Origin of the sequence: Streptomyces sp. NPDC088124, from assembly GCF_040685895.1 — a bacterium.
GTDB lineage: Bacteria > Actinomycetota > Actinomycetes > Streptomycetales > Streptomycetaceae > Streptomyces.
In genome coordinates this window covers 57,374-111,669 of record NZ_JBFBJB010000031.1, presented here as the reverse complement: position 1 = coordinate 111,669, position 54,296 = coordinate 57,374, and the positions used below count along the sequence as shown (strand labels likewise).

The window sequence follows — 54,296 nt, the reverse complement described above, 5'->3', positions numbered from 1 at the left end:
CGAGGTATTCCCGTACGAGATCGGCCGCGTGACCGCTCATCAGCTCGTCGCGGCGCGTCACGACATGACGGATGCCCAGCGAGGGCCGTCCGCCCCCGGCCGGACCGCCGCCTCGGGCACCGGGACCGCGTACCTGCTCTATGTGGCGGGGAAGCTGGGCGGGGCGCTCGTGTCGCTCTTCGCCGTTCTCGTCACCAGCTTCTTCCTCTTCCGGATCATCCCCGGTGATCCGGTCAAGGCGATGACCCACGGAGTGCCGACGTCCGCCGAGCAGTTGGCGACACTGCGCCGGCAGTTCGGTCTGGATCTGCCGCTGTGGCAGCAGTTCACCGACTACTGCGCCAAGGCACTCAGCGGCGATCTGGGCACCTCGTACCAGTTCCATGCACCGGTGGGCGAGCTGATCGTCCAGAAGCTGCCCGCGACGCTGCTGCTCACGGGCGTCGCGGTGGTGATCTACTCGGCGCTCGGGCTCTGGCTCGGTACGCGCTCCGCGTGGCGCAACGGAAGCCTCGGCGACCGGCTCAACACCGGTGTGGCGCTGACGCTGTGGTCCGTGCCCGCCTTCTGGCTCGGGCTGCTGCTGATCATCTTCTTCTCGGTGGGCATCGGGCCGGTGCCCGGGATGTTCCCGACCGGCGGGATGGAGTCGGGCGACACGACCGGCTTCGCGTACGTCGTGGACGTGGCGCACCACATGGTGCTGCCGGTGACCACCCTGGTCGCGGTCGGCTACGCGCAGACGCTGCTCGTCATGCGGTCCTCGCTGCTGGACGAGATGGGCAGCGACTACCTGACGACGGCGCGCGCGAAGGGGCTGCGGGACGATCTGGTACGCCGCCGCCACGCAGTGCCCAACGCGATGCTGCCCACGGTCACGATGGTGTTCATCAATCTGGGCCATGTGGCTGCCGGTTCGATCCTCGTCGAAACAGTGTTCTCGTGGCCGGGGCTCGGCGGGCTGTTCTACTCGGCGCTCAGCGTGCCGGACCTGCCGCTCGTCCAGGGGCTGTTCGTCGTCTTCGCCGGCGCGATGATTGTGATGAACCTCCTCGCCGACCTGTTGTATCCGCTGCTCGATCCCCGGGTGGGCCGATGACTCTGGAGAAGACCCCGCCGTCGCGCGATCCGTCCGCCTCGGGGGACGCGGCCGCTGAGGCCGCCGCTGAGGCGACCGGGCCTGCCGAGGCGACGTCCACCGCGGCGGAGCCGACGGTCACGGGGCCGTCGGCCGCCTCCCTCACCTGGGCCCGGCGGCGCGGCTCGGTGATCCGGTTCTGGGCGCGGTACCGCGCGCACCGTGCGGGGCTGTTCGGCCTCGCGGGGCTCGCACTCATCGCGCTGCTCGCACTCCTCGCGCCACTGCTCGTCGGCGGCGACGTGGCGAGTGTGACGGACGCCCCGGGCACGGCCCTGGAGAAGCCCAGCGGCGAGTTCCCTCTCGGTACCGACCAGTTCGGCCGGTCACTGCTGGGACTGTTGATCTGGGGCTCACGGGTCTCGCTCACCGTCGGTCTGCTGGCCGCCGCGCTCTCCGTGGCCATCGGCACGCTGGTCGGCGTCGTCGCGGGGCACTACGGGGGCTGGTTCGCCACTGTGGTCATGCGGATCACGGACTGGTTCCTGGTGATGCCGACCCTGGTGCTGGCCATCGTGCTGGCGACGGTCATGTCCCGGTCCCTCTGGACGGTGATCCTGGCGATCGGAGTCACGAGCTGGCCGACGACGGCGCGGCTGGTCCGGGCGCAGACGATCGCCGTCGAGTCCCGCCCGTACATCGAGCGTGCCCGTGCGCTCGGCGGCGGGCACCGGCACATCATGACGCGTCACGTGCTGCCCAATGTGATGCCGCTGGTGCTCGCCCAGACGACGCTGGGCATCTCCAGCGCCATCCTGACCGAGGCCACGCTCGCCTTCCTCGGTCTCGGCGATCCTGTCATCATCTCGTGGGGCGGGATGCTCCAGGACGCGCGCGAGGCGGGCGCCGTCTCGTCCGGGCACTGGTGGTACCTGGCGCCGCCCGGTATCGCGATCGCGTTCGTCGCACTCGCCTTCACGCTCTGCGGCCGCGCCATCGAGGCTGTGCTCAACCCGAAGCTGGGGGTTCCCCGTTGACCACCACGACCGGCGTGACATCCGAGGCGGGCACGGGCGGCGCCGTCAGCCTGCTGGAGGTCAGGAACCTGCGGGTGACGTACGGCACGGGGCCCACCGCCGTGCCCGCCGTACGGGGCGTCGACCTGACCGTCGGCTCCGGCAGCAAGCTGGGCATCGCGGGCGAGTCGGGGTGCGGCAAGTCCACGCTCGCCCTGGCACTGCTCCGGCTGCTGCCGCCCGCGGCGAAGCTCTCCGGGGAGATCCTGCTCGACGGAGAGGACGTCCTCACCATGAAGTGGGGCCGGCTGCGCGCCGTACGGTGGGCGGGCGCGTCGATCGTCTTCCAGGGCGCCATGCACTCGCTCAACGCGGTGCACCGGATCGGGGACCAGATCGCCGAACCGGTGCTGCTGCACCGGCGGGCCACCCCCGGCGCCGCGCGGGCGCGCGCCGCGGAGCTGCTGGAGCAGGTCGGGCTCTCGGCCGCCCGCGCCGACGCGTATCCGCACGAGCTGTCCGGTGGCCAGCGCCAGCGCGTCATGATCGCGATGGCACTCGCCTGCGACCCGCGCCTGATCGTCGCGGACGAGCCGACCACGGCGCTCGACGTGATGATCCAGGCGCAGATCCTGCGACTGATCGAACGGCTCGTCGCCGACCAGAACATCAGTCTGCTGATGATCAGTCACGACCTGGCCGTGCTGGCGGACACCTGCGACCGGCTCGCCGTGATGTACGCGGGCCGGATCGTCGAGGAGGGCCCCGCACGGGGCGTGTACGACGCGGCTGAGCACCCGTACGGTCGCGCCCTCTCCGCCGCGTTCCCGCGGATCGGGGACCTCGCGTCGCGCCGCGCGCCGCGTGGGCTGCCCGGCGACCCGCCCGACCCGGCGGCGCTGCCGCCCGGCTGTACCTTCCATCCGCGCTGTCCCGTCGCGCTGGACTCCTGCGCCCACGACGACCAGACGCTGCGCGACGTGAGCCCGGGGCATCGCGCGGCGTGCGTACGGGCTGGCGGCGTGCCGATCACCACGGGCGCCGCGAAGCCCCCGCCGTGACGTCGGGCACCGTACGCCGCGGCGCTACGGCCATCGTCCACGTGGCCCCAGCCGCAGCCGCAGCTGTGCCCACGCCCGTGACAGCGCGGCCGACCATCCGCGCCCGTCGCGCCGTACGCCGCCCTGTCGGGCGCCCCGTACGGCGCGCTGTCCGCTGCCCCGCTGTGCGCTGCCCCTCTTCCCGCGCCCCGTACGGCGCGGATAGGGGGCGGCGTACGGCGCGCGACACCACGTATCCGTGTACCGATCCGCCCGCACGACCCGCCCGACGCCCTCCCCTCCGTACGCTCCGTACGGAGCGTACGAGCAAGCGACGCACCACAGTGGCCCGTAACGCCGCCGGACGGCCATCCCCGAGGAGCCAGCCATGACGACCACCCCCGCGCCGCCGGCACCCCTGCCGCGGACGCCGCTGCTCTCGGCCACCGGGCTGAGCGTCACCTTCCCGGGGCGGCGCGGCGCGGCGCCCGCCCGCGCCGTCGACGGGGTCGACCTCGACATCGCTCCCGGGGAGATCGTCGCCCTGGTCGGCGAGTCCGGCTGCGGCAAGACCACACTGGCCCGCTCGCTCCTCGGACTGGTGTCCCCCACGGCGGGCGCGGTCGCCTTCGCCGGGGAGCCCCTGGGTTACGGCTCGCGCGCCCTCAAGGCATACCGTCGGCGTGTCCAGCTCGTGCTCCAGGACCCGAGCGGCTCGCTCAACCCGCGCCACACCGTCTACGACGCGGTGGCCGAGGGCCTGCGGATCCACGGCCACCAGGGCGACGAGCGCGCGGCCGTGGCGGAGGCACTGTCCCGCGCGGGGCTGCGGCCGCCCGAACGCTTCTTCCTGCGCTACCCGCACGAGCTGTCCGGCGGGCAGCGCCAGCGCGTCGTCATCGCGGGCGCCCTGGTCCTGAAGCCCGAACTGATCGTCGCGGACGAGCCGGTGGCGTCCCTGGATGCCTCCGTACGGGGCGAGATCCTGGCCCTGCTGCTCTCACTGCGCGACGAACTGGGGCTCTCCGCGCTGGTGGTGACGCACGATCTGGGACTCGCGTGGAACATCGCCGACCGGGTGGCCGTGATGTACCTCGGCCGGATCGTGGAGACCGGACCCGTCGAGGACGTCCTGACGGCGCCTCAGCACCCGTACACGCAGGCGCTGCTCTCCGTGCTGCCCGAGTCGGAGGGCGTCCCGGTCGTCCTCACGGGCGAGCCGCCGGATCCGTCCCGCATCCCGCAGGGCTGCCGCTTCCACGCGCGGTGCCAGGTGCTCGCGTCGGGCGCCGCGGAACAGGCGGGCGTCGCGGACCGGTGCCGTACGGCACCGCTGCCGGTACTGACGGGCGGTTCCGGGGCGCAGGTCGCCTGCCACGCCGCGCAGGCGGCGCGGGCTATGGGGTGACCTACGGGGCCTCCGTGCGGGGCCTCGCCTCGCGCGGCGTACGGCGCACGTAACAAGGCCCCGTACGGCGCTACGACGCGTCGTACGACTCCGTCAGGGCTCGGGCCCGCTTCACGTCGTCCGCCATGGCTTCGAGCAGCGCGTCGATGGACTCGAACTTCCGCATGCCCCGTACGTACGACAAGAAGTCGACCGTGACGTGGAGCCCGTACAGGTCCAGCCCCACTCGGTCGATCGCGTACGCCTCGACCGTCCGGTCGACGCCTTCGAACTGCGGGTTCGTGCCCACGGAGATCGCGGCAGGCATCCGCTCGCCGTCGGCCGTGAGCCACCCCGCGTAGACGCCGTCGGCCGGGACCGCGGTGTGCGGCAGGGTCTCCACGTTGGCGGTCGGGAAGCCGAGTTCACGTCCGCGCTGCGCACCGCGCACCACCACGCCCTCGACACGGTGCGGCCGGCCCAGGATCTCCGCGGCCCCCTCTACGTCGCCCTCGGCGACGAGGCGGCGCGTCAGCGTGGAGGAGAAGGGCTCGCCGCCGCCCGCCGAACCGCTCACGTACAGGTCGACGACCTCGACTTCGTAGTCGTACGTCGCGCCCAGGTCGGCGAGGACGGCGACGTTGCCCGCCGCTTTGTGGCCGAAGCGGAAGTTCGGGCCCTCTATGACGGCACGGGCGTGCAACTTGTCGACCAGCACCTTCACGATGAAGTCCGCGGGCGACAGCTTGGAGAACTCCAGCGTGAAGGGCAGGATCAGCAGCGCGTCCACGCCCAGTCCCGCCATCAACTCGGCGCGCCGGTGGTGCGGGGCGAGCAGCGGCGGATGGCTGCCGGGACGTACGACCTCGCTGGGGTGCGGGTCGAAGGTCACCACGACCGACGGTACGCCCAGCTCGCGCGCCTTCTCGACGGCGCGCCCGATGATGAGCTGGTGCCCGCGGTGCACCCCGTCGTAGGAGCCGATGGTGACGACGCTGCGCCCCCAGTCCTGGGGGATGTCCGCCAAGCCACGCCAGCGCTGCACTGAGACCGCTCCTCGCCCGAACCTGTGTACGTCTTTTCCAGTCACGCAATGCTAAGACTGCCATGCCCCGCGCTCGCGCCCCCCAATGCCCCCGTGAGCCTGTCCGTCCCACGGTGAAAACCCGGGCCGGGAATCCGGGCCGGAAACCGGCCGCCGTATCAGCCGAAGACCGCAAGGCTCTTCGCCTTCCCGTGCTGCTCCTCCACGAGCGCCACGAAGCGGCCCTGCGGGTCGAAGACGGCGACCGGCCCGGTGTCGAACGCGGGCATGTCGAGCCGTACGCCGTTGAGCAGGAGCCTGGCGCGCTTCTCGTCCACGTCCCAGCGCGCGAACGCCGCGGCCGCGGCGTCGGCGACCGGCATGACCGTCAGCTCTTCCTGGAGCTGATCGAGGGTCCGCGCGCCGTCCAGCGCGTACGGGCCCACCCTGGTCCTGCGCAGCGCGGTGAGATGGCCGCCCACCCCGAGTCCCGCGCCGAGGTCGCGGGCGAGGGCGCGGATGTACGTACCGGAGGAGCAGACGACGGAGACGACCAGGTCGAGGACCGGGGTGCCGTCCTCCGCCACGGCGTCGCGGACATCGTAGAGGCGGAAGGACGAGACGGTCACCGGCCGGGCCGGGATCTCGAACTCCTCGCCGCCGCGCACCCGCGCGTACGACCGCTTGCCGTCGATCTTGATGGCGCTGACCTTGGAGGGCACCTGCATGATCGCGCCGGTGAGGGCGGCGATCCCGGCGTCGATGGCCTCGCGCCGCACCGCGGAGGCGTCGGTGGCGGAGGTGATCTCCCCCTCCGCGTCGTCCGTGACGGTGTCCTGGCCGAGCCGGATCGTGCCGAGGTACTCCTTCTCCGTCAGCGCGAGGTGGCCGAGGAGCTTCGTGGCGCGCTCCACGCCCAGGACGAGGACGCCGGTCGCCATGGGGTCGAGGGTGCCCGCGTGTCCGACGCGCCGGGTTCTGGCGATGCCTCGCATCTTGGCGACGACGTCGTGCGAGGTGAAGCCCGACGGCTTGTCCACGATGATCAGGCCGTCGGGCGTCTTGGTCTGCTGAGTCATTCCGCGGCGGCGCCGTCCGTGCTGCCGTCGGCCTCGTCGTCGGCGGCGTCGGCCTTGCGGTACGGGTCGGCCCCGGCCGCGTAGGTCTTGCCTGTCGACACGTTCCGCACCTCGGCGTCCTTGGCGCGCGCCTTGTCGAGGAGGTCCTCGATGGTGCGCGCGTTGTCCGGGAGGGCGTCGGGTACGAACGCCAGCGTCGGGGTGAAGCGGACGCCGGTCTGGCGCCCCACCTCGGAGCGGAGGATGCCCTTGGCGCTCTCCAGTGCCGCCGCGGAGGCCGCACGCTCCTCGTCGTCGCCGTAGACCGTGTAGAAGACCGTGGCCTCCCGCAGGTCGCCGGTGACGCGGGCGTCCGTGATGGTCACGAAGCCGAGTCGCGGGTCCTTGATACGCCGGTCCAGGGTCTCCGCGACCACGACCTGGATGCGATCGGCCAGCTTGCGGGCCCGCGCGTTGTCGGTCACCGGTCCGTCACTCTTCCTTCTGGGGTTCTTGCTGGTCTCCAGCTGCTTCTCCAGCTGGCTTGCTTACTCGTTCTCCACCTGAGTCTCATACCGAGTCTCTGTGTCGTACAGCCCGGGCCGTACAGCCCGGGGCCCGGGCGTAGAGCCCTGACACGCCCCGTGCCACGCCCCGTACGGCGCCGCACCGGGCGGTACGGGGCGCGCCGGGTGGCGAGGCATCACCGGGCGGGTCACTCCTCGTCGTCGCCGTGGAGCCGGCGCCGTACCGACAGCAGCTCCACCTCCGGCCGGCCGGCGACCATACGCTCGCACCGGTCCAGCACGTCGGTGAGGTGCCCCCAGTCCCCGGACACCACCGCGAGGCCGATCTCGGCCCTGCGGTACAGGTCCTGGTCGCCGGTCTCCGCCGCACTCACCGCGAATTTCCGCTGCAGCTCGGCGACGATCGGCCGGACGACGGAGCGTTTCTCCTTCAACGACCGTACGTCGCCGAGAAGCAGATCGAAGGACAGTGTCCCCACATACATGTATGTCCGGATGTCCCGCCGGTACGGGTTCGAAGGCCCTGCCGATGCTTGGCAGGGGCACAAGAACCGTACACGGAACGGCCGGGGCCGATCGACGGAAATACGTCCCGTCGACCGGCCCCGGACCGGCTGCCGCGCGTCAGCCGCGCGGCTTCTCCCGCATCTCGTACGTCGCGATGACGTCGTCGATCTTGATGTCGTTGAAGTTTCCGAGGTTGATACCGCCCTCGAAGCCTTCGCGGATCTCGGTGACGTCGTCCTTGAAGCGGCGCAGACCCTGGATGTTGAGGTCCTCCGCGATGACCTTGCCGTCGCGGATGAGCCGGGCCTTGGTGTTGCGCTTGACCTCGCCGGAGCGGATGAGAACACCCGCGATGTTGCCCAGCTTGGACGAGCGGAAGATCTCGCGGATCTCCGCCGTGCCCAGCTCGACCTCTTCGTACTCCGGCTTGAGCATGCCCTTGAGGGCCGCTTCGATCTCCTCGATCGCCTGGTAGATGACCGAGTAGTAGCGGACATCCACGCCTTCGCGGTCGGCCATCTGCGCGGCACGCCCTGCGGCGCGCACGTTGAAGCCGATCACGATGGCGTCGGAGCCCATGGCCAGGTCGATGTCCGACTCCGTGACCGCACCCACGCCGCGGTGCAGGACGCGGATGTCGACCTCTTCGCCGACGTCGAGCTGGAGCAGCGAGGACTCCAGGGCCTCCACCGAACCGGACGCGTCGCCCTTGATGATGAGGTTGAGTTCCTGCACCAGACCGGCCTTGAGGGCCTCGTCCAGGTTCTCCAGGGAGAACCTGACGCCCCTGCGGGCGAAGGCCGCGTTCCGCTCGCGAGCGGCGCGCTTCTCCGCGATCTGCCGGGCGGTACGGTCCTCGTCGACGACGAGGAAGTTGTCGCCGGCGCCGGGGACGTTGGTGAGACCGAGGACCAGGACGGGCGTCGAAGGCGTCGCCACGTCGACGTTGTTGCCGTTGTCGTCGAGCATCGCCCGGACACGGCCGTACGCGTCACCGGCGACCATCGTGTCGCCGACGCGCAGCGTTCCGCGCTGGACGAGCACGGTGGCGACGGCGCCGCGACCGCGGTCGAGATGGGCCTCGATGGCGATACCCTGCGCGTCCTGCTCCGGGTTGGCCCGCAGGTCGAGCGAGGCGTCCGCGGTGAGGACCACGGCCTCCAGCAGGCTGTCGATGTGCAGGCCCTGCTTGGCGGAGATGTCGACGAACATGGTGTCGCCGCCGTACTCCTCGGCCACCAGACCGAACTCGGTGAGCTGACCGCGCACCTTGGTCGGGTCGGCGCCCTCGACGTCGATCTTGTTGACCGCGACCACGATCGGCACGTCGGCCGCCTTGGCGTGGTTCAGCGCCTCGATCGTCTGGGGCATCACACCGTCGTTGGCCGCGACCACGAGGATCGCGATGTCGGTGGACTTCGCACCACGGGCACGCATGGCGGTGAACGCCTCGTGACCCGGGGTGTCGATGAAGGTGATCTTGCGCTCTTCACCGTTGACGTCCGTGGCGACCTGGTACGCACCGATGTGCTGCGTGATCCCGCCGGCCTCGCCCGCGACGACGTTCGTCTTGCGGATCGCGTCCAGCAGCCGGGTCTTACCGTGGTCGACGTGACCCATGACGGTGACGACCGGCGGACGGGACACGAGCGCTTCCTCGCCGCCCTCGTCCTCGCCGAACTCGATGTCGAAGGACTCGAGCAGCTCGCGGTCCTCCTCCTCGGGGCTGACGATCTCGACGACGTAGTTCATCTCGCTGGCGAGGAGCTGCAGCGTCTCGTCGGAGACGGACTGCGTGGCCGTGACCATCTCGCCGAGGTTCATCATCACGGCGACGAGCGACGCCGGGTTGGCGTTGATCTTCTCCGCGAAGTCGGTGAGCGACGCACCGCGCGACAGCCGGACCGTCTGGCCCTGGCCGCGCGGCAGCATGACGCCGCCGACCGACGGGGCCTGCATGGCCTCGTACTCCTGGCGCCTCTGCCGCTTCGACTTGCGCCCACGGCGGGCGGGCCCGCCCGGACGGCCGAACGCGCCCTGTGTGCCACCACGGCCGCCGGGACCACCCGGACGTCCGCCGAAGCCGGGACGGCCACCGCCGCCACCGAAGCCGCCGCCACCGGGACGACCCGGGGCACCGCCGCCGCCACCGGGACGACCGGCGAAGCCGCCACCGCCGCCGCCACCCGGACGACCGGCGAAGCCGCCGCCACCGGGACGACCGCCGCCACCGCCGCCACCCGGGCGACCGGGGCCGCCGGGACCACGGCCACCGCCGGGGCCACCGCCGGGACGCGGGCCGGCAGCGGGACGCTGCGGCATCATGCCCGGGTTCGGACGGTTACCACCGGGGCCACCGCCGGGACCCGCGGCGCGCGGGGCCTGCGGACGCGGCATACCACCCGGGGTCGGACGGCCGCCGCCCTGTCCGCCGGGGCCGGCCTGCGGACGGGGACCGCCCTGACCGGCACCCTGCGGGCGCGGGCCGGGGGCACCGGGGCCGCCGGGACGCGGGGCGCCGCCGGGACGGGGCGCCTGCGGGCGCGCCATGCCGGTGGAACCGCCGGACGTGAAGGGGTTGTTGCCCGGACGCGGGCCCGCGGGGCGGGCACCGGGACGCGGAGCCTGGCCGGGACGCGCGCCGCCGGGACGGCCACCCTGGCGCTGGTCGCCGCGCTGGTCACCCTGACGGTCGCCCTGGCGCTGGTCTCCCTGACCGCCCGCGGGGCGGTTGGAGGGACGCGGGCCGGGGGTGGCACCGGGCCGGGGACCGGCGGCCGGGGCCGACGGAGGCGCGGTGAACTCCGGGGTCGCCGGGGCCGCGGGACCCGGCCTCGCGGCGGGCCGCGGGGCGGCCGGTGCCGGACGCGGGCCGGGGCTCGGCGCCGGAGAGGGGGTGCTGCTCCTGGGGACCTCGGCGGCGGCCGGCTTGGGGGCCGGGACACCGGGCTTCGGCGCAGCGGGACGTGCCGCCTGGGCCGCGGAGGCCGGAGACGGGGGGGCGGGCCTTGCGGGGGTCGCCTTACGGGGCGCCCCGGGCTTGGCAGCGGGTCGGCCGGCGTTGCCGCCGGGCCCCTGCAAAGCGTCAGTCAATTTGCGCACGACCGGCGCCTCGATCGTCGAGGACGCCGAACGGACGAATTCACCGAGTTCCTGGAGCTTGGCCATGACGACCTTGCTCTCCACACCGAACTCCTTGGCGAGTTCGTATACCCGGACCTTAGCCACTTCGCTCCTTTTAGGTCCGGGTTACCGCCGGACCGTCGCTACTTCATGGGCGTACTCATCGCGTACTCATCGAGTGCTCATCGCAATCTCGACCTACTTCCAACTCGCGAGGTACCTGAACCGCACGGGGTCCCGTGCCGTACTTCTTCTTACAGTGCCGACTGCTCGACAAACCGGCGCAGTTCCGTGCTGTCGAGCGATCCCTGGACCTTGAAGGCCCTGGAGAACGCCCGGCGGCGGATCGCCAGGTCGAGACAGATCAAGGCGGGATGCGTGTACGCACCCCGGCCGGGCAGCGTACCGCGTTGATCGGGAACACAGTGTTCACCCATCGCCACGATGCGCAGCAGATCGTTCTTGGCCGCTCGCTTCCGGCAGCCCACGCACGTTCGCTCAGGGCAGCCTCGGTCGCTCGTCCGGCCAGACACCTTCAAGTCTACCTCCCCGCGCCGACCTCACCCCTTTGGGGCAACGTTCGAACGCTCACGTACACAAAAGGGCGCGACGGTGTTCGGCGGGATCCCTCCGCCGGGCACATGGAAGGCCCACGGAAGATGCACGGAAGATGACTCCCGGATCGTTACCCGCCGGTATCAGCCGCGCTCGCCGTTCCCGCTCCGTTCGCCGCCCCGAGGCCCCGTACGGGGCCGGTCGTCGCTCCGGAACCGGTCGTCGCTCCTGGACCGGTCGGCTCCCCCACGATCACGGTCCCCGCCTCGGTCACGGTCCCCGCCGCGGTCACGATCGCCGCCGTCGTCCGGCTGCTCCGTGTCGGGGCGGATGTCGATGCGCCAGCCGGTGAGCCGCGCGGCGAGCCGGGCGTTCTGCCCTTCCTTGCCGATGGCCAGGGAGAGCTGGTAGTCCGGCACGGTCACCCGCGCGGACCTGGCGCCCAGATCGACGACCTCGACCTTGCTGACCCGGGCCGGCGACAGCGCGTTCGCCACCATCTCGGCCGGGTCGTCCGACCAGTCCACGATGTCGATCTTCTCGCCGAGCAGCTCGGCCATGACATTGCGCACACGCGCGCCCATCGGGCCGATACAGGCGCCCTTGGCATTGAGGCCGGAACGTGTCGAGCGCACGGCGATCTTGGTGCGGTGACCGGCCTCGCGGGCGATCGCCGTGATCTCCACGGAGCCGTCCGCGATCTCCGGGACCTCCAGCGCGAAGAGCTTCTTGACCAGATTGGGGTGCGTACGGGACAGCGTCACGGAGGGGCCCCGTACGCCGCGGGCCACGCGGACGACGTACGTACGCAGCCGCAGCCCGTGCGTGTACTCCTCACCCGGCACCTGCTCCTGCACGGGGAGGATGGCTTCGAGCTTGTCGTCCAGCTTGACGAGGACGTTCTTGGGGTCCTTGCCCTGCTGCACCATGCCGGCGACGACATCGCCCTCTCGGCGCGCGTACTCGCCGAAAGTGACGTCGTTCTCGGCGTCGCGCAGCCGCTGCTGGATAACCTGGCGGGCGGTGGTCGCGGCGATCCGGCCGAAGTCCGACGGCGTGTCGTCGAACTCCTTGGGCTCCTGGCCCTCTTCCAGATCGGCCGGGTCCTCCTTGGCCCAGACCGTGACGTGGCCATTCTCGCGGCTGAGGACGACACGGGCGCGCCGGTGGCTGCCGTCGGTGCGGTGGTAGGCGATGAGGAGGGCGGATTCGATCGCCTCGACCAGCAGATCGAAGGGGATCTCCTTCTCTTGTGCCAAGCCCTTCAGGAGCTTCACATCGATGTCCACGGCTACGCCTCCTCTTCCTTCTTGTCCTTGCGGTTGAACTCGATCTCGACGCGCGCCTTGGCGATCTGCGCGAACTCGACCCGGCGGGCGGTGGGTTTGCGCCCCTTCACGCCCGGCACTTCGAGGTCGAGTCCGCCGTCGTCCACGGAGAGGATGCGGGCCACCACTTCGCCGCCCTCGTGGAGCTGGATCCGGGCCAGCCGGCCGGTGGCGCGCAGATAGTGGCGGTGTTCGGTGAGCGGGCGTTCCGCACCGGGGGAGGTGACTTCGAGCTGGTACTCGTCCTCGCCCATCGCGTCCGTCTCGTCGAGCTTCTCCGAGATGGAGCGGCTCAGCTCGGCGCACTCGTCGAGGTCCACACCCTCGTCGGAGTCGACCACGATCCTCAGCACACGACGCCGGCCGGCCCGGGACACCTCGATCTCTTCCAGATCCAGGTCCTTGGCGCTGACGAGCGGTTCCAGCAGTCCGCGCAGCCTTTCGCTCTGGGTGGTGCTCATCCGGGTGACTCCTCGGCCGCGTGTGCTGTTGTGGGATCGTCGCGTGTCAGATCAGTCGTGTGTCGGATCAAAGGGTATCCGGTCTCCAGGGGTGTTGCCGTCCACGAACGGGTGACCCGCGGGTACGCTCGCACGCGATGATCATGGAGATCTTCACGAGCCCGAGGAGAGACGCGTGGGGCGCACGGGGACGACACGCAGACATGCCCTCTTGGCCGCGGGCGCCGCGACAGCCGGTCTGCTGACGGCGGCGTGCTCCTCGTCGGACTCGGCGGGCGGAGGGACCTCCACCGCGGCGGAGGAAGCGGCGGCCCGGGTCGCGCGCGTGGAGCAGGCGTTGCGACGGCGGTGCGCGGACACGAGCAGGGCGCTGCTCGCGCGGTACGACGCGGTACGGCAGCGCCATCCGGGAGAGGACGCACGGCTCGCGCCGTTGCGCGACGTGGTGGCGCGGCACATCGCGGTGTTGACGTCCGAGGGCCACAAGAAGGACGACGCCCGTGGGGACGAGGCGCATGGGGACAAGGCCCGCAAGGAGGAAGGGACAAGGGCGTCCGACGCGGCGTACGGGGCGGAGCGCGGGGCTGCGTACGGGGCGTCCGACGGAGCGTCGCGGGAGGCGGAAAAACCTTCCGCCTCCCCTGGCCCGCCGGGGCGGGCAGACGATCCGCGGACGTCTGGAACTCGGGGTTCACAGGCAGCCCAAGGGGCTCCGGGGTCAGCCGCCACGTCTGCCACGTCCACTCCCGCCGCCGCCCCTTCCGCCACTGACGCGACCGCCGCCACCGTGGCCGCGGATCCCGCCGCGGCGCTCAAGGAACTGGCCGCGGCCGAGCGCCGTACCTGCGACACGCACACCGCCACGCTCATGGAAGCGCCACCGGAACTCGCCCGGCTACTCGCTTCCCTCGCCGCGGCGAGCGCCGCCCACGCCTACCTTCTGACGGAAGGAACCCGCTCGTGACCACCCGTGTTGCGCTGGAGGCCGCGCAGGCCGCACTCGCCGCGGAGCACGCCGCCGTCTACGGGTACGGAGTCGTCGGCGGGCGCGTCGGCCTCGCACGCCGTTCCGAGGCCACCGCCGCGTACACCGCGCACCGTGCGCGGCGCGACGCGCTGGCGCGCACCGTGCGCGACATGGGCGGCAGACCCACCGTCGCGGCCGCGGCCTACGCACTGCCCTTCGAGGTGCCGGACGGAGCCGCGGCCGTACGGCTCGCCGCCGAGTTGGAGGACCGGGTCGCCGGGGTTTACTCGGATCTCGTACGCGCCTCGGAAGGGCCCCTGCGGCGCGAGGCGGCGGGGGCGCTGCGCGAGGCGGCGGTACGGGCCGTGCGCTGGCGCGGGAGCGGCGTAGCCTTTCCTGGGCTCGCCGAGAGAGCGTGAGCCCCGACACGTCCCCATGGCTCCGAAAGGGATCTACGCGCGTATGGGTTTCGAACCGCCCCAGCGCCTGACGCGCACGCTCGGCGAACTGACCGGGGACGCCGCTGCCGCCGAATGGCTCGGCCGGCTGCCCGCGCTCGCCACGGAGGCCGTTGCACGGCGCGGCCTTGAGGTCGAACGCGTGATCGCGCCAGGCGGTCGGAGCGGTCTGGTGCTGCTCGTACGGCGCCCCGGCGGCTCGCCCGCCACGCTCAAGATCGCGCCGCCTTTCGTGGCACCGGAGTTGGAACGCGCGGCGCTGGCGCACTGGCAGGGCTGGGGTGCGGTCAGGGTCCTCGACGCCACGGACGCGGAGGACGGCACGCTGCTCCTGGAACGTCTGCACCCGGAGATGTCGCTGCGTTCCCTGCCGGAGGCCAAGGCCCTGCTCGAAGCGGCGGGTACGGTGCGCCGTCTGTGGGTCGAGCCGCCCGCCGACCACGGCTTCGGCACGGTGACCGAACGGACCGCTTCCGAGGCGGTGAGACTGGACGCATCGTCGGACGAGAGCCTCGCGCCGCTCGTGTCCGCCGCGCTGACGGCACGCGACGCACTGTGCGCCACGTCCCCGGAGGAGGTGCTGCTGCACGGGGCGTTCCGCCAGGGCAAGGTACTGGCGGGCGACCGTGTGCCCTGGCTGGCTGTGGGTCCCGAGCCCGTCGTCGGTGAGCGCGCCTACGATCTGGCGCGGCTGGTACGCGACCGGGTGGAGGATCTCGTGGCGGCCTCGTCCGGTGCCTCCTCGGCGCGCCGCCGCGTCAACCGGCTGGCCGACTCCCTGGACCTCGACCGGGAGCGGCTGCGCGGCTGGACGCTCTTCCGCGCGGTGGAGTCGGGCACGCGTGCTCTGGAGGCGGGCCACCGCCAGAGCGCCGAATCGCTGCTGGAGTTCGCGGGCTGGCTCTGAGGCCCCCGCGGCGCGCCGTACGCCGCGCGGGGCGCCCTGTACGGCGGGGCCGCCCAACCCCGCGCTGCTGCTCCGTGAGTGCTGCGCTTGCGGCCCCGTACCGCGCCGACGCCGTACGGGGAGGAAACGCGCCCCGTACGGTGCGCAGCGCTGCGGCGGGCAGGTCAGCAGTCAGCCACCGGCCGGTAGGGTCCTCAGGCCGTCAGGCGGGCGATCGCCTCGGCGACCGTCAGTTCCTCGCGCTCCCCCGTACGGCGGTCCTTCAGCTCGACGACGCCCTCCGCGGAGCGGCGGCCCGCCACCAGGATGTGCGGAACACCGATCAGCTCGGCATCGGTGAACTTCACCCCCGGGGATACCCCGGGGCGCTCGTCGACCAGCACGCGCAGCCCGGCCGACGAAAGCTGCTCGGAGACGTCCAGCGCCAGCTCCGTCTGGAGCGCCTTGCCCGCCGCGACGACGTGGACGTCGGCCGGGGCGATCTCCCTCGGCCAGCACAGGCCCTGCTCGTCGGCGCTCTGCTCGGCCAGGGCAGCCACGGCGCGCGAGACGCCGACGCCGTACGACCCCATGGTCACGCGCACCGGCTTCCCCTGCTGCCCCAGCACGTCGAGCTGGAAGGTGTCGGCGTACTTGCGGCCGAGCTGGAAGATGTGGCCGATTTCGATCGCGCGGTCCAGCTTGAGGCCCGAACCGCAGGCGGGGCAGGGGTCGCCCTCCTCGACGACGACCACGTCGAGGTACTGGTCGACCTCGAAGTCGCGGCCCGCGACGACATTGCGCGCGTGGGTGTCGGGCTTGTTGGCACCAGTGACCCACGCCGTGCCGGCCGCCACGCGCGGGTCCGCGATGTAACGGATCTTGAGACCCTGGGGGCCGACGTAGCCGCGTACCAGCTCCGGCCGGTCCACGAAGTCCTCGGCCGTCACCAGCTCGACGACGGCGGGCGCGAGGTGCTCGCCGAGCTTGCCGAGATCCACCTCACGGTCGCCGGGTACGCCGACCAGGGTGATCTCGCCGTCGACCTTGACCAGCAGGTTCTTCAGGGTCGCGGAGGCCGGTACGCCGAGGTGCGCGGCGAGCGTCTCGATGGTCGGGGTGTCGGGGGTGTCCAGTTCCTCGACGGAGCCGTGCTCAACGGGCTCCGCCGCCGGGGCGCTGAAGGTGACGGCTTCCGTGTTGGCGGCGTAGTCGCAGGCGGGGCAGTCGACGAAGGTGTCCTCGCCCGCCGCGGCGGGGGCCAGGAACTCCTCGGACGCCGAGCCGCCCATCGCGCCGGAGACCGCCGAGACGATGCGGTAGTCGAGGCCGATCCTGGCGAAGATCTTCTGGTACGCGGCGCGGTGCAGCGCGTAGGACTCGGCCAGGCCCTCATCCGTGGTGTCGAAGGAGTACGAGTCCTTCATCTGGAACTCACGCCCGCGCAGTACGCCGGAGCGCGGACGCGCCTCGTCCCGGTACTTCGTCTGGATCTGGTAGAGCATCACCGGCAGGTCCTTGTAGGACGTGCACTGGTCCTTGACGACCTGGGTGAAGATCTCCTCGTGCGTGGGGCCCAGCAGATAGTCCGCGCCCTTGCGGTCCTTGAGGCGGAACAGGAGGTCGCCGTACTCCTCCCAGCGCCCGCTCGCCTCGTACGGCTCCTTGGGCAGCAGCGCGGGCAGCAGCACTTCCTGCGCGCCGATGGCGTCCATCTCCTCACGGACGACGCGCGAGATGTTGTCGAGGACCTTCTTGCCGAGCGGCAGCCAGCTCCAGATACCGGCGGACGTACGGCGGACGTAACCGGCGCGGACGAGCAGCTTGTGGCTGAGGGTCTCGGCGTCCGCCGGGTCGTCGCGCAATGTCTTGACCATCAACCGGGACATGCGCTGGACCTGGGACATGGGGAGCACTCCTGCGTTCTGCTTCTCTCGGGTGTTGCCAGGAGGTTAGCCGGGGTCCGCCAGCAGGCGGAAATCAGTATCTGCGCCGCGCCGTACGGCGCAGTGGGAGCGGGGCGCCCATCACAGCGTACGGCCGGGGCGCGCTCGGGAAGTGCACCTGGCGGGCGAGGTCCTCGTACCCGAGGGCGCGGTACAGCTTGCGGGCGGGGCTCTCGATGTCGATGGCGGACAGGATCGACCGCGGCTGAGCGGCATCGTCCGTGATCGCGGTGATCAGGGTGCGACCGATGCCGCGGGCCTGGAACTCGGGGTGCACATGGAGCTCGGTGATCACGAAGGAGTCGTCGAGCCAGCCGTCGGAGCCGTTGGCGCGCAGATACGGTTCGACGATCGTGGACCACCAGTGGGCGCGGTCGTTGGGCATGCCGTACACGAACCCTACGAGCCGCCCCGTGGCGGTGGTGGCGCCGAGTGCGCGGCAGCCGCGGTGCAGCACGTGGCGGAGCACGATGTGGCGCCGTACGCCGACCTCGTCGTCGCTGAGACCGAAGGCGAGGGCCTGCACGGCGAGCGCCTCGTCGACGCGCGCGGCGAGATCGACCGGCCCTACCTGTACGTCGGGGGTACGGGGGGCGCCCCCGGGGATGCTCGGCATGGCCGAACCCTACTTTCAGAAGAGCACGCTCATGAAGGCACCCACTTCGTGGAATCCGACGCGCCGGTAGGCGGCTCTCGCGGGGGTGTTGTAGTCGTTCACGTAGAGGCTCACTATGGGCGCGACATCGGCGAGCGCATACCGTACGACCGCCGCCATGCCGGACTCGGAGAGGCCGCGGCCGCGGAACTCGGGGTCGACCCAGACACCCTGGATCTGGCAGGCCTGCGGGGTGGCCGCGCCGATCTCGGCCTTGAAGAGGACTCTGCCGTCCTCTATGCGGGCGAACGAGCGCCCCGAGCCGACGAGTTCGGCGACGCGTGCCTGGTAGAGGAGTCCGCCGTCGCCCGCGAGCGGGGAGACGCCGACCTCCTCGGTGAACATGGCCACGCAGGCGGGCATGATCACGTCGAGTTCGTCCTTGCGGATGCGGCGTACGAAGGGGTCGGGCGCGACGGCGGGGAGCTCTTCGGTGGCCATCAGCGGCTGGTGGGCGCGGACCTCCCGGGCGGGGCCCCAGTTCGGCTCCAGAAGGCGCCACAGCGCCGCGGTGGGCCCGGCGGGGCCCACGATGGAGGAGCAGCGGCGGCCGGTCCTGCGGGCGCGGTCGGCGAAGGCGCGGACGGCCTCGGGGGTGGCGCAGATCGGGACGAGATTGGCTCCTGCGTAACACAGCGAACGGAGCCGGCCGTCCGCGTACCAGCCCCACATCTCGCCGCCGAGGCGCCAGGGGTCGAGTCCGGCGACCTGGACGCGGGCCGTGACGAAAGCGTTGGCGACGGGCTCGCTCTCCAGAATGGCGAGCGCGGCGCCGAGTTCACTGGGTTCGAGGACCCGGGTGGTGGTCTGCGTCAACACGAGGGGGCCTCACCATACGTATGCCGATCTCCGCACTGTACCCGGCGGCCCTGTGATACGCCGCCCGCGAGAGGACGCGGAGCTCCAGCGGCCCGCTACGGCGCCGCAGAGATGGCGCCGTAGCGCCGTGGCTCAACGTGCGGGGCTGGTTGCCGGCCCGCGGGCGCGGGCCGACCGTACGAGGCCGCGTGAGCCGGGCGGCGTACGGGACCGGGCGGCGGCGTACGGGGCCGGGGCGGCGGGGTGCGGACGTGGCCACGGCGTACGGGGCGGACGCGGACGGGTCGTACGGGGCGTGTTTTCCGCTGATGGCCGGCGCGTACCACTGTCGCCCGCAAGAGCCGCGGCCCCGCGACCGGCGCCCGGACGGGCGGTGGTCGCGGGGCCGCGTACGAAGACCTCGCGCGGGGCGCGTGAGGCGAGAGAAGCGAGGTCCTGGAAGCGCAGGAGCCATGGAGCCTCGGGGGTCAGCTCACGGAGACCTGGGGCTCGCCCGAGGGGATACCGTCCTTCTCCATCTGCTCGGCGATCTTCATGGCTTCGTCGATGAGGGTCTCCACGATCTTCGACTCGGGGACGGTCTTGATGACCTCGCCCTTCACGAAGATCTGCCCCTTGCCGTTGCCCGACGCCACCCCGAGATCGGCCTCACGCGCCTCACCCGGACCGTTCACCACACACCCCATCACCGCCACCCGCAGCGGAACCTCCATACCCTCAAGCCCCGCCGTCACCTCATCGGCCAGCTTGTACACATCCACCTGCGCCCGCCCGCACGAAGGGCACGACACGATCTCCAGACGCCGCTGCCGCAGGTTCAGCGACTCCAGAATCTGGATACCGACCTTCACCTCCTCCGCCGGAGGCGCCGACAACGACACCCGGATCGTGTCCCCGATCCCCTCCGCCAACAGCGCACCGAACGCGACGGCCGACTTGATCGTCCCCTGGAACGCCGGGCCCGCCTCCGTCACCCCCAGATGCAGCGGATAGTCACACCGCTCCGCGAGCAGCCGGTAGGCGTTCACCATGACCACCGGGTCGTTGTGCTTCACCGAGATCTTGATGTCCCGGAACCCGTGCTCCTCGAACAGCGACGCCTCCCACAACGCCGACTCCACCAGAGCCTCCGGCGTCGCCTTTCCGTACTTCGCCAGCAACCGCGCGTCCAGCGAACCCGCGTTCACCCCGATACGGATCGGTGTCCCCGCCTCACTCGCCGCCCGCGCGATCTCCCGCACCTTGTCGTCGAACTGCTTGATGTTCCCCGGATTCACCCGCACCGCGGCGCACCCGGCGTCAATCGCCGCGAACACATACTTCGGCTGAAAATGAATATCCGCGATCACCGGAATCTGCGACTTCCGCGCAATCACCGCCAACGCGTCCGCATCGTCCTGCGTCGGACACGCCACCCGCACGATCTGACACCCCGACGCCGTCAACTCGGCAATCTGCTGCAGCGTCGCACCCACATCCGACGTACGCGTCGTCGTCATCGACTGCACCGACACCGGCGCATCCCCACCAACCGCCACCGACCCGACCTGGATCTGACGGCTGACCCTTCGATCGGCGAGCTTCGTCGGAACGGACGGCATTCCGAGAGAAATTGCGGTCATCTGCTAAGCAACCCCAAGGTGTGGATCAAGGTCCCGAGATCGGCGGGCTCCAGCACCCGAGATTACGCCACCGTGCACTGCGCGAGCACATCCTGACGAAAAGTCCACCCAAAGATAAGCGGCCGGACACAAACAGTGTCCGGCCGCCGCGAAACGGGCGATATCAGCTGATTTTGACGGGATTGAAGACGTCGGCGACCAGGACGAGCAGGGTGAAGCAGATGAAGATCCCGGCCACGACGTAGGCGACCGGCATCAGCTTCGCCACGTCGAACGGGCCGGGGTCGGGACGCTTGAACAGCCGCGCCAGCCTGCGCCGCAGGGACTCCCAGAGCGCGCCCGCGATATGACCGCCGTCGAGGGGCAGCAGAGGCAGCATATTGAAGAGGAAGAGCGAGAGGTTGAACCCGGCGAGCAGGAAGAGCAGCATCGCGATCTGGTTCTGCGCCGGAATGTCGAGCGTCATGACCTCGCCGCCGATGCGCGCCGCACCGACCACGCCGACCGGCGAGTCGTCCTTGCGCGGGCCGTCCCCGAAGGCCGCGCTCCACAGATCAGGGATCTTGGAAGGCAGCGCGATGATCGAGTCGACCCCGTTCACGATCATGTCGCCCATCCGATCCACCGACTGAGGGAAGGAGAGCGGGATGATCTCAGTGGAAGCGGCGAATCCGAGATAGCCCGCGGGCACGTACTTGTCGGGGATGGCCTCGCCCTTCGAGTCCTTCGCCGCCACCATGTTCTTGGCGAGTGTGACGTGCAGGACCTGCTCCGTACCGTCGCGCTGGACGGTGATGGTGGCGGGGCCGATGGTGCCGCGGATCAGATTGGAGAGCGTGGACCAGTCGTCGACGCGCTTGTCGTTGAAGGCGACGATCTTGTCGCCCTCCTTGAGCCCGGCCGCCTGAGCAGGCGAGACGGGGTCGCCCTTCTCGCACGAGTCCCGCTTGTCGCTCTGCGAGATCACACACTTCTGCACGCCGGCGACCGTCGTCGTCTGTGTCTGGAAACCGAAGCCCATCGCGACGCTGATGAAGATCACGGCGGCGAGTACGAGGTTCATGAAGGGGCCGGCGAACATCACGATGACGCGCTTCCACGGCTTGCGTGTGTAGAAGAGGCGCTTCTCGTCGCCGGGCTGGAGTTCCTCGAAGGCGGCGGAGCGCGCGTCCTCTATCATCCCGCGCCAGGGCGACGTGGAGCGCGCCTCAAGACGCCCGTCGGGTCCCGGCGGAAACATCCCGATCATGCGGATGTAGCCGCCCATGGGGATGGCCTTGAGTCCGTACTCCGTATCGCCCTTCACCCGTGACCAGATGGTCGGACCGAACCCGACCATGTACTGGGGCACCCGGATGCCGAAGATCTTGGCCGTGGAGAGATGGCCGAGTTCGTGCAGGGCGATGGAGAAGAGCAGCCCCGCGACAAACACAAGGATGCCGAGGGCCGTCAACAGAATCGTCATGCGCGAGCCTCCGCTGGCTGTTCTTCGCTTGGCTGACGTACGTCACTGAATTTCGCTGCTGTCTCACGCGCCCGGGCGCGCGCCCAGGTCTCGGCTTCGAGGACGTCGGCCACGGTGAGCGAGGTTCCCGCTGTGCCGCCCGGTCCTGAGGCTCCGCCCGCGCGGGTACCCGAGGCTCCGTCCGCGCGGGTACGGGGCCCGTGGTACTCCGCTTCCGCGACAACGGCGGTGACCGTCTCCATGATGCCGTTGAACGGCAGCCGTCCCGCCAGGAACGCGTCCACGCACTCCTCGTTCGCGGCATTGAACACCGCGGGGGCCGTGCCACCCAAGGTTCCCACGTGCCGGGCGAGTCCCACGGACGGGAACGCCTCACCGTCGAGCGGGAAGAACTCCCAGGTCGAAGCCTTGGTCCAGTCGAACGCGGGCGCGGCGTCGGGCACCCGCTCCGGCCAGCCGAGGCCGAGGGCGATCGGCCCGCGCATGTCGGGCGGAGTCGCCTGGGCCAGGGTCGAGCCGTCCTTGAATTCCACCATCGAGTGAACATACGACTGAGGGTGGACAACCACCTCAATGCGTTCGAAGGGAATGTCGTAGAGGAGATGCGCCTCGATCACTTCGAGCCCCTTGTTCACGAGGGTCGCGGAGTTGACCGTGATCACCGGGCCCATGGCCCAGGTGGGGTGCGCGAGAGCGTCCTTGGGGGTGACACGGGCCAGGTCGGCCTTCGTACGGCCCCTGAACGGCCCGCCGGAGGCCGTCACCACAAGCTTGCGTACATCGGCACGGGTCCCGGCCGCCAGCGCCTGGAAGAGCGCGGCGTGCTCGGAGTCGACGGGAATGATCTGGCCGGGCTTGGCCACGGCCTTCACCAGGGGGCCGCCGACGATCAGCGACTCCTTGTTGGCGAGCGCGAGCGTACGGCCCGCCGTCAGCGCGGCAAGCGTGGGGGCGAGCCCGATGGAACCGGTGATGCCGTTCAGTACGGTGTGGCACTCCGAGGCGGCCAGCTCGGTCGCGGCGTCCGGGCCGGCGAGGATCTCGGGGAGCGGTTCGCCCGCCCCGTACCGCGCGCCGAGGGCCTCCCGAAGGGCGGGGACGGCGCTCTCGCGCGCGACGGCGACGGTACGGACCCGCAGCCGCCGCGCCTGCTCGGCGAGGAGCTCCACGCGGCCGCCCGCGGCGGAGAGCGCGGTGACACGGAAGCGGTCGGGGTTGCGCAGGACCAGGTCGATGGCCTGCGTGCCGATGGATCCGGTGGAGCCGAGGACGACGATGTCTCGGCGGCCTTCGATCGGATCGAAGACGATATGCGGATCGGCGAGAGGGGCTGGGCTGTCGCTCATGCCCCCCATTCTTGCCTCATCCGAGAGCGCGGAGGACAGCGCGCCCCCGCAGGTGTCTCCGTGCGCCGGTCCCGCGCGCGCCGCGACCGTTCCGTAATGAGGGCCTGGGTACGCCCCGTGGTCTCCCCATATCCGCCTCGTAGTCGCGCTGCGCCCCGCCCGGTAGTCGCTGTGCCCCCGCCCGCTAGTCGCTGCCACTCCGCCCCATCGCCGCTGTGCGTCCGCGCCGTATCCGTCCTGTGGCCGCAGCGTACGGCGCGCACGGTGTGCTCTCTTTCCGTTCCGGCCGGACCAGGGGCCGCCGCAGCCCCGTACGGCGCCCCGTACGGGGCGGGCAGTGCGTCCCGACCCAGCCGAGCTCTGGCGCCGGGCGGTGGAAGACGCGCGGCACGTCAACCCCGTGTCCAACCCTGGCCCATTGAGCCACTCTCATTGACACGCCTGCCGCGCGGCCCGATCCTGAGAGCGCTCTCAGACCCTCTGTTCCACCCCCACTGGAATCCACCTCCTAAGGAGGAAGAGCGTGCCTGCCCTACGGAAGGTACTGACGTGCCTGGCCGCGACCGTGGTCTTCGCGACGGGGTTCACTGCCGCCGGCCCCGCGCCCGCCGCTACGGCCACCCCAGCTGACAAGCAGGCGCCGTCGGCGGAAGCCGCGGTTCCCGCGACCATCCCGCTCACCATCAAGAACAGTTCCGCACGCGGCGATCAGGTCTACATCTACAACATCGGAACGCAGCTCTCGACGGGCCGGCAGGGCTGGGCCGACGCGAACGGTACGTTCCACCCCTGGCCCGCCGGGGGCAATCCGCCCACCCCGGCTCCGGACGCGTCGATCGCCGGGCCGGCCAACGGGCAGTCATTGACGATCCGGATGCCGCAGTTCTCGGGCCGCGTCTACTTCTCGTACGGCCAGAAGCTCGTCTTCAAACTGACCACGGGCGGCCTCGTACAGCCCGCCGTGCAGAACCCGTCCGACCCGAACAGGAACATCCTCTTCAACTGGACCGAGTACACGCTCAACGGCGGCGGCCTCTGGATCAACAGCACCCAGGTGGACATGTTCTCGGCGCCGTACGCCGTGGGCGTCAAGCTCCCGAACGGTACGACGAAGAACACCGGCCACCTGAAGGCGGGCGGCTACAACGGCTTCTACAGCTCCCTGAGGGAACAGCCTGGCGGCTGGGCCAACCTCATTCAGACGCGCTCCGACGGCACCGTTCTGCGCGCTCTCGCACCCGGTCACGGCATCGGCACGGGCACGTTGCCGGCATCCGTCATGGACAACTACATCAACCGCGTGTGGAGCAAGTACGCGTCCTCCACCCTGACGGTGACTCCGTTCACGGACCAGCCGAACACCAAGTACTTCGGCCGGGTCTCGGGGAACGTCATGAACTTCACCAACGCTTCGGGCGCGGTCGTCACTTCTTTCCAGAAGCCGGACGCCGACAGCGTCTTCGGTTGCTACAAGCTCCTGGACGCGCCGAACGACGCCGTACGCGGCCCGATCTCGCGCACACTGTGCGCGGGATACAACCGCTCGACCCTTCTGACCAACCCCAACCAGCCCGACACCAATGCGGCCGGTTTCTACCAGGACTCGGTGACCAACCACTACGCCCGGAAGATCCACGCACAGATGGCGGACGGCAAGGCGTACGCATTCGCCTTCGACGATGTCGGCAACCACGAGTCGCTGGTGACCGACAGCAACCCGCAGGAAGCGTTCATCACCCTCGATCCGTTCAACTAGGCGGCGTCCGGCGTCCCCGCGGGGCAGCCTTCCGCTGTCCCCCGGTCCAGTGGTCGGGGGACATGGGCCGGTCGTTCCGCACAAGGAGGCACAAGGAGCACAACAGACACGTTCGGTCCGGCCGTCACGCGTGCTGGAACACGCAGAGCGCCCCGTGGATCACCGGGAAGGTCTTGCGTACGCAACAGGAGTCGTTGTGCGTCATCCCCGAGGCACGCAGCGCCGTGACGGCGCAGGGGCATCACGATGCGGTGATCGCCGTGGGTGGCGATCTCGACGGGGCGCGGCGTACCAGGGTGGTTCTCGATCCAGTACAGGCCCGTCTCCGTAGTGACGCCCCGTCGGCGCAGATTGCGGGCGCAGACATCCAGGCGGTCGTAAGCGTCCGGGCGTCCGAGCCGAGGGGCCGCAGGAGATTGGTGGTGCCGAGTCTGCCCCGTGCGGCGCCGCGTTCCCACGCGGCGTACGGGGCGGGACGTACCGATCGGCCGTCTTCTACCGGACGGCGCGCCCGCGGCATACGGGGCGGGCGTCCTGGGTGGCCCGCCCCGTACTGCGGTGAGCCGTGTGCTCCGTACGGAGCACACGGCGCCCGCGTCCTACGCCACGGCCCGGGAGGCTCCCGTACGGAGCGCTCACGGTCTGCGGCGGAGGTCGCGAAGTGTCCCTGGTCCACGCGGTGCCCAGGCCCCGTGCGCCCCGTACGGCGCGCACGGGCGTGGTTCAGCGGATCACCGGATCGGCCGGTGCACGTTCTCCCGTGGCGAAGGGCCCGGTGCCGCGTCCGCGATCCAGGGGCCTTCGCCGCTCGGGTCGACAATGCCCGCCTCCAGCCAGGTGTACGTACCCGACAGGACGCCGTCCACGACCCTGTGGTCCAGGTCGTCCGTGTTGGACCACAGCCGCGTGAAAAGCTCCTCGACGCGGATCCGGGCCTGTTTGCAGAACACGTCGGCCAGTTGGTACGCCTCGCGGCCGTGGTCACCGTTCGTGCGGAGCATCTCGGCCCGTACACACGCGGCGCTCATCGCGAACAACTCCGCGCCGATGTCCACGATCCGGCCGAGGAAGCCCTGCTTGGTCTCCATGCGCCCCTGCCAGCGCGACATGGCGTAGAAGGTGGAGCGGGCGAGTTTGCGGGCGGTGCGCTCGACGTAGCGCAGGTGCGACGACAGGTCCGGGTGCCCGGACGGGTGGAACGCGGCGTACGAACCGGGCAGTTGTCCCGGTCCGGCCACCAGTTTCGGCAGCCAGCGGGCGTAGAACTTCCCCGCCTGCGCCCCTGCCCTGGCCTTGTCCTGGAGGGATTTGTCGGGATCGATGATGTCGCCGGCCACCGCGAGGTGGGCGTCGACGGCCTCACGGGCGATCAGCAGGTGCATGATCTCCGTGGAACCCTCGAAGATCCGGTTGATGCGCAGATCGCGGAGCATCTGCTCGGCCGGTACGGCCCGTTCGCCACGGGCCGCCAGCGAGTCCGCCGTCTCGAAGCCCCGGCCGCCACGGATCTGAACCAGTTCGTCCGCCATCAGCCAGGCCATCTCGGAGCCGTACAGCTTGGCGAGGGCAGCCTCGATCCGAATGTCGTTGCGGTCCTCGTCGGCCATCTGGGAGGAGAGGTCGACGACCGCCTCCAGCGCGAACGTGGTGGCGGCGATGAACGAGATCTTCGCTGTGACGGCCTCGTGCCGGGCGACCGGCTTTCCCCACTGCTCGCGCGCGGAAGACCACTCGCGGGCGATTTTCAGACACCATTTGCCGGCGCCCACACACATCGCGGGCAAGGAAAGGCGCCCGGTGTTGAGCGTGGTGAGCGCGATCTTGAGGCCGGCGCCCTCGGGGCCGATACGGTTCGCGGCGGGAACACGGACCTGGTGGAAGCGGGTGACGCCGTTCTCCAGCCCGCGCAGCCCCATGAAGGCGTTGCGGTGCTCGACCGTGATGCCCGGGGAGTCCGCCTCGACGACGAACGCTGTGATGCCGCCCTTACGGCCCTCATCCTTGGGAACGCGGGCCATCACGACGAGAAGATCGGCCACGACACCATTGGTCGTCCACAGCTTCAGACCGTCGAGGACGTACGCGTCGCCGTCGGGAACGGCGGTCGTCGCCAGCCGGGCGGGGTCGGAGCCCACGTCGGGTTCGGTGAGCAGGAACGCCGAGATGTCGGTACGGGCCAGGCGCGGCAGAAAGAGGTCCTTCTGCTCCTGGGTGCCGAAAATCTTGAGGGGCTGCGGTACGCCGATCGACTGATGGGCGGAGAGCAGCGCGCCGACGGCGGGGCTGGCGGAGCCGACGAGCACCAGGGCCTTGTTGTAGTACACCTGGGTGAGGCCGAGACCTCCGTACTTGACGTCGATCTTCATGCCGAGCGCGCCCAGTTCCTTGAGGCCGTTGATGACCTCGTCGGGGATCCTGGCGTCGCGCTCGATCAGCGCACCGTCGATGCGCGTCTCGCAGAACGTGCGCAGCCTCGCGAGGAACTCCTCGCCGCGCCTGACGTCCTCGGGGGCCGGGAGCGGGTGCGGATGGATGAGGTCGAGGCGGAAGCGGCCGAGGAACATCTCCTTCGCGAAGCTGGGCTTGCGCCAGCCCTGCTCACGGGCGGCTTCGGCGACCTGCCGCGCCTCGCGCTCGGAGACCTTGGGCTTTCCGTGTGGTTCCTGCGGTGTCTGAGTTTTCTGTGACTTCTGAGGTTCCTGTGGCGTAGAAGCTGCTGAGGGTGCGGATGGGGCGGACATGAGGAACTCACCTCGCCGCGGAGTCGGGGCCAATGGCGATGCCTGGCGGTGCGGGCCGGTACGGGGCGCTGTGGGGCGCCGTGAGGCAGTGCCGACGTACCGGCGAGAGTGTCGATATAGCGACTGCTGCTCATATCGACTCTTGCTACTCGTCCGTATCTACCCGATTCCCGCCACCCGCACCAGTCGTGGAGCAAGCGGTACGGTCCCGGGCACGGTGTACCACCCCCGTCACCGCGCCGTCGTCGCCCCGTTCTGGCCCCGTTCTGGCCTCGTTCTGGCCCGTCCGGGCCAGAACGGGGCGCGAAGCTCTTGCCCGGACGTGAACGCACGGCGGCGGCCGAAACCCCGTGTGCCAGGGTTCCGGCCGCCGCCGTAGAAGGGCATACGCACCTCGTGGGACCCCGTGTGCCCAGTAGGGGCCTGCGGGACCCACGGGGCGTCACGGGGCGTACAAACGGGCTTACAGGTCCAGACCCGTGAGGACGAGGACGCGCTCGTACGTGTAGTCGTCCATCGCGTACCGCACACCCTCGCGGCCGACACCGGACTGCTTGGCACCGCCGTACGGCATCTGGTCGGCGCGGTACGACGGGACGTCACCGACGACCACGCCGCCGACCTCCAGGGCACGGTGGGCGCGGAACGCGGCCTTCAGGTCGTGGGTGAACACGCCGGCCTGGAGACCGTACTTCGAGTCGTTCACGCGCTCGAACGCCTCCGTTTCGCTCTCGACGCGACGGAGGGTGAGGACGGGGCCGAAGACCTCCTCGCAGGCGAGGGTCGTGTCTTCGGGGACCTCGGCCAGGACGGTGGGCGCGTAGCTCGCACCGTCGCGCTTGCCGCCGGTGAGGAGCTGCGCGCCCGCCCGTACCGCCTCGTCGACCCATGACTCGACGCGCTTGGCGGCATCCTCGCTGACAAGGGGGCCCACGTCGGTCGCGTCGTCCTCGGGGTCGCCGGTGACCTGGGCCTCGACGGCGGCGACGATGCGAGGGACGAGGCGCTCGTACACCGTGGCGTCCGCGATCACGCGCTGCACGGAGATGCAGGACTGGCCGCCCTGATAGTTCGAGAACGTGGCGATCCGTGCCGCGGCCCAGTCGAGGTCCTGGTCGCTCGCGTAGTCGGCGAGAACGACGGCCGCGCCGTTGCCGCCGAGTTCGAGGGTGCAGTGTTTACGCGGCACGGAGTCCATGATCGCGTAGCCGACCTTGTCGGAACCGGTGAAGGAGATCACCGGCAGCCGCTCGTCCCGCACCAGGGCGGGCATCCGGTCGTTGGGCACGGGCAGGACGGACCAGGCACCGGCGGGGAGCTCGGTCTCCGCGAGCAGTTCGCCGAGGAGGAGGCCGGAGAGCGGCGTCGCGGGGGCGGGCTTGAGGACGATCGGGGCGCCGGCCGCGATGGCCGGGGCGATTTTGTGCGCGCAGAGGTTGAGGGGGAAGTTGAACGGCGCGATACCGAGGACGGCTCCGCGAGGGAAGCGGCGGGTCAGGGCGAGGCGGCCGGTGCCGCCCGCGTCGGTGTCGAGCCGCTGGGCGTCCCCGGCGTTGAAGCGGCGCGCTTCCTCGGCGGCGAACCGGAAAACGGACACGGCGCGGCCGACTTCGCCCCGGGCCCACTTCAGGGGCTTGCCGTTCTCGGCGGAGATCAGCCGGGCGATCTCCTCGGTGCGCTCGACGAGACGGCGTGACACATGGTCGAGGGCGGCGGCCCGTACGTGCGCGGGCGTCGCGGCGAACTCGTCGACCACGGCGTGCGCGGCGGCGACGGCCTCCTCGACCTGCGCGTCGGTCGGTACGGAGACGGTTCCCACGAGGCGGCCGTCCCAAGGGGAGGTGACATCGAGGGTGTCCTCACCGGTGGCCTGGCGGCCGGCGAGCCAGAAAGCGTGGGTGGAAGTCATTGCGAGTCCGGGCCCTTCCGAAGAGACGGCGTGTATGTCCCACGGTAGGGGTGCGGAGTCATGCGGCGGATTGTCCGCGGTGGAGTGGTACGCACAAGGCTGTGCTACGCAATGTCATACGCACGGTCGAGGAGAGACAGGCAGCGGCGGAAGGAACGGTGCGCCGTTCTTCTGTCAGCGAGCAGAGTGGGCAACGGTCGAGGGGAGTGAGGCAAGAGTCGAGGGTACGGCGATGGTCGACGGGAGCGCGGCGATGATCCCGAGGGTGCCGCTCGTCCCTGGCATCGGACCGGGACCGTATGCCGCGCCTTCGCACCGTCACGCCCACGCAGGCCCACTCGCTTCCCCCTCCCCCTCGCCTCACCCCCTCGCCCCGCCATCGCGCCCTTGCCGCCTCGCCTGCCCTCGCGAGCCGCGCTACTCCCGCTGTTCCCGGGGCTCCGGCGCCACAGAGGCCGGCGGCGTCGTCGGCCCCGGGGCAGCTGTCGTTTTCAGCGCCAGCCAGAGCTCCATCCGTACGTCCGGGTCGTCCAGGGAGCGACCCAGGATCTCCTCCACCCGGCGCATGCGGTAGCGGAGCGTATGACGGTGCACACCCAGATCCGCCGCCGCCGCGTCCCACTGACCGTGGCGGGAGAGCCAGGCGCGCAGCGACGCCACCAGATCGCCGCGCCCCTTCGCGTCGTGGTCGCGCAGCGCCCGCAGCATCCCCTCGGCGAAGGCGCGTACCGCGTCGTCGGCCAGCAGGGGCAGGATCGAGCCCGCCGCCAGTTCCTCGTGCTCGACGAGTGCCCTGCCGCGCCGCCGTGCAACCGACAGTGCCTGTTCGGCCTGTTTGTACGCCCCGGCCGTCGCGATCGGCCCCGTCGGCGCGGAGAGGCCGATGACGACGCCGGCCTCCTCCGCCTCCAGCAGCGTGTACCGGGCCATGGAGGCGACCACCGCCCCGCCGTCGGGGGACACGACCGCGAGGCGATCCTCGCCGTCCGGGACCAGGAGCACTGCCTCGCCCCCTCGTGAGGCCACCGCCTCGACGGCGTCCGTCAGTGCCTGGATCGGATGATCCGTCTCGGCGGCCCCGTGCGGGGCGGCGACGCCCCCCGCGCCCCCCGCCCCTGCCGCGGATTCCGCGATCAGCAGCCGGAAGGGCGCGTCGAGCAGTCCCCCGTACAGCTCGCCCGCCACCGTTCGCGCGTGCTCCGGTTGCCCGGAGAGCAGCATGCGGAGCACCGCGGCGCCGAGCCGCTGTTCGGCCGCCTGGAGGGCGCGTGAACGTTCCGTTGTCAGGGTCAGCAGCGCCACCGCCGAGTGCACCGCGTACCGCTCCGCGGTGCCCAGCGCCGCCCCCGTACCGACCGCGAGGGCGCCGCGGACGCGCCTGCCCGTGCCGAGCGACTGGAGTTCGACGCGGTCTTCCGCGTCGCCGGCGGCGTCGCCCGCGCCCGCCCCACCGACCACCGCGCTCGCGGGTGCGGGGCGCTCGCGCAGCCGCTCGACCTCGGCCGTCAGCCGAGCGGCCCGCCGCGCCGCCCACTCGGGCGCGGCGGCGACGACGGCGCCGGACGCGTCGTACAGCGCCGCCCAGCCGTCCACATGCGCCGCGAGCCGCTCCAGCAGCGCGGCGGGACCCTCGGAGAGCGCGGCGCGGGTCAGTTCACGCTGGACCTCGAAGCCTGCCGTCACGGCGCGGTACTGATCGGCCGCGAGCGCCGCCGAGACCGCCTTGCTGATGGCGAGGAACGGAGTACGTCGCGGCACGGCCAGCAGTGGCAGCCCCACCTCGCGCGCCGCCCCGACGAGAGCCTCGGGGACGTCCTCGTAGTTCACGCCGACGGCGAAGCCGAGCCCGGCCACCCCGGCGTCCGCGAGCCGCCGTACGTACTGCCGCATCGCGCCGGGATCCGCGGCGTCCAGGGTCGTCGCCGTGATGAGGAGCAGTTCGCCGCCCTCCATGTACGGCACGGGGTCGGCCAGCTCGCTGGCGTGCACCCAGCGGACCGGCGTACTCAGCCGGTCCTCCCCCGCGCGCACGGTGAGATGGAGCGCCGAGTGCTGGACAAGTGAGGCGAGGGTGGGCGGCATGGTCGAACCGTAGGGCCTTCGGCAGCGGACGGGCAGGGCGACGGACACGAGCCCATCAGGAGTGTGGCGTGAGCGTCGTCCCCAAGGACATGAGCGTCGCCCCCTCGGAGGGGCTACTGGTCACTTTGCCGTCTTGTACCAACGGCTAAATCCAATTCTGCCAGCCTGTACGAAGTGCAGGCATCCTGGCGGCAGTGGATCGCCTCGCCCCCGTCGGCACCGCCCCGCCCCGCCCCCTGCGCTCAGCTCCGGAGGTCGACCAGTAGGGGCGGCGCATGCTCGCCACTCACTGTCCGCAGGGAGAGGACGGCGTGGCCCGCCGGCACCGAGTGCGCCAGTTCGGAGGCCGACCATCGCTCACGCTCGACCTTCCGTACGGTCACGGCGTCCGTGGTCACCGCCTTGCCGGTGACCAGCTTGCGGAAGGCGTGGATGGCCCGGGTCAGCGGCTGGTCCGCGAAGACGGTGCGCTGGGTGACATCGCGGGTCTCCACCCACTCGGTGCCCCATGCCTCCGCGAAGCGCTTACCGTCCCAGGTGGTGATGCCGGAGAAGGCCATCCGGCAGCCGACGGCACCGAGCAGCGCGGTGTGCAGAGCCTCGGGCACGTCGTCGAGAGTACGCAGCGTGAGCAACGCGCCCGCGTTGACCGAACGGAGTCGCTGTACGCCGCGCAGGGTCTCGGGAGTGAGGGTGCGGGTGGCGTCGTCCAGGACGAGACAGGCGAAGAGCGACCGGTCGGCCCGGGTCGCGGCGTTCGCCGTGAACTGGGCGAGGACGATCCTGGCCAGCATCCGCGACGCCTCGGCGTGCCCCCGCTCCGGCAGGTCGATGCGGACACGCAGCGGGTGCTCCAGGGTGCGCAGGGAGTACGGCCGGGTCTTCCCGCTGGTGTCGAAGAACCCGGCGAAAGCGGGTCGGTCGAGCAGGGCGACCCGGTCGGCGAGCGCCCGTCCCGGGTCTCCGGAGGCTCCGGACTGCCGCTCGCGGGTGTCGAGCTCGCGGCGCATGACGGTATGGCCTCCGGCGTCGAGTGCCTCCCGCAGTGCGGCGAGCGCGGCGGGCTCGCCGTCGAGCAGCTCACGCAGCTCCGGTACGGCGGGAAGTCGGCCGTGCGCGGCGCGGAAGGGCCCCAGGAGCTGCGCAAGGGCCGTGGACGCCCGGCGGCTGTCCGTGTCCGCCAGATCGCCCACGAGGCCCTCTGCGAGGACGACAGCGGCCTCATCCGGGTCGTTGGTGCCGCCATAGAGGTCGAGGTCGTACACCGAATCGGGGTCACCGAGCCGGACGACGACGTCGTAGGCGCTGTCCGGCCCGAGCTGCGTGCCCGTGGCACAGACGGCGATCACGGCGGCCTGCCCGGCGAGCGCCTGAAGAGAAAGCGATTCGACCACGGGGCGCACCAGCGCGTGGGTCTTTCCGGCACCGGGCGGACCCACGGCGAGCAGCGAGGTGCCCAGCAGAACCGGATCCAACGCGAGGCCCGTTCCCCTGCGCGGGTACGGGTTGCGCTCGCCGTCGTGGACGGTACCGAGCCTGACCTGCCGTACGAGCAGATCGTGCCGGGCCGCGCGAACGGGCAAGTCGCGCTCGCCCGAGGGATGGACGCAGGCGCCCGCGCCGTCGCCCCGTACGGCCTCGGCGAACGCCGTCAGGCGCGACGGGTCGGCTCGTACGGAGTGCCACGCGCGGCGGATCCGGGCGTAGTCGACGTCGTTCATCCGCCCGCCCCGTACTTCGGACGCGAGGCGGGCGGCGATGTCTCCCTGCCCCGCGGTGCGCAGCTCGGGCCACTCGGCGAGGTCGTCCTCGGGCTCCGGGGGCGGCGGGGCATCCTCCCGGGGACCCGCGCCGGGGACCCGGCCGACGATGCGCCGCGCCAGTTCGGGCCAACGGCCGAGGCGGCCGAAAACGAAGGCCATCGCACCGCCGATCACCACCACGATGTAGATCTGTGCGGTGGTCTCACCGGTCTGTGTTCCGGGCCAGGAGTCAGGTGTGACCAAGAGGAGAGGCCAGAGCCAGAAGCCTCCGAGGTAGCCGTTCGACACCAAGGACCAGAGCAGCAGACCCGCCAGAAACGAGATCAGCGCCCCGCTCACGAGTTGCCGCAGCGGCGTCAGTTCCGGTTCCTCCGCGGGCCGGGCCCGGTGGCCGTATGCCCAGGTTCCCGGTGCGTCGGCGACGCGCGGGACACGCAGCCACTCCGCCAGGGTCGGACCGGAGCGCGGCGCGTGCCCCGGTGCGGGGGGCGGGGCGGATTCGAGCGGGGCTGAGGGCGGCATGGGCGGCGGCCCCGCGGGCCGCGGCACGGGGCCGGCATGTGTGCCCCGTGCGTCGTGCGTGCCGTCGCTGCCCATGTGAACTCCTGCCCCCTGCGCGGTCCGCCCTGTTGTACCCGCTCAATGTATTGCCACCGTATTGCCACCGCCGGACATCGGGTGGTTCGCCCACCGCCACAAGCCCGTCCACGGGGCCCCGTTGTCCGTACTCTCCGCCCTGGGACAGCGCCCCGTGCGGCGCAGAACGAGGCCACTATGTCCGCCACGGACAACGACACGCCCCCCACCACTCCCGATCGGAGCATGCCCGCTTCCCTCTCCCGCCCCTAGCCTGCGGAGAAAGACCCGGAACACCCCCAGGAGCCCCGCATGACCGCCATTCCGCAGGAGCGCCTCGTCGTCACCGACATCCCCGGACCCAAGTCGCGGGAACTGCAGACCCGCCGCAGCGCCGCGGTCGCCGCGGGTGTCGGGTCCGTACTGCCCGTCTTCGCCGCGCGCGCCGGCGGCGGCATCGTCGAGGACGTGGACGGCAACCGGCTGATCGACTTCGGTTCCGGTATCGCCGTGACCTCGGTCGGCGCCAGCGCCGAGGCCGTCGTACGCCGCGCCACCGCGCAGCTCGCGGACTTCACCCACACCTGTTTCATGGTCACGCCGTACGAGGGGTACGTGGCGGTCTGCGAGCAGCTCGCCGAGCTGACGCCGGGCGACCACGCCAAGAAGTCGGCCCTCTTCAACTCGGGCGCCGAGGCGGTGGAGAACGCGGTCAAGATCGCACGCGCTTACACCAAGCGCCAGGCGGTCGTCGTGTTCGACCACGGCTATCACGGCCGTACGAACCTCACCATGGCGCTGACCGCCAAGAACATGCCGTACAAGAACGGCTTCGGCCCCTTCGCGCCGGAGGTCTACCGGGTACCTGTCGCCTACGGCTACCGCTGGTCGACCGGCCCCGAGCACTGCGGCGAGGAGGCGTCCGCCCAGGCCATCGACCAGATCAGTAAGCAGATCGGCGCCGAGAACGTCGCGGCGATCATCATCGAGCCTGTCCTCGGCGAGGGCGGCTTCATCGAGCCGGCGAAGGGCTTCCTGCCCGCCCTGGAGCGGTTCGCCCGCGAGAACGGCATCGTGTTCGTGGCGGACGAGATCCAGTCGGGCTTCTGCCGCACCGGCCAGTGGTTCGCGTGCGAGGACGAGGGCGTCGTCCCCGATCTGATCACCACCGCGAAGGGGATCGCGGGCGGCCTGCCGCTCGCCGCCGTCACCGGCCGCGCCGAGATCATGGACGCCGCGCACGCGGGCGGCCTCGGTGGGACGTACGGGGGGAACCCGGTGGCCTGCGCCGCCGCGCTCGGTTCCATCGAGACGATGAAGGAACTGGACCTCAACGCGAAGGCACGCCGCATCGAGGCGGTCATGAAGGGCCGCCTCGCCACGCTGCGGGAGAAGTACGACGTCATCGGCGACGTCCGCGGGCGCGGCGCGATGATCGCGATCGAGTTGGTGAAGGACCGCGACACCAAGGAGCCCGACCCGCAGTCGACAGCGGCGCTCGCCAAGGCATGCCACGCGGAGGGGTTGCTGGTCCTCACCTGTGGCACATACGGCAACGTCCTGCGCTTCCTCCCTCCCCTGGTGATCGGCGAGGAACTCCTGAACGAGGGCCTGGACATCATCGAGCGGGCGCTCGCCGCTCTCTGAGCCCTCCGGCGCCCGGAAGTGCGGCCCTCGTGGCACACCTCCGGGCGGGTCTTCGGACGCCTCTTTGGGCGGGTCTTCGGGTCTTCGGGTCTTCGGGCGACCTTCGGGCGCGCCTTCGGGGCCTTCATGCTGCGTCACACCGTCCGGCATGAGGCCTTTACGCGGCCTTATGCCCCGTTACGGCGCACCACGGAGCACCGGTGGCGTCGCGTGCCGTTGTCATCACTCACGCGGCGCGACCGGCGCCACCACACCCGTCGGGGCCTGTGAAGAAGGTGTGCGGGGCCCATGGCGGGATGGAGTTCCGGCTGTCGGAGACCCGGACCCTGACGTACGGTTTTGCCAGATGAGAGAAACACCCCGCTCACAGGGGACTGCACAGCGAACTGTGGGCGACACCAATGCGGGGCATCCCCAGCGTCGCTTTGGTCGTGCCTTCGCGCACACCACTGGAGCTTCTGGCTCTGGATCTCCTCACCGATCGGATGGCCGCCCGCCCCAAACCCCCCGGGGCGTGCGGTACACCGGTCCTGACGGCCGCCCCGGAACAACCCCCCCTGTTCCCGGGCGGCCGCCTCTTTTCTCCGGCCGCGCACTCGCGGCGTTCGCTCTGTGCGCCGTCCTCTTCGTGTTCTTCACATGGCAGACGGCCGTCGACGGGCCGTTGCGCCCCGCCGACGAGCGGCTCGGGCTCGCGCTCGCCGGCGAAGGGCCGGAGCCTCTGACGCAGTTCCTCTCCGACCTCGGCGGCATGCCGGTCGCTCTGCCCGTTCTGGCCCTCGCACTCGGTGAGGCGTTCCGGCGCGGGCAGCGGGCAAGGCCACTGGCGGCGGTCGTCGCGATGGCAGCCGTCCCGGCCCTGGTCGTACCGCTCAAGATGTGGATCGACCGGCCGGGCCCGCTCACGGACGCGACCGGCTACTACCCGTCCGGACACACGGCGACGGCGATGGTCGCGTACGGCGGTGCCGCGCTGCTCCTCGCGCCGTACGCCGGGCGGAGCAGGATGTTGCCCGTCGCCGCGCTGCTCACCCTCGCGACGGGCGTGGGCCTCGTACTGCGCGGCTATCACTGGCCCGTGGACGTCCTCGGGAGCCTCGCGCTGTGCGGCATGCTGCTTCTCCTCATGGAGGCGGCCGTCCGCAGGTTCCGCCTTCGCGAGTACGCATACGCCCGTCGCGAGGACGCATCCACGGGTGAACGCGAGCGTGACGGCGAGGGCGAGGGCGTCCCCGGATGCGACACCGGATGCGACGAACGCCGCGCGGCGCCGGAGCCTCCGGGCGGTCGTGAAAGTTCCGTCGAGCGTGAAAGTTCCGGTTGAGTGTGAAAGGTCCCGGCTGAGGCAGCGGTGAGGGCCGCTCAGACCAGGCACACACCCTTCAGCGACCTGCGCCGCGTTCACACCCGTTGCCGCCCTCACACCCGAGGCTGTCCTCGTATCCGTCGCCCTCCTGGTACCCGTCGCCCTCCTCGCACTCGCCCCGTCCGCGCGCCATCCCTGCCGCCGCCTCGTGCATGGCCAGCTCCAGCAGCGCCGCGTCCGTGAGGGTCCCCGCACCGTCCGGCGGGATCAGCCAACGCACCCCGCCACTCGCCCGGCCCGGGTACGGGACGACGATCCAGGTTCCCCGTCCCGCGCCCCGTACCCCCGTGCCGATCCAGCGCGCGACCGTCCCCGGCGGTACGAAGAAACCCATCCGGCCGTCACCGAAGTCGGCGAGTACCGGACCGGGGCGGTCGACGAGCCTGGTCAGCACGTCGAGCGTCGGGTAGCCGAGGTCGCCCGGAAGGATCAGTACGTCCCAGCGCCGACCGGCCGGAAGAAGAGCCACCCCGTGCGGACTGCGCTCCCATTCCCACCGGCAGGCGTCGGGATCCGGTGCCACTGATGCCAGCCAGTCCGCCGCGCTCTTTGCACCCGAGCCAGTCATCCGCCCGGCCTCCCATCCATGTTGTTGGACAGTCTGTCCACAAGAGGGACGGCGGTGGGCCCGATGGATTACGCGGGTTCGGTTCACCAGCTTCCGGTGATCCCACTCACATGTTCCGACAGGGGGAGAGGACACACGTGTCCCTGCCCTGACCTGCCGCGCCGTACGGCGCCCCGTGTCCGTACGCCCCGTACCGCCCGCCGAGCCCGGGCCCCGGTCCCCCGCCCCGAGGCCGACCCGCCTCCATCCACCCCGCCCCGCGGCTCCGGATCAGCTGTCGAAGCCCAGCCCGAACCGGTCCATCGTCCGCAGCCAGATGTTGCGCCGGCCGTCGTGGGCGTCCGCGCGCGCCAGTGACCACCGGGTCAGACCGATGCCGGCCCAGGCGACCGGCTCGGGCGGGAACGGCAGTGGCTTGTCGCGGACCATGGCCAGTTCGGTGCGCTCCGTCCGCTCCCCCGCGAGAAGGTCGAGCATCACGTCACCGCCGAAACGGGTCGCGCCGACCCCCAGTCCGGTGTAGCCCGCGGCGTACGCCACCCGTCCGCCGTACGCCATGCCGAAGAATGCCGAGAACCGCGAGCATGTGTCGATCGCCCCGCCCCACGCGTGGCTGAAACGTACGTCCTCCAACTGCGGGAAACAGCGGAAGAAGTGGGCGGCCAGTTTGAGGTAGGTCGCCGGACGGTGCTCCTTCTCCGCCCCAAGCCTGCCGCCGTACGGGTAGATCGCGTCGTAACCGCCCCACAGGACGCGGTGGTCGGCGGTGATCCTGAAGTAGTGGAACTGGTTCGCGCTGTCCGCCAGCCCCTGGCGGTTCCACCAGCCGACCGCGCCCCGTTGCCGCGGCGTCAGCGGCTCCGTCATCAGCACGTAGTCGTAGACCGGAACGGTGTACGGGCGTGCCCGTCTGACCAATGACGGGAAGACGTTGGTGCCGAGCGCGACGCGCCGGGCGAAGACCCGTCCGTACGGAGTACGCACGGCCATTCCCGCACCGTACCGGGCCAGTGCCAGGCCACGGGTGTTCTCGTAGATGCGTACGCCCAGCGCCGCGCAGGCCCGTTTGAGCCCCCAGGCGAGCCGTGCCGGGTCCAGCATGGCGGCGCCGTGCCGGTCCCACAGGCCGCCCAGGAAGGTCGGCGAGTCGACCTCGGCCCGCACGGCGTCCCGGTCGAGGAGTTCGAGCCCTCCGCCGCCACGCCGGGTCCGCTCTTCGTACAGCTCACGGAGGCCGGCGAGCTGGTACGGCTCCGTGGCGATGTCGATCTCACCAGTTCGCTCGAAGGCACAGTCGATGGCGTAGCGCGCGACGGCCGCCTCGATGGCGTCGAGATTGTGCCCGCCCAGCTCCTCCAGCTTCCGCAGTTCACCGGGCCAGCGGCTGAGTCCGTTGACGAAACCGTGTGTGAGAGAGGCTGAGCAGAAGCCGCCGTTGCGGCCCGAGGCGGCCCAGCCGACCTCGTGGCCCTCGATCAGGACGACGTCGCGGTCCGGGGCCCGCTCCTTGGCCAGGAGGGCGGTCCACAGGCCGCTGTAGCCGCCGCCGACGACCAGCAGATCGCACAACTCGTCGCCGGCGAGGGCGGGGCGCGCGGTGGGCCGGTCCGGGGCGTCCAGCCAGTACGGTACGGGGCGCGCCCCGGCAAGGGACGCCGCGGCGGCGGAGCGCACGGCTCCGGGACTGACGGACATGTGTGCCAACTCCTTCGAATCGATCGAACTGCTCGAACTACTCGAACGGCGCCGGGCGCGAACTGCCCCACAGTCGGCCCGGCTCCGGGGCGGCTCAGGCCGTCGCGGCGGTCTTCTTCCGTCGGTTGCCGACCACCTGGCCGATGATCACCACCAGTACGGCAATGACGAACATCGCCGTGCCGATGACATTGATCTGCACCGGTGTGCCGCGTTGCGCGGAGCCCCAGACGAACATCGGAAAGGTCACCGTCGAACCGGCGTTGAAGTTGGTGATGATGAAGTCGTCGAAGGAAAGCGCGAAGGCGAGCAGTGCGCCCGCCGCGATACCCGGCGCGGCGATCGGCAGGGTCACCCGTACGAAGGTCTGCACAGGCCCTGCGTAGAGATCGCGCGCCGCTTCTTCGAGGCGCGGGTCCATCGACATGACGCGTGCCTTGACAGCCGTCACGACAAAGCTGAGGCAGAACATGATGTGAGCGATCAAGATCGTCCAGAATCCGAGTTGCGCACCCAGGTTGAGGAAGAGCGTCAGCAGGGAGGCCGCCATCACCACTTCGGGCATCGCCATCGGCAGAAAGATCAGGGAGTTGATCGCCCCTCGCGCCCGGAAGCGGTAGCGGACCAGAGCGAAGGCGATCATGGCGCCGAGGACGGTGGCGCCGAGCGTTGCCCAGGCGGCGATCCGGAGTGACAGCGACAGCGAACCGCACAGGTCGGCGACGCCGCACGGATCCTTCCACGCGTCCAAGGAGAACCGCTGCCACGCGTAGTTGAAGCGGCCGTTGGGCTTGTTGAAGGAGAAGACCATCACGACGACATTGGGGACGACCATGTAGCCGAGCGTCAGCACACCTGCAATGACGACGAGATTGCGCCGTACCCAGCGCGTCACGGCCGTGACGACATGCCTCGGAGCACCGCCCATCGGCGCCACGCGCTCCAGCAGCTCCGGGGCCTCGGAATGCCCCGTGCGCCGCGTACGCCCCGTACGCCGCGCAGGGTCCGTCGCCCCCGTGGCCCCAGCCACCCCCGTCGAGCCGGTCGAGCCGGTCGAGCCGGTTGCCTCCGGGGCCCTCACACCCTTCGAACTCTTCGGACTCATCAGACCAGGTCCTCCGTCCCGGCTCGGCGGATGTAGAAAGTGACCATCAGCAGGACGACCGCCATAAGGATGAACGAGAGCGCGGCGGCCGTCGGATAGTCGAGGACGCGCAGGAACTGCGTCTGGATGACGCTGCCGACCATCTTGGTGTCGGTCGAACCGAGCAGTTCCGCGTTGACGTAGTCCCCGCTGGCGGGGATGAAGGTGAGCAGTGTGCCGGAGACGACACCGGGCATGGAGAGCGGGAACGTAACCGTCCGGAAGGTCGTCAGCGGCCTGGCGTACAGGTCCCCGGCGGCCTCGTGCAGCCGGCTGTCGATGCGTTCCAGCGACGTGTACAGCGGCAGGATCATGAAGGGGAGGAAGTTGTACGTCAGACCGCAGACCACTGCCATGGGCGTCGCCAGGACGCGGTTGCCCTCGGTCCAGCCCAGCCAACTGGTCACGTCGAGGACGTGCAGGGTGTCCAGTACACCGACCACGGCGCCGCCGTCCGCCAGGATCGTCTTCCAGGCGAGCGTACGGATCAGGAAGCTGGTAAAGAACGGCGCGATGACCAGGACCAGCAGCAGTTTGCGCCAGCGGCCCGCCCTGAAGGCGATGAGGTACGCGAGGGGGTACCCGAGCAGCAGACACAGGAGGGTGGCGGTGCCCGCGTACAGCAGTGAGCGGACGAACTGCGGGTAGTACTCGCGAAACGCGTCCCAGTACGTCGGGAAGTGCCACGTGACCTGGAACCCCTCCTCCAGGGATCCGGTCTGCACAGAAGTAGACGCCTGGTAGACCATCGGCAGCGCGAAGAAGACCAGCAGCCAGAGAATGCCGGGCAGGAGCAGCCAGTACGGAACGAGGCGTCGGCGCGTGGAGGGCTTGCTCACAGTGGGTCCCGGCTCCGTGGCGGACGGCGGGGTGGGCGTGCCGGGCGGGACTGCGGTGGTGGTCATGCGCTTGCCCCTCCGGGGGCGCGCGTATCGGCACCTGGGCGCGCGGCACCCCCGTCGAGAGCCGTGGTGGCGCCGTCGGGGGCTCTGCTGACGCCCTCGCCCCCCGTTGTCCCGGCGAGGGGTGACTGCGCGGCGTCCAGACCGAAGGTGTGCGCTGGGTTCCAGTGCAGGACGACGTCGGCGCCGGGGGCGAGCCGGCTGTCGCGTTCGATGTTCTGCGCGTACACCTCCAGTTCGGGGCAGGCGGCGCTGTCGACCACGTACTGGGTGGAGACGCCGATGAAGCTCGAGGCGGCGATCCGGCCGGATACACGGTTACGTCCCTCCGGGATCGAGTCGGCGTCGTCCGCGTGGGTCAGGGAGATTTTCTCGGGGCGTACGCCGACCAGCAGCCTGCCGCCCCGTGCGGCCGGCGCGGAGCACCGGCCGCGCGGGAGCACGAGCCGGGCGCCGCCCGCCGTGACCGCCACGTCGTCGCCCCGTACGGCGCCGATCTCGGCCTCTATGAGGTTGGACGTACCGAGGAAGTTGGCGACGAAGGTGGTCCGCGGGTTCTCGTAGAGGTCGGCGGGGCTGCCGAGTTGTTCGACCCTCCCCGCGTTCATCACCGCGACGGTGTCGGCCATCGTCATGGCCTCCTCCTGGTCGTGGGTGACATGGATGAAGGTGATGCCGACCTCGGTCTGGATGCGCTTGAGCTCCCACTGCATCTGCCGGCGCAGCTTGAGGTCGAGCGCGCCGAGCGGCTCGTCGAGGAGGAGGACCCGCGGATGATTGATCAGCGCGCGGGCCACCGCGACGCGCTGCTGCTGTCCGCCGGAGAGCTGGTGCGGTTTGCGCTTGGCGTGATCGCCGAGCTGGACGAGGTCGAGCATGTCGCCGACCTGTTTGCGTACGGACCTGATGCCGCGGCGGCGCAGCCCGAAGGCGACGTTCTCGTAGATGTCGAGGTGAGGGAAGAGCGCGTAGCTCTGGAACACGGTGTTGACGGGGCGCTTGTACGGAGGGAGCCCCGTAACGTCCTTGTCGCCCAGGAAGACCGCCCCGGAGGTGGGTTCCTCCAGGCCGGCGATCATCCGCAGGGTGGTGGTCTTGCCGCAGCCCGACGCGCCGAGAAGAGCGAAGAAGGAGCCCTGCGGCACGGTGAGATCGAGCGGCCGTACGGCCCGGAAGGAGCCGTACGTCTTGCTGATCCCGGTCAGGCGGACGTCGCCGTCGCCCCGGCTGGTGGATGCGGTCTCTGTCATGGGTCACGGTCCCGGGGATGAGAGAGGTGGACGGACGGGGCGTACGGCGCGGAGCTCAACGGGGCGTAGGAAGCCACCCGGGCAAGGCGTACGAGGCGGGGCTAGGGTGTGTCGTTTGGATCAGTCCCTGACCCAGCACCCCACTCCGCCCAGCACTCCGCCGCGTTCACTTCACTCCGCGGCGTACGGGGCGGGCTGTACGGCCCTAGGCGCCGATGAGTTGGGCGAACTTCTGCTCGTACGCCGTCTCCTCCTTCGCGCTGAGGGAGCGGAAGGCGTGCGAGGCGGCGGCCATCGCCGCGTCCGGGAGGATCAGGGTGTTGTCAGCCATCGATTTGTCGATTCTGGACAGCTCGGCGCGCACGCCGTCGACCGGGCAGACGTAATTGATGTACGCGGCGAGCCGGGCTGCGATCGGAGGCCGGTAGTAGTGGTCGATGAGCTGCTCGGCGTTGGCCTTGTGCCGCGCTTCGGCCGGGACGAGCAGGTTGTCACTGGACAGCATGTAGCCGGCCCGCGGGATGGCGAATTTGATGTCCGGGTTGTCGTTCTGGAGCTGGACGATGTCTCCCGCCCAGGCGACGCACGCCGCGATGTCGCCCTTGTCGAGGTCGGCGGTGTAGTCGTTGCCGGTGAAGCGGCGTATCTGCCTCCGGTCGACAGCCTTCTGGATCCGGGCGAGTGCGGCGTCGAAGTCGTCGTCGGTGAAGGCCGCAGGGTCCTTGCCGAGGTCCAGAAGGGTCATCCCGACGGTGTCGCGCATCTCGGAGAGGAAGGCCACGCGCCCCTTGAGCTTCGGGTCGTCCAGGAGCTGAGAGACCGAGTCGACGGTGCGCCCGCCGGTCGCCCTGGCGTTGTAGGCGATGACGGTCGGGATCCCGGTCCAGGGGTACGTATAGGCGCGGCCCGGGTCCCAGTCGGGCGAACGGAACGGCTCCGAGAGGTTAGCGAAGGCGTGCGGCAGGTGGGACGGGTCGAGTTTCTGCGCCCAGCCGAGCCTGATGATGCGGGCGGCCAGCCAGTCGGTGACGCAGATGAGATCGCGCCCGGTGTCCTGGCGGGCCGCGAGCTGCGGCTGGATCTTGCCGAAGAACTCGACGTTGTCGTTGATGTCAGCGGTGTACTTGACCGTGATCCCGGTGCGCTTCGTGAACGCCTCAAGGGTCGGATAGTGCTTCTCGTCGTCGCTGACGTCCATGTACTCGGTCCAGTTGGAGAAGACGACGCGCTTCTCCTCTGCCGAGTGGTCGGTGGAGGCGGGCCCCGCACCCTCCCGCTTGGCCGGCGGGATACCGCAACCGCCCAGTCCGGCGAGCCCGCCGAGCGCGAGGCCACCGGCCCCGGTGGCCCGCAGCATCGAGCGACGGGTGAGGGCGCCCCTCCCGCTGGTCATGGTGCGACGTATCGCGGCCCACTGTGCCGCGGACGGGCGGCCGGGCTCGTACGGCTCCGTCTGCTCGATCTGATCCACCTGATCCATGCACTGTGCCCTTCGGCTGGACGGTTCGACGGCTTCTGCTGCGTGTAAGGGGGCGGCCACACGGCCCAGCGCTCGCCGCCCCGTACGGGGCGCCAGGGACGCGGCGCTACCGGTCGCCGAAGACGGTGCGGTGCCAGTCCTTCCTGACCACCGCCGTGTTGTCGTACATCACATGCTTGAGCTGCGTGTACTCGTCGAAGGAGTACGCCGACATGTCCTTGCCGAACCCGCTGGCCTTGTAGCCGCCGTGGGGCATCTCGCTGATGATCGGGATGTGGTCGTTGACCCACACGCAGCCGGCCCTGATCTCGCGCACCGCGCGGCCGGTGCGGTAGACGTCGCGGCTCCACGCGGAGGCCGCGAGACCGTACGGCGTGTCATTGGCGAGCCGGATGCCTTCGCCGTCGGAGTCGAAGGGCAGCACGACGAGGACGGGGCCGAAGACCTCGGACTGCACGATCTCGCTGTTCTGCGCGGCGTCGGTGACAAGTGTGGGGCGGTAGTAGGCGCCGTTCTTCCAGTCGCCTCCCGGCGACTCCCCACCGGTGACGACGCGGGCGTAGCCGCGGGCCCGGTCGACGAAGCCCGCGACGCGGTCGCGGTGGGCGTGGGAGATGAGCGGTCCGAGGTCGGTCGCCTCGTCGAACGGGTCACCGAGCCGGACGCTCGCCATGAGGTCGGCGACGCCGCCGACGAAGGCGTCGTACAGCGGGCGTTGGACGTAGGCCCTGGTGGCCGCCGTACAGTCCTGCCCGGCGTTGATGAGCGACGCGGCGACGGCGCCGTGGACGGCGGCCTCCAGGTCCGCGTCGTCGAAGACGAGAAAGGGCGCCTTGCCGCCGAGTTCGAGGTGGAGTCGCTTGACGGGTATGGCGGCGGTGGCGATCCCTGCGACGCGCCGCCCGACGGCGGTGGAGCCGGTGAACGACGTCATGGCGACATCCGGGTGGCCGACGAGGCGTTCGCCCGCGTCGGGGCCGGCACCGGTGACGATGTTGATCACGCCGTCGGGCAGTCCGGCCTCCTGGGCGGCGCGCGCGAACATCAGTGAGGTGAAGGGGGTGAGTTCAGCGGGCTTCAGGACGACCGTGTTCCCCGCCGCTACGGCGGGGAGGATCTTCCAGGCGGCCATCTGGAGCGGGTAGTTCCACGGTGCGACGGAGCCGACGACGCCGATCGGCTCGCGGCGTACGGAGGAGGTGTGGCCGCCGCTGTACTCACCGGCCGAGGCGCCGTCGAGGCGGCGTGCGGCGCCCGCGAAGAAGGCGGTGTTGTCGACGGTCCCGGGGACGTCGAACTCGGTGGAGAGCTTGATCGGCTTGCCGCACTGGAGTGATTCGGCGTACGCGAGGTCGTCAGCCTGGGCGGCGAGGATGCCCGCCAGGCGGTGCAGGGCGTCGGAGCGCTCACCGGGTGTGATGCCGGCCCAGTCGGGGAAGGCGTCCCGCGCGGCGGCGACGGCGGCGTCCACGTCCGTGGGGCCGGCCAGTTCGTACGTGTACACGTCCTCGCCGGTCGCCGGGTCCACGACGGCGTGCGTACGTCCCGAGGTGCCCGGCCACGACCGCCCGCCGATGAACTGCGCGCCGTCCGCGAAACGGTCCCGCACCTGGAAGCGGTTGCCCATGACGCTCTCCGATGTCCCGGCCGACGGGGCGCCGACCCTTGTACGAACTGTTGTTCCGGCTTGATTTGAGTGCAGATCCTGACAGAGCGCATTCATCTCAACAAGGGATTCCGTTGTTGCCTTTTGGTTACGCGACGGAATCGGTCGACGGTGCGCCGTATCCGAACCTGCGCCGCAGGAATGCCGGCCCCGTGCGGTGCGCACGGCCGGTTGTTGTGCGAGCCGACCGACGGGCCTTGTCAGTGGCGGCTGGCAGACTCACGGGCATGGGGATGAACACGGGGAGTTCCGTACGCACAGCAGCCGGGTTGGCCGAGCGCGTCCAAGGCGGCGAGGCGGTCAAGTATCTGCACTTCTGGGGTCACACACCACGGCAGGACGGCACGCTCGGTCCGAGCTGTCTGAGCCAGTGGTGGCCCTCTCCATTCACCGTCGACGGGGTCGAGTACGCGACGGCCGAGCACTGGATGATGGCGAGCAAGGCCCGGCTCTTCGCGGACGAGGAGGCCGAGCGGGCAGCTCTGCGGGCCGCGAATCCGGCACTCGCCAAGAAGGCAGGGCGGCTGGTACGCGACTTCGACCAGACCATCTGGGAGCGCGAGCGGTACGGAATCGTGGTGGCGGGCAGTGTCCACAAATTCGGGCAGGACGCGGCGCTGCGCACCTATCTGCTGACCACCGGCGAGCGGGTTCTCGTCGAGGCCAGCCCGATGGACCGGATCTGGGGCATCGGGCTGGCCTCGGACGACGAACGGGCGGCGGACCCGGCGCACTGGCGTGGGCTCAATCTCCTGGGGTTCGCACTCATGGAGGCACGCGATCGGCTCCGTGCGGACCGGCGGTGACGGCCGGAGCGCGCGGTACGGCGCGCTTCCCGCCCCGCCTTGAGCAATCCTTGGGTCCGGGTCCGGGTCCGGGTCCGGGTCCGGGTGCGAGGTCCGGGCCAAAGTTCAGGGCGGCAGGAAGGACCCGCAGGTCCATCGGGACCCGCAGCAGTTCTGACAGAACCCGTACTTCGGCCCCGTAGCCCTGTCGCGAGACCCGTAGCCCCGTAGACCGTAGCCGGTGGGCCTGTGGGCCTGTGGGCCTGTGGGCCTGTGGGCCTGTGGGCCTGTGGGCCTGTGGGCCTGTGGGCCTGTGGGCCTGTGGGCCTGTGGGCCTGTCGAGACCAACAGGCCTAACGGTGGGACGCGGCGCCGACGACGAGTGAGGTGGCGAACGGATCCTCCGTGTTGTCGGAGAGCTCCTCGCCCTTCACAAGCGCCCAGATCAGGAAGCCGAGGAAGGCGGCGCTGATCAAGGTGCCGATCGCACCGAGGATGATGCCCGCCAAGGCCATCCCCGCGTTGTTCGCCTCGCCCCGCTGGGCCCGTCCACGGCCCACGAACCCGAAGATCAGGGCCAGCACGCCGAGGATGATGCCGAGACCCCAGAAGCAGAAGGTCACGACGGCCAGGATCCCGAGCACGAGCGCCGTGATCCCCATGCCGTTCGACGATCCCTGCTGCCAGCCGGTCTGGCCGTAACCGGGATACGCGCCGCTGGGGTAGCCGGGATAGCCGTACCCGGAACCCGTGCCCGCCCCCGCACCGTACGAGGCGCTCTGCTCCTGGGTCCCGGGGTAGCCGTACGGCCCCGGGGTGGGCCTGGCAGGTCCTCCGGGAGCGGTCGGCGGCGGCGGTACGGCGCCCTCACCGGCGCCCGGTCCAGGCCCTGTGCCCGCGCCGGGTCTTGCGTTTCCGCCGGAGGCAGGTCCGGCGGCCGGCATCCCGGTGACCGTCGGCTGGTCGTGCACGGATCCGGCGGACGGCGGCGCCTGCGAGCCCTGTGGGGTGTGCGACTGCCCGGACGACGCCTTGTCCAGCGGTCCCCCGCGCTCCGGCGGCGCCCAGGGATCGCTCGGCTCGTAGCCACCCGACGGCTGCTCGCTCTTGTCTGACATGGGCCTCCCCCACTCGTAATTCCGTCATGCTACGGCCTCCGTACTGCGCCGAACCGGCCCGGCCTACGATGACCCCTGCCCCGGAAACCGTCCGGCAGGCAGCCCGCAGGGCGGCCCCGGCGAAGCCGCGCCTCCTGTTATCCGTACCGCCGGTACCCGCCCCGTACCGCCCCATCCCTGGAGGATCACGATGACCGATCCGAGCGCCTTCATCGCCGGTCTGCCCAAGGCCGAGCTCCACGTCCACCATGTCGGCTCCGCGTCGCCGCGCATCGTCGCCGAACTCGCGTCCCGGCACCCGGACTCCACCGTACCCACCGACCCCGGTGCGCTCGTCGACTTCTTCACGTTCACCGACTTCGGCCACTTCATCGACGTCTATCTCTCCGTTGTCGATCTGATCCGGACGCCGGAGGATGTACGGCTGCTGACCTTCGAGGTCGCCAGCGACATGGCCCGGCAGAACATCCGCTATGCCGAGCTGACGATCACACCGTTCAGTTCGACCAGCCGCGGCATCCCCGACCACGCCTTCATGGAAGCCATCGAGGACGCACGGAAGGCCGCCGAGGCCGAGCTGGGCGTCGTACTGCGCTGGATCTTCGACATCCCCGGAGAGGCAGGGCTGAAGGCGGCCGAGGAGACCACCCGGCTCGCGGTGGACCTGCGCCCCGAGGGGCTGGTCGGCTTCGGCCTGGGCGGCCCGGAGATCGGTGTGCCCAGGCCGCAGTTCAAGCCGTACTTCGACCGGGCGATCGCGGCGGGGCTGCGCTCCGTACCGCACGCCGGTGAGACGACGGGACCACAGACCGTCTGGGACGCGCTGCGTGAACTGCGCGCCGAACGCATCGGCCACGGCACCAGCTCCGTCCAGGATCCGGAGCTGCTCGCGTACCTCGCCGAGCACCGGATCCCGCTGGAGGTGTGCCCCACCTCCAACATCGCCACCCGCGCCGTCGCGGATCTCGAAGAGCATCCCATCAGGACGATGGTGTCGGCGGGCGTGCTGGTGACGGTCAACAGCGACGACCCGCCCATGTTCGGCACCGACCTGAACAAGGAGTACGGAGTCGCGGCGCGGCTGCTCGGCCTTGACGAGCGCGGTATCGCGGAACTCGCGAAGAACGGGGTCGAGGCGTCGTTCCTCGACGCGGCGGGCAAGAAGCGGCTCGCCGAGGAGATCGATACGTACACCGCCCAGTGGCTCGCGCACTGACCATGAGTGACAGCGTCATGAGCGACGGCGGCAACCGCGGCCACGGGGCGGGTACGGGGCGGGGGGTCGTCGCCGTCGGTCATCGCGGCGACCCGTACCGCGAGCGGGAGAACACCCTTCCCTCGGTCCGTTCCGCGCGGCAACGGGGCGCGGACGCGGTCGAGATCGACGTGCGGCTCACCCGCGACGGCGTACCCGTACTGCTGCACGACGCCACGTTGGCTCGGCTCTGGGGCCATGACCGGAGGCTGGCCGAGGTGACGTACGACGAGTTGCACGAGCTGACGCGCGGACAGGTACCGACCCTGCGCGACGCGCTCCTCCCGCCGCAGGACGGGGCGCACGACGACCACCGGGGGCCGGAACGGGGCCCGTACGGCGCGGGGGAAGGCCGGCTCATGATCGATCTGCCGGGGGCCACAGCGGCGTCCGTACGTACGGTCGTCGGCACCGTACGAGAGTGCGGCGCCGCGGACCGTGTGTACTACTGCGCCGGTCCGGACACCATGCTCGCCGTACGCGCCGCCGACACGCACGCCGAGATCGCGATGACATGGACGACCCTCGCACCGCCACGCCCCGCACTCCTCTCGGCGGTGCGGCCACGCTGGCTCAACTACCGCTTCGCACTGGTCAGTCGTGAGCTGGCGGACCGGAACCACAGGGACGGGCTGCTGGTCTCCGCCTGGACCGTGGACACGCGGCGCAGCATGCGCAAACTGATCGAACGCGGGGCAGATTCGATCACCACGAACCGCATCGACGTACTGTCCGGCCTGCTCCGCGGGACGCCCGGCACACCGGGAGCCATCCGCCGCTGAACAGGAACGGCTGGCTCTGAAGGTGCACGCACGTGCCGTGACGGCGCACGCGACGCCGTCGGCCCGCGGCGTACGGGGCCCTCACCGCACGGCACCCACGCGGCGTACGGGGCGGGCGTACTACGGAACGGCGCGGGCTCCGTCGGCGAACGCGCCACCTCAGCAGGGCGGGCGCTACCTTCCGCCGACGATGCGCCGCGCGACAGAGTGGGAGAACACGGTGGCGCCTGCGGCCAGCGCCAGCCCGGCCGCCACGTCGCGTGCCCGAGCGGGCCTGAGGATGCCGGCGCGCCGCAGCCTGCCCCGTGCCCAGAGCGTGAACGGCACGACGAGCAGCGGCGAGGTGACGGATCCGGGCGTGTAACCACGCACGGCCACCGCCTGGGCGATATGGACGAGCCCATGCAGGCCGAAACCATCCAGCGCACCCTGATAGAAACCGGACCGCCCGCCGGTACGCCGACCCGTCACAGCGGCGGCCGCGACGATCGTGCCCATCACTCCCACGGCCACTGCGAACTCGTGTTCGTCGACCGACCCGAGCGCGTGCCAGAGGCGCTCCGGGGCGGCAGGGAAACGCTCGCGCAGGGCGGGCAGATTCACCCGGATCCAGCCGGGCCCAGTAGCCAGTTCCTCCGCGTCGTGCACCACCCACGCGGCAAGGAGCCCCAAGGTGACGGCGGCGCCGGCATCTGTGCGGTCACTGTCTCTGCCCATCGGCCAAGTCTGCCGCAGACGTCAACCCGTATACGGGAGTTCGCCCGCTCCTCCTCCCCGTCTCCCGTCCCCCGTACGGCGCGTACGGCGCGCACGGGGGACGGACACACCACGTACAACAAGCGCCCGCGCCCTTCCGCCGCCCCGTACGCCACGCCTCACACCCGCCCCGCGCTCCCCGCCCCGTACGCCGCGTGGGACGCCCACTCCGGGCCGGTGTCCACGGTGGAAAGGATCAGCCGTCCAGCGACGTCATCACGTGCTTGATACGCGTGTAGTCGTCGAAGCCGTACGCCGAGAGGTCCTTGCCGTAACCCGACTTCTTGAAGCCTCCGTGCGGCATCTCCGCGACCAGCGGAATGTGCGTGTTGATCCACACGCAGCCGAAATCCAGAGCCTTCGACATCCGCATCGCCCGGGCGTGGTCCTTCGTCCACACGGACGAGGCCAGGGCGAACTCCACACCGTTGGCGTACTGCAGGGCCTGCGCCTCGTCCGTGAAGGACTGGACGGTGATGACCGGACCGAACACCTCGTTCTGGATGATCTCGTCGTCCTGCTTGAGGCCGGAGACGACGGTCGGGGCGTAGAAGTAGCCCTTCTCGCCGACCCGGTGGCCACCCGCCTCGACCCGCGCGTGGGCCGGCAGCCGCTCGATGAAGCCGGAGACCTGCTGAAGCTGCTGGGCGTTGTTGAGCGGCCCGTAGAGCACGTCCTCGTCGTCCGGCGCGCCCGTCTTCGTGTCGGCCGCCGCCTTCGCCAGCGCCGTCACGAACTCGTCGTGGATCGACTCGTGGACGAGAACGCGCGTAGCCGCCGTACAGTCCTGCCCCGCGTTGAAGTACCCCGCCACCGCGATGTCCTCGACGGCCTTCGCCAGGTCGACATCCTCGAAGACGACGACCGGCGCCTTGCCGCCCAGTTCCAGATGGACCCGCTTGACGTCCTTGGCCGCCGACTCGGCGACCTGCATCCCGGCCCGTACGGAGCCGGTGATGGAGGCCATCGCGGGCGTCGGGTGCTCGACCATAGCCCGGCCGCTGTCGCGGTCGCCGCAGATGACGTTGAAGACACCCTTGGGGACGATCGCACCGATGATCTCGGCCATCAGCACCGTCGACGCGGGGGTGGTGTCCGACGGCTTGAGCACGACGGTGTTGCCCGCGGCGAGCGCCGGCGCGAACTTCCATACGGCCATCATCATCGGGTAGTTCCACGGCGCGACCTGCGCGCAGACACCGACCGGCTCACGCCGCACGATGGAGGTGAAACCGTCCATGTACTCCCCGGCCGACCGGCCTTCGAGCATGCGGGCGGCGCCCGCGAAGAAACGGATCTGATCCACCATCGGCGGGATCTCTTCGGTGCGGGTGAGCTCGATCGGCTTGCCCGTGTTCTCGGACTCGGCTGCGATCAGGTCCTCCGCGCGCTCCTCGAAGGCGTCCGCGATCTTCAGCAGGACCTTCTGACGCTCGGCCGGTGTGGTGTCCCGCCAGGCCGGGAAGGCGGCGGCAGCGGCCTCCATGGCTGCGTCGACATCGGCCTTCCCCGAGAGCGGGGACGTGGCGTACGCATCGCCCGTGGTCGGGTCGATCACCTCGATGGTCCGCCCGTCAGCGGCGTCCCGGAACTCCCCGTTGATGTAGTTACGCAGCCGGCGCAGCTCGGTGGTCACTGCCACCCCTCCCTGTCAGATGTCCGATGGGTGAGACACCCACCCTAATCGCTCGATCGACGCTTTCAACAGACCTGACCCCTCACAACTTCGGATTCGGTGAGATCAGACCTCTCGAACAACGAATTTCATCGATTCGGGGTTGCGATACGGACGACTCGCGGTGCACAGTGAAACGCGTGGCCAGCCGTAGCACAGACTCCAGAAACAAATCGAAGACGGACTCCCGGACACCCCCACAGGCACACTCCGGGCCGGAGCCCAGGACCGGGAACGGCTCCTCGCCGTCGATCGACTCCGTGTCGCTCGCGATCATCGAACAGCTCCAGCAGGACGGACGCCGCCCGTACGCCGCGATCGGCAAGGCGGTCGGCCTCTCCGAGGCGGCCGTACGCCAGCGCGTCCAGAAGCTGCTCGATCAGGGAGTGATGCAGATTGTCGCGGTCACGGACCCGCTCACCGTCGGCTTCCGGCGCCAGGCAATGGTCGGCATCAATGTCGAAGGTGACCTGGAAACCGTCGCGGACGCGCTCTCGGAGATGCCGGAGTGCGAGTACGTGGTGATGACCGCGGGCTCCTTCGACCTGATGGTGGAGATCGTCTGCGAGGACGACGACCACCTGCTGGAAGTGATCAACAAGCGGATCCGCGCGCTCCCCGGCGTGCGCTCCACCGAGAGCTTCGTCTACCTGAAGCTGAAGAAGCAGACCTACATGTGGGGAACCCGATAGCCGTGAGCAAGGACCTATCCAAGACCGCGTACGACCATCTGTGGATGCACTTCACCCGCATGTCGTCGTACGAGAACGCACCCGTGCCCACCATCGTGCGGGGCGAGGGCACCTACATCTACGACGACCAGGGCAAGCGCTACCTGGACGGCCTCTCGGGGCTCTTCGTGGTCAACGCCGGCCACGGCCGGCACGAACTGGCCGAGGCCGCCTACAAGCAGGGCCAGGACCTGGGCTTCTTCCCTGTGTGGTCGTACGCCCACCCGAAGGCCGTCGAACTCGCCGAGCGGCTCGCCCACTACGCCCCCGGTGATCTCAACAAGGTCTTCTTCACCACGGGCGGCGGCGAGGCCGTCGAGACCGCCTGGAAGCTGGCCAAGCAGTACTTCAGGCTGACGGGCAAGCCGACCAAGTACAAGGTCATCTCGCGCGCCGTCGCCTACCACGGCACGCCGCAGGGCGCACTGTCCATCACCGGGCTGCCCGCCCTGAAGGCACCGTTCGAGCCGCTCGTCCCGGGCGCGCACAAGGTCGCGAACACCAACATCTACCGCGCCCCGCTGTACGGGGACGATCCGGAGGCGTTCGGACGCTGGGCGGCCGACCAGATCGAGCAGGAGATCCTCTTCGAAGGGCCCGAGACGGTCGCGGCGGTCTTCCTGGAACCGGTGCAGAACGCGGGTGGCTGCTTCCCCCCGCCGCCCGGCTACTTCCAGCGGGTCCGCGAGATCTGTGACCGGTACGACGTCCTGCTCGTCTCCGACGAGGTCATCTGTGCCTTCGGCCGACTCGGCACGATGTTCGCCTGCGACAAGTTCGACTACATACCCGACATGATCACCTGCGCCAAGGGGATGACATCCGGCTACTCCCCGATCGGCGCCTGCATCGTCTCCGACCGGCTCGCCGAGCCGTTCTACCAGGGCAACAACACGTTCCTGCACGGCTACACGTTCGGCGGTCACCCGGTCTCGGCGGCGGTCGGCCTCGCCAACCTCGACATCTTCGAGCGGGAGGGCCTCAACCAGCATGTGCTCGACAACGAGGCCGCGTTCTTCAGCACATTGAAGAAGCTCCACGACCTGCCCGTTGTGGGCGACGTCCGCGGCAACGGCTTCTTCTACGGCATCGAACTGGTGAAGGACAAGGCCACGAAGGAGACGTTCACGGACGAGGAGACGGAGCGTGTCCTGTACGGCTTCCTCTCCAAGAAGCTGTACGACAGCGGGCTGTACTGCCGCGCCGACGACCGGGGCGACCCCGTGGTGCAGCTCGCGCCGCCACTGATCTCCGACCAGTCCACGTTCGACGAGATCGAGGGCATCCTCCGGTCCGTACTCACGGAGGCGTGGACGAAGCTCTGAGCGGGCGGCACGGGGCCCGCGCGGAGCATGAGGTTCCCGCGGGGGCCCTGTCCGCC

At 70.4% G+C, this 54,296-nt stretch carries 43 protein-coding genes and 1 pseudogene; 15 read left to right on the top strand and 29 right to left on the bottom strand.

Annotation, left to right across the window (positions count from 1 at the left end):
* Nucleotides 1-64 precede the first annotated feature (64 nt).
* The 4 genes from AB0P17_RS25225 (at nt 65) to AB0P17_RS25210 (ending at nt 4,542) form a co-directional block, all read left to right on the top strand.
* Nucleotides 65-1,099, top strand: coding sequence for an ABC transporter permease (locus tag AB0P17_RS25225; protein WP_365814184.1), 1,035 nt, complete (start codon nt 65-67; stop codon nt 1,097-1,099).
* Nucleotides 1,096-2,115 (top strand): ABC transporter permease, encoded by a 1,020-nt coding sequence (locus AB0P17_RS25220; protein ID WP_365814175.1) that lies wholly within the window; start codon nt 1,096-1,098, stop codon nt 2,113-2,115. The genes AB0P17_RS25225 and AB0P17_RS25220 overlap by 4 nt, the downstream gene beginning before the upstream one ends.
* Nucleotides 2,112-3,155: an ABC transporter ATP-binding protein gene (locus tag AB0P17_RS25215; protein ID WP_365814174.1), complete on the top strand. Its 1,044-nt coding sequence runs from the start codon at nt 2,112-2,114 to the stop codon at nt 3,153-3,155. Before AB0P17_RS25220 ends, AB0P17_RS25215 begins: the two co-directional genes overlap by 4 nt.
* A 367-nt stretch (nt 3,156-3,522) precedes the next feature.
* Nucleotides 3,523-4,542, top strand: a complete 1,020-nt coding sequence (locus tag AB0P17_RS25210; protein WP_365814173.1) for an ABC transporter ATP-binding protein — start codon at nt 3,523-3,525, stop codon at nt 4,540-4,542.
* 70 nt (nt 4,543-4,612) lie between these two features.
* Here the strand turns inward: AB0P17_RS25210 and AB0P17_RS25205 are convergent, their stop codons facing one another.
* The 8 genes from AB0P17_RS25205 to rimP form a co-directional block, all read right to left on the bottom strand.
* Complete coding sequence (locus AB0P17_RS25205; protein ID WP_365814172.1) at nt 4,613-5,566, bottom strand: bifunctional riboflavin kinase/FAD synthetase; 954 nt, start codon at nt 5,564-5,566, stop codon at nt 4,613-4,615.
* A gap of 158 nt (nt 5,567-5,724) precedes the next feature.
* On the bottom strand, nt 5,725-6,624 hold the full coding sequence (truB, locus tag AB0P17_RS25200; RefSeq protein WP_365814171.1) for a tRNA pseudouridine(55) synthase TruB: 900 nt from the start codon (nt 6,622-6,624) through the stop codon (nt 5,725-5,727).
* Nucleotides 6,621-7,088, bottom strand: a complete 468-nt coding sequence (gene rbfA, locus AB0P17_RS25195) for a 30S ribosome-binding factor RbfA (protein ID WP_365814170.1) — start codon at nt 7,086-7,088, stop codon at nt 6,621-6,623. The genes truB and rbfA overlap by 4 nt, the downstream gene beginning before the upstream one ends.
* Nucleotides 7,089-7,318: 230 nt before the next feature.
* Nucleotides 7,319-7,615, bottom strand: coding sequence for a DUF503 domain-containing protein (locus AB0P17_RS25190; RefSeq protein WP_365814169.1), 297 nt, complete (start codon nt 7,613-7,615; stop codon nt 7,319-7,321).
* A gap of 139 nt (nt 7,616-7,754) precedes the next feature.
* A complete protein-coding gene (gene infB / locus AB0P17_RS25185; protein WP_365814168.1) occupies nt 7,755-10,865 on the bottom strand; it encodes a translation initiation factor IF-2 in 3,111 nt (1,036 codons plus the stop codon).
* A 149-nt stretch (nt 10,866-11,014) separates the two neighbouring features.
* Entirely contained in the window at nt 11,015-11,293 is a 279-nt protein-coding gene (locus AB0P17_RS25180; protein ID WP_365814183.1) for a YlxR family protein, read from the bottom strand.
* Between the two features lie 165 nt (nt 11,294-11,458).
* Nucleotides 11,459-12,604 carry a transcription termination factor NusA gene (gene nusA, locus AB0P17_RS25175; protein WP_365814167.1) on the bottom strand — a complete coding sequence of 382 codons (1,146 nt, stop codon included), beginning with the start codon at nt 12,602-12,604 and terminating at the stop codon, nt 11,459-11,461.
* Nucleotides 12,605-12,606: 2 nt separating this feature from the next.
* On the bottom strand, nt 12,607-13,104 hold the full coding sequence (rimP, locus tag AB0P17_RS25170; protein WP_365814166.1) for a ribosome maturation factor RimP: 498 nt from the start codon (nt 13,102-13,104) through the stop codon (nt 12,607-12,609).
* Nucleotides 13,105-13,279: 175 nt separating this feature from the next.
* Here rimP and AB0P17_RS25165 point away from each other — a divergent pair, with 175 nt between their 5' ends.
* Genes AB0P17_RS25165 through AB0P17_RS25155 form a run of 3 tightly spaced genes read left to right on the top strand, consistent with a single transcriptional unit; the run spans nt 13,280 to nt 15,436 of the window.
* Nucleotides 13,280-14,068, top strand: a complete 789-nt coding sequence (locus AB0P17_RS25165) for a hypothetical protein (RefSeq protein ID WP_365814165.1) — start codon at nt 13,280-13,282, stop codon at nt 14,066-14,068.
* Nucleotides 14,065-14,490, top strand: coding sequence for a ferritin-like domain-containing protein (locus tag AB0P17_RS25160; RefSeq protein ID WP_365814164.1), 426 nt, complete (start codon nt 14,065-14,067; stop codon nt 14,488-14,490). The genes AB0P17_RS25165 and AB0P17_RS25160 overlap by 4 nt, the downstream gene beginning before the upstream one ends.
* Nucleotides 14,491-14,533: 43 nt before the next feature.
* Nucleotides 14,534-15,436, top strand: a complete 903-nt coding sequence (locus AB0P17_RS25155) for an aminoglycoside phosphotransferase family protein (RefSeq protein WP_365814163.1) — start codon at nt 14,534-14,536, stop codon at nt 15,434-15,436.
* Between the two features lie 194 nt (nt 15,437-15,630).
* Here the strand turns inward: AB0P17_RS25155 and AB0P17_RS25150 are convergent, their stop codons facing one another.
* The 6 genes from AB0P17_RS25150 to dxr all read right to left on the bottom strand — a co-directional run bounded on the left by AB0P17_RS25150 (nt 15,631) and on the right by dxr (nt 23,268).
* Nucleotides 15,631-17,322, bottom strand: coding sequence for a proline--tRNA ligase (locus AB0P17_RS25150; RefSeq protein ID WP_365814162.1), 1,692 nt, complete (start codon nt 17,320-17,322; stop codon nt 15,631-15,633).
* Nucleotides 17,323-17,395: 73 nt separating this feature from the next.
* Entirely contained in the window at nt 17,396-17,977 is a 582-nt protein-coding gene (locus AB0P17_RS25145) for a GNAT family N-acetyltransferase (RefSeq protein ID WP_365814161.1), read from the bottom strand.
* Between the two features lie 15 nt (nt 17,978-17,992).
* Nucleotides 17,993-18,835 carry a GNAT family N-acetyltransferase gene (locus tag AB0P17_RS25140; protein WP_365814160.1) on the bottom strand — a complete coding sequence of 281 codons (843 nt, stop codon included), beginning with the start codon at nt 18,833-18,835 and terminating at the stop codon, nt 17,993-17,995.
* 467 nt (nt 18,836-19,302) lie between these two features.
* The gene (ispG, locus tag AB0P17_RS25135; protein WP_365814159.1) at nt 19,303-20,457 is read right to left on the bottom strand and encodes a flavodoxin-dependent (E)-4-hydroxy-3-methylbut-2-enyl-diphosphate synthase; all 1,155 of its coding nucleotides are present in this window, start codon (nt 20,455-20,457) and stop codon (nt 19,303-19,305) included.
* A gap of 163 nt (nt 20,458-20,620) precedes the next feature.
* A complete protein-coding gene (locus AB0P17_RS25130; RefSeq protein ID WP_365814157.1) occupies nt 20,621-21,922 on the bottom strand; it encodes a site-2 protease family protein in 1,302 nt (433 codons plus the stop codon).
* On the bottom strand, nt 21,919-23,268 hold the full coding sequence (dxr, locus tag AB0P17_RS25125) for a 1-deoxy-D-xylulose-5-phosphate reductoisomerase (protein WP_365814156.1): 1,350 nt from the start codon (nt 23,266-23,268) through the stop codon (nt 21,919-21,921). Before dxr ends, AB0P17_RS25130 begins: the two co-directional genes overlap by 4 nt.
* Nucleotides 23,269-23,791: 523 nt before the next feature.
* Between dxr and AB0P17_RS25120 the strand changes: the two genes are divergently transcribed.
* Complete coding sequence (locus AB0P17_RS25120; protein WP_365814155.1) at nt 23,792-25,024, top strand: glycoside hydrolase family 64 protein; 1,233 nt, start codon at nt 23,792-23,794, stop codon at nt 25,022-25,024.
* Between the two features lie 124 nt (nt 25,025-25,148).
* On the opposite strand, the pseudogene AB0P17_RS25115 reads toward AB0P17_RS25120, so the two are convergent.
* The 5 genes and pseudogenes from AB0P17_RS25115 to AB0P17_RS25095 form a co-directional block, all read right to left on the bottom strand.
* Nucleotides 25,149-25,401, bottom strand: a pseudogene (locus AB0P17_RS25115) (3-phosphoshikimate 1-carboxyvinyltransferase); the annotation flags it as partial.
* A 354-nt stretch (nt 25,402-25,755) separates the two neighbouring features.
* A complete protein-coding gene (locus AB0P17_RS25110; protein WP_365814154.1) occupies nt 25,756-27,765 on the bottom strand; it encodes an acyl-CoA dehydrogenase family protein in 2,010 nt (669 codons plus the stop codon).
* A gap of 463 nt (nt 27,766-28,228) precedes the next feature.
* On the bottom strand, nt 28,229-29,674 hold the full coding sequence (locus tag AB0P17_RS25105; protein WP_365814153.1) for an aldehyde dehydrogenase family protein: 1,446 nt from the start codon (nt 29,672-29,674) through the stop codon (nt 28,229-28,231).
* A 417-nt stretch (nt 29,675-30,091) separates the two neighbouring features.
* The gene (locus AB0P17_RS25100; protein WP_365814152.1) at nt 30,092-31,756 is read right to left on the bottom strand and encodes a PucR family transcriptional regulator; all 1,665 of its coding nucleotides are present in this window, start codon (nt 31,754-31,756) and stop codon (nt 30,092-30,094) included.
* Between the two features lie 242 nt (nt 31,757-31,998).
* Nucleotides 31,999-34,116: an ATP-binding protein gene (locus AB0P17_RS25095; RefSeq protein ID WP_365814150.1), complete on the bottom strand. Its 2,118-nt coding sequence runs from the start codon at nt 34,114-34,116 to the stop codon at nt 31,999-32,001.
* Nucleotides 34,117-34,407: 291 nt separating this feature from the next.
* On the opposite strand from AB0P17_RS25095, the gene gabT reads away from it, so the two are divergent.
* Both gabT and AB0P17_RS25085 read left to right on the top strand, forming a co-directional pair.
* Complete coding sequence (gabT, locus tag AB0P17_RS25090; RefSeq protein WP_365814149.1) at nt 34,408-35,742, top strand: 4-aminobutyrate--2-oxoglutarate transaminase; 1,335 nt, start codon at nt 34,408-34,410, stop codon at nt 35,740-35,742.
* Between the two features lie 628 nt (nt 35,743-36,370).
* The gene (locus AB0P17_RS25085; protein WP_365814148.1) at nt 36,371-37,066 is read left to right on the top strand and encodes a phosphatase PAP2 family protein; all 696 of its coding nucleotides are present in this window, start codon (nt 36,371-36,373) and stop codon (nt 37,064-37,066) included.
* A gap of 58 nt (nt 37,067-37,124) precedes the next feature.
* Here AB0P17_RS25085 and AB0P17_RS25080 read toward each other — a convergent pair whose 3' ends face one another.
* The 7 genes from AB0P17_RS25080 to AB0P17_RS25050 all read right to left on the bottom strand — a co-directional run bounded on the left by AB0P17_RS25080 (nt 37,125) and on the right by AB0P17_RS25050 (nt 45,774).
* The gene (locus tag AB0P17_RS25080; protein WP_365814147.1) at nt 37,125-37,676 is read right to left on the bottom strand and encodes a hypothetical protein; all 552 of its coding nucleotides are present in this window, start codon (nt 37,674-37,676) and stop codon (nt 37,125-37,127) included.
* A gap of 270 nt (nt 37,677-37,946) precedes the next feature.
* Entirely contained in the window at nt 37,947-39,371 is a 1,425-nt protein-coding gene (locus AB0P17_RS25075) for an FAD-dependent oxidoreductase (protein ID WP_365814146.1), read from the bottom strand.
* Between the two features lie 94 nt (nt 39,372-39,465).
* Nucleotides 39,466-40,299 (bottom strand): ABC transporter permease, encoded by an 834-nt coding sequence (locus AB0P17_RS25070; protein ID WP_365814182.1) that lies wholly within the window; start codon nt 40,297-40,299, stop codon nt 39,466-39,468.
* Nucleotides 40,300-40,475: 176 nt separating this feature from the next.
* Nucleotides 40,476-41,420: an ABC transporter permease gene (locus tag AB0P17_RS25065; RefSeq protein ID WP_365814145.1), complete on the bottom strand. Its 945-nt coding sequence runs from the start codon at nt 41,418-41,420 to the stop codon at nt 40,476-40,478.
* Complete coding sequence (locus AB0P17_RS25060; protein WP_365814144.1) at nt 41,417-42,667, bottom strand: ABC transporter ATP-binding protein; 1,251 nt, start codon at nt 42,665-42,667, stop codon at nt 41,417-41,419. The genes AB0P17_RS25065 and AB0P17_RS25060 overlap by 4 nt, the downstream gene beginning before the upstream one ends.
* A 205-nt stretch (nt 42,668-42,872) precedes the next feature.
* A complete protein-coding gene (locus tag AB0P17_RS25055; protein ID WP_365814143.1) occupies nt 42,873-44,147 on the bottom strand; it encodes a spermidine/putrescine ABC transporter substrate-binding protein in 1,275 nt (424 codons plus the stop codon).
* A gap of 106 nt (nt 44,148-44,253) precedes the next feature.
* Complete coding sequence (locus tag AB0P17_RS25050; RefSeq protein ID WP_365814142.1) at nt 44,254-45,774, bottom strand: gamma-aminobutyraldehyde dehydrogenase; 1,521 nt, start codon at nt 45,772-45,774, stop codon at nt 44,254-44,256.
* Nucleotides 45,775-46,046: 272 nt separating this feature from the next.
* Here AB0P17_RS25050 and AB0P17_RS25045 point away from each other — a divergent pair, with 272 nt between their 5' ends.
* Entirely contained in the window at nt 46,047-46,619 is a 573-nt protein-coding gene (locus AB0P17_RS25045) for an NADAR family protein (protein ID WP_365814181.1), read from the top strand.
* Nucleotides 46,620-46,951: 332 nt separating this feature from the next.
* Here AB0P17_RS25045 and AB0P17_RS25040 read toward each other — a convergent pair whose 3' ends face one another.
* Complete coding sequence (locus AB0P17_RS25040) at nt 46,952-47,716, bottom strand: DUF4190 domain-containing protein (protein WP_365814140.1); 765 nt, start codon at nt 47,714-47,716, stop codon at nt 46,952-46,954.
* A gap of 190 nt (nt 47,717-47,906) precedes the next feature.
* Here AB0P17_RS25040 and AB0P17_RS25035 point away from each other — a divergent pair, with 190 nt between their 5' ends.
* Together AB0P17_RS25035 and AB0P17_RS25030 are read left to right on the top strand one after the other, a co-directional pair.
* On the top strand, nt 47,907-48,932 hold the full coding sequence (locus AB0P17_RS25035) for an adenosine deaminase (protein ID WP_365814139.1): 1,026 nt from the start codon (nt 47,907-47,909) through the stop codon (nt 48,930-48,932).
* A 17-nt stretch (nt 48,933-48,949) separates the two neighbouring features.
* A complete protein-coding gene (locus tag AB0P17_RS25030) occupies nt 48,950-49,753 on the top strand; it encodes a glycerophosphodiester phosphodiesterase (RefSeq protein WP_365814180.1) in 804 nt (267 codons plus the stop codon).
* A gap of 174 nt (nt 49,754-49,927) precedes the next feature.
* On the opposite strand, the gene AB0P17_RS25025 is transcribed toward AB0P17_RS25030, so the two are convergent.
* On the bottom strand, nt 49,928-50,470 hold the full coding sequence (locus AB0P17_RS25025; protein ID WP_365814138.1) for an HXXEE domain-containing protein: 543 nt from the start codon (nt 50,468-50,470) through the stop codon (nt 49,928-49,930).
* 235 nt (nt 50,471-50,705) lie between these two features.
* On the bottom strand, nt 50,706-52,145 hold the full coding sequence (locus tag AB0P17_RS25020) for a gamma-aminobutyraldehyde dehydrogenase (RefSeq protein ID WP_365814136.1): 1,440 nt from the start codon (nt 52,143-52,145) through the stop codon (nt 50,706-50,708).
* Between the two features lie 290 nt (nt 52,146-52,435).
* Here AB0P17_RS25020 and AB0P17_RS25015 point away from each other — a divergent pair, with 290 nt between their 5' ends.
* Nucleotides 52,436-52,876 (top strand): Lrp/AsnC family transcriptional regulator, encoded by a 441-nt coding sequence (locus AB0P17_RS25015; protein ID WP_365814179.1) that lies wholly within the window; start codon nt 52,436-52,438, stop codon nt 52,874-52,876.
* On the top strand, nt 52,861-54,240 hold the full coding sequence (locus AB0P17_RS25010; RefSeq protein WP_365814135.1) for an aspartate aminotransferase family protein: 1,380 nt from the start codon (nt 52,861-52,863) through the stop codon (nt 54,238-54,240). The genes AB0P17_RS25015 and AB0P17_RS25010 overlap by 16 nt, the downstream gene beginning before the upstream one ends.
* Nucleotides 54,241-54,296: the final 56 nt, after the last annotated feature.

What these genes read in the sequence shown, in the direction of transcription:
- AB0P17_RS25045 (WP_365814181.1), top strand. Translation starts at nt 46,047, where the DNA reads ATGAACACGGGGAGTTCCGTACGCACAGCAGCCGGGTTGGCCGAGCGC.
- AB0P17_RS25105 (WP_365814153.1), bottom strand. Translation starts at nt 29,674, where the DNA reads ATGACTTCCACCCACGCTTTCTGGCTCGCCGGCCGCCAGGCCACCGGT.
- gabT (WP_365814149.1), top strand. Translation starts at nt 34,408, where the DNA reads ATGACCGCCATTCCGCAGGAGCGCCTCGTCGTCACCGACATCCCCGGA.
- AB0P17_RS25150 (WP_365814162.1), bottom strand. Translation starts at nt 17,322, where the DNA reads ATGTCCCAGGTCCAGCGCATGTCCCGGTTGATGGTCAAGACATTGCGC.
- AB0P17_RS25055 (WP_365814143.1), bottom strand. Translation starts at nt 44,147, where the DNA reads ATGGATCAGGTGGATCAGATCGAGCAGACGGAGCCGTACGAGCCCGGC.
- AB0P17_RS25050 (WP_365814142.1), bottom strand. Translation starts at nt 45,774, where the DNA reads ATGGGCAACCGCTTCCAGGTGCGGGACCGTTTCGCGGACGGCGCGCAG.
- AB0P17_RS25210 (WP_365814173.1), top strand. Translation starts at nt 3,523, where the DNA reads ATGACGACCACCCCCGCGCCGCCGGCACCCCTGCCGCGGACGCCGCTG.
- AB0P17_RS25040 (WP_365814140.1), bottom strand. Translation starts at nt 47,716, where the DNA reads ATGTCAGACAAGAGCGAGCAGCCGTCGGGTGGCTACGAGCCGAGCGAT.
- AB0P17_RS25075 (WP_365814146.1), bottom strand. Translation starts at nt 39,371, where the DNA reads ATGTCCGTCAGTCCCGGAGCCGTGCGCTCCGCCGCCGCGGCGTCCCTT.
- AB0P17_RS25095 (WP_365814150.1), bottom strand. Translation starts at nt 34,116, where the DNA reads ATGGGCAGCGACGGCACGCACGACGCACGGGGCACACATGCCGGCCCC.
- AB0P17_RS25155 (WP_365814163.1), top strand. Translation starts at nt 14,534, where the DNA reads ATGGGTTTCGAACCGCCCCAGCGCCTGACGCGCACGCTCGGCGAACTG.
- AB0P17_RS25035 (WP_365814139.1), top strand. Translation starts at nt 47,907, where the DNA reads ATGACCGATCCGAGCGCCTTCATCGCCGGTCTGCCCAAGGCCGAGCTC.
- AB0P17_RS25060 (WP_365814144.1), bottom strand. Translation starts at nt 42,667, where the DNA reads ATGACAGAGACCGCATCCACCAGCCGGGGCGACGGCGACGTCCGCCTG.
- AB0P17_RS25190 (WP_365814169.1), bottom strand. Translation starts at nt 7,615, where the DNA reads ATGTATGTGGGGACACTGTCCTTCGATCTGCTTCTCGGCGACGTACGG.
- AB0P17_RS25145 (WP_365814161.1), bottom strand. Translation starts at nt 17,977, where the DNA reads ATGCCGAGCATCCCCGGGGGCGCCCCCCGTACCCCCGACGTACAGGTA.
- truB (WP_365814171.1), bottom strand. Translation starts at nt 6,624, where the DNA reads ATGACTCAGCAGACCAAGACGCCCGACGGCCTGATCATCGTGGACAAG.
- AB0P17_RS25025 (WP_365814138.1), bottom strand. Translation starts at nt 50,470, where the DNA reads ATGGGCAGAGACAGTGACCGCACAGATGCCGGCGCCGCCGTCACCTTG.
- AB0P17_RS25130 (WP_365814157.1), bottom strand. Translation starts at nt 21,922, where the DNA reads ATGACGATTCTGTTGACGGCCCTCGGCATCCTTGTGTTTGTCGCGGGG.
- AB0P17_RS25070 (WP_365814182.1), bottom strand. Translation starts at nt 40,299, where the DNA reads ATGGGCGGTGCTCCGAGGCATGTCGTCACGGCCGTGACGCGCTGGGTA.
- rimP (WP_365814166.1), bottom strand. Translation starts at nt 13,104, where the DNA reads ATGAGCACCACCCAGAGCGAAAGGCTGCGCGGACTGCTGGAACCGCTC.
- AB0P17_RS25030 (WP_365814180.1), top strand. Translation starts at nt 48,950, where the DNA reads ATGAGCGACGGCGGCAACCGCGGCCACGGGGCGGGTACGGGGCGGGGG.
- ispG (WP_365814159.1), bottom strand. Translation starts at nt 20,457, where the DNA reads ATGACCGCAATTTCTCTCGGAATGCCGTCCGTTCCGACGAAGCTCGCC.
- AB0P17_RS25220 (WP_365814175.1), top strand. Translation starts at nt 1,096, where the DNA reads ATGACTCTGGAGAAGACCCCGCCGTCGCGCGATCCGTCCGCCTCGGGG.
- AB0P17_RS25225 (WP_365814184.1), top strand. Translation starts at nt 65, where the DNA reads ATGACGGATGCCCAGCGAGGGCCGTCCGCCCCCGGCCGGACCGCCGCC.
- dxr (WP_365814156.1), bottom strand. Translation starts at nt 23,268, where the DNA reads ATGAGCGACAGCCCAGCCCCTCTCGCCGATCCGCATATCGTCTTCGAT.
- AB0P17_RS25110 (WP_365814154.1), bottom strand. Translation starts at nt 27,765, where the DNA reads ATGTCCGCCCCATCCGCACCCTCAGCAGCTTCTACGCCACAGGAACCT.
- AB0P17_RS25080 (WP_365814147.1), bottom strand. Translation starts at nt 37,676, where the DNA reads ATGACTGGCTCGGGTGCAAAGAGCGCGGCGGACTGGCTGGCATCAGTG.
- AB0P17_RS25100 (WP_365814152.1), bottom strand. Translation starts at nt 31,756, where the DNA reads ATGCCGCCCACCCTCGCCTCACTTGTCCAGCACTCGGCGCTCCATCTC.
- AB0P17_RS25065 (WP_365814145.1), bottom strand. Translation starts at nt 41,420, where the DNA reads ATGACCACCACCGCAGTCCCGCCCGGCACGCCCACCCCGCCGTCCGCC.